Genomic DNA, 55,969 nt, shown 5'->3' on the forward strand with positions numbered 1-55,969 from the left:
CATCGCGCCGTAGATCATGGCGCGATCATCGCCGGTCAGGTCCGCAATGCCGGACTTGACGACGAGACCGCCGAGTTCAATCAGATGCCGCGTGCGTTTGCGGCGTTCGACCTGCCAAGTGCGCATGTCATGCCGCGCCCGCGCCGCCTGATGCCGGTTGCGTGCTGCCCGATTGCGCCGGAGCGCCGCCAATGTCGCGGTCAGTCGCTTTTGCAGATCGCCGCGATTTGCTGCGAAAGAACGCGGCCCCGCGCTTGGCCCAGGACTCCCTCCTCCCGGCATCGGTTGTTTCGGCCAGCACGATCAGCGCGCCCGCCAGTTCCTCGGGGCTGAACGCATCGGCGCCGGTGGCGATCACCAATTCGCCAAGCTGCTGCATCTTGCGGATCTTCAGGTCTTTAGCCTTGTCTTCGAGAGCTTTCAGTTCCGCGTCATAGTCCCGTGGCTTGCGCATGGCATCCTCCAGAAGCTGTTGATGCAGCGATGTTAGTTGAGCGCCTGCCGCAATGCTGTAAGGTTGTCGGGACGGTCTGGCACGCGCCGGTCCAACCCGAGATTTTTTCGAGGGAGGGCGCGCTTATACGTCGTTCCGACGTGCGCTTGACCGTGCCAATGCTTGATCGCGATGGCGATCTATCATCTTCACGTCAAGGTCATTGGCCGCAAGGCCGGGAGCAGCGCGGTGGCCTCCGCCGCTTACCGTTCCGCCTCGCGGATGCGCGACGAGCGGATTGACCGCGTTCAGGACTTTTCCGCCAAGCGGGGCGTCGTCCATTCCGAGGTGCTGCTGCCGGAGAACGCGCCTGAGGCATGGAGCGACCGCGAACGACTGTGGAACGACGTCGAAGCCTTTGAGGTCCGCAAAGACGCCCAGCTTGCCCGTGAGGTGGAGTTCGCCCTTCCGCGCGAGATGAGCAAGGCTCAGGGCATCGAACTCGCCCGCGACTTCGCGCAATCGGAATTCGTCGACCAGGGCATGATCGCCGACCTCAATGTGCATTGGGATATCGGCGAGGACGGCACGCCAAAACCCCATGCCCATGTCATGCTCACCATGCGCCAGATTGAGGTAAATGGGGACGAGAACGGCTTTGGCCGGAAGGTCCGCGACTGGAACCGCACCGGGATGGTCGAGCGGTGGCGGGAGCGTTGGGCCGGGCATGTCAACGAGCGGCTGGCCGAACTCGACATCGACGCGCGGATCGATCATCGCAGCCTTGAAGCGCAGGGCATCGGGCTTGAGCCGCAAAGCCAGATCGGCGCACCCGCGCAGCGGATCGAGACACATCGTGTCGAGACACGTTGTGTCGAGGACGACGGCATCGAGACACGTCGTGTCAAAGGCGAAGGGATCGAGGCGGCCGCCACCGTTGCGGATCGGGCCGAGATGCACCGGCAGATCGCCCGCGACAATGGCCAACGCATCATCGCCGATCCGTCCCTCGCATTGGATGCGATCACGCATCAGCAATCGACCTTCACGCGGCGCGGAATGGCGCGGTTCGCGCATCGGCACAGCGACGGCATCGACCAGTTCAATGCGGTGACACATGCCATAGGAAACGCGCCCGATCTGGTCGAACTGGGACGGGACCGACGCGGCGAGGACCGGTTCACCACCCGCGACATGATCCAAGCCGAACAGCGCCTGCACCGCGCCACTCAACTCATGGCCGGGGCCGAACGCCACGAGGTCGATGACAGGTACACAGTGGCCGCACTGGCGCATGCCGAACAGCGCGGCCTTGTCCTCTCCGACGAACAGGCCGATGCGCTGGCGCATGTCACCGACGGGCGCGATCTCGGCATCGTGGTCGGCCATGCCGGAACGGGAAAGAGCGCGATGCTGGGCGTCGCGCGGGAAGCCTGGGAGGCATCGGGCTATGACGTTCGCGGCATCGCTCTGTCCGGCATCGCCGCTGAGAATCTCGAAAGCGGATCGGGCATAGCATCGCGCACCATCGCCAGCATGGAACATGGCTGGCGGAACGGCCGCGATCTGCTCACCAGCGGTGACGTGCTGGTGATCGATGAGGCCGGCATGGTCGGCACGCGCCAGATGGAGCGCGTGCTGTCCCATGCCGCCGACGCCGGCGCGAAGGTCGTACTGGTCGGCGATCCGCAGCAGCTACAGTCCATCGAAGCGGGCGCGGCCTTTCGCTCGATCCATGAGCGCCACGGTGGCGCGGAGATCGGCGAGGTGCGTCGCCAGCGCGAGGACTGGCAGCGCGACGCCACGCGCGATCTGGCAACCGGCAGAACCGGCAATGCGATCCATGCCTATGACAGTCATGGCATGGTGCATGAAGCCCAAACGCGGGAACAGGCGCGCGATGATCTGATCGACCGCTGGGACCGCGACCGGCAGGCCGAACCGGATCGCAGCCGGATCATCCTCACCCATACCAATGCCGAGGTGCGCGCCCTCAATGAAGGTGCGCGGGAGCGAATGCGGGACGCGGGCGATCTGGGTGAGGACGTGCGCGTCGCCGTCGAACGTGGCCCGCGCAGCTTCGCCAGTGGAGACCGCGTCATGTTCCTGCAGAACGAGCGCGGGCTTGGCGTGAAGAACGGCACGCTCGGCACCATCGAAGAGGTCAGCCCCAGGAACATGATCGTGCGCACCGACGATGGCCGCTTCGTCTCGTTCGACCTCAAAGATTACGACCGCATCGACCACGGCTATGCGGCGACAATCCACAAGGCGCAGGGCATGACGGTGGATCGGACGCATGTGCTGGCCACGCCGGGGATGGACGCCCACGGCAGCTATGTCGCGCTGTCCCGGCATCGCGACGGCATGGACCTGCATTATGGCCACGACGACTTCGCCGGTCAGGACCGGCTCGCTCGCACCCTGTCGCGCGACCGGGCCAAGGACATGGCATCCGACTACCAGCAGATCGACCCGGCGCGGGATTACGCCGAACGGCGCGGCATCACCTTCCGCGCCCGGGTTGCCGAGATCGTGCGTAAGGTCGTGCCGGAAAAGGTGCGCGGCATGTTCGACGGGTTGCGACTGCCCGCCGATGGCGGACAGGGGCCGGAACGGGCAGCGCCGACGCCGGGCGCTGGCGAAGCGCAGGGGCCGGTACGGGAAAGCGCTGCGGCAAAGGTCCGGCGAACGACGGATGCGCCGGAAAGAGCCGTGGCGGCGGCCCCGGAGGCGGCACTGCGCAAGGCCCGCACCGATGCGCTCATCCGTCATGCCCGCGCGGTGGACGCGATCTTCAGCGCCGAAGATGCGGGCGGCAAGCGAAGCCCGGACCAGATGCGGAAACTTTCCGACGCTCGCAAGGCTTTCGAGGGCGTGCGGCCTCATGGCTGGCGGGATGCGGAAGCAGCTTACGTGAAAGAGCCCGGCCTCGCCCGAGAGGCAGGTGCAGGCAGGGTCAACCGCGCCATCCGGGCGCTCCAGCTGGAAACCGAAATCCGCACCGATCCCAGCCGCCGCGCCGACCGCTTTGTCGAGCGCTGGCAGAAGCTGGACCGCGCCAGCCAGCATCAATACCAGGCGGGCGACATGGCGGGCTACAAAGCCACCCGGTCGGCAATGGGCGACATGGCCAAGAGCCTCGAACGCGATCCGCAGATGGAATCCCTGCTCGCCAACCGCAAGGCCGCGCTAGGCATCGACATGGAGGCTGGCCGCCGACTCGGCGCGGCCCTCGCCCTCTCTCACGGTCTCGACCTCGGGAGAGGAAGGGGGATCGGGATATGAGAACCGTCCTATGTGCCGCCGTTTCCATCCGGCGCCGCGACGGTTACCCGAACCCTCTTGCGCCCCGGCAAGGGCCTGTCCTGACTGGACAAAGAGCCGTCAGAAACCGCCAGCCGGAGGCATCGCATCCATGCCCGCACCAGACCGTATCGTCCGCCTGAATACCGTCCTCGCCCGGACGGGCCTGTCTCGCTCCACTATCTACCGCAAGATCGCCGAGGGCACGTTCCCCGCCCAGATGAGGATCAGCATCAACGGTGCTGGTTGGCATGAATCCGACATCGACCGTTGGGTCGCCAGCCCCGCGTTATGGCGGCCCAGCAGCAAGTTCGACTTCGATGACCTCTGATCGCGCGGACGACGGCGCAGGGGCAGCGTCTCGTTCCCGGCGCGTCAGGCCGCCGACCGTATCGGAGCAGCTTGAAAACCTGCTCGGATACCATGTGCCCATGGGCCGACCGCCCAAACATGACCTGTCCATATGGACCGTCACCGACGACTGGCCCCATCCCGTTCCGGTCACACAGGCCGAGGTCGAAGTGTTCGAGCAATGGTTCGGTGATCTCTTCGACGAACTCTTCGGTCCGGGCGGCTGATCCCGACCCCGAGCGATGGAGGATCAACAGGAAGTATTGCAATATGAGTTATAGTGTGGTACATAGGCTCAAATTTGGGGTAAGCGAATGATCGTCGGCTTTCGGGATGACTGGTTGCGGGCCTTTTTTGTGGATGATGTCAGCTCGCGCAATATCCCGTCCGATCTTGAAGCCCGGTTGTTCCGCAAGCTCCAGATGATTGACGACGCCGTAACCGATCAGGACCTGCGCGTTCCGCCCAGCAATCACTTCGAGAAGTTGCGCGGTAATCTGGCGGGGTTCCATTCAATCCGCGTCAACCAGCAATGGCGGCTGATCTTTCGCTGGGATGGCAAGCGCGGGGAGGCGGACGGGATTTATCTGGACGATCACAGTTACCGATGAGAGCGAGGCCGACCATGCTAACCACGAAGCGCAAGCCGGCCACTGTCGGTGAAATCCTGACCGAAGAGTTCATGCAGCCGATGGGCCTGACCCAGGGTGCGCTCGCCGAGGCGATGGGCGTTCAGCGCAAGCACGTCAACGAGTTGTGCGGCAACCGCAGGAATGTGACCGCCGCGACCGCGCTTATCCTCGCGCGCGTGTTCGGCAACAGTCCCGACTTCTGGCTTAACGTGCAGCGGCGCAACGATCTCTGGGAAGTCATGAACACGCCAAGGGAGCGCGAGCGTATCGAACGCGCCCGCCCATTGAAGCGCGCCGCCTGAGCCTCATACGACCGGATTGTTCGGTCCCGACACTTGTTTGAGAAGGAGACCGGACATGCCCGTCACCTCTTCCACGATCCCCCAGCGCGCCGCCCTCTATCTCCGCGTTTCGACGGCGCGGCAGGCCGAGCATGACGTGTCCATCCCGGACCAGAAGCGGCAGGGCGAAGCTTACTGCGCTTCGCGCGGCTACCAGCTTGTCGAGACCTTCGTGGAGCCCGGCGCGTCCGCCACCAACGACCGCCGCCCGGAGTTCCAGCGCATGATCGAGGCGGGCACGTCCAAGCCCGCGCCCTTCGATATCGTCGTGGTCCATTCGTTCAGCCGCTTTTTCCGCGATCACTTCGAGCTTGAGTTCTATGTCCGCAAGCTCGCCAAGAACGGCATCAAGCTCATCTCCATCACGCAAGAGATGGGCGACGATCCGATGCACGTCATGATGCGCCAGATCATGGCGCTGTTCGACGAGTATCAGTCCAAGGAGAACGCCAAGCATGTCATGCGGGCCTTGAAGGAGAATGCCCGGCAGGGCTTCTGGAACGGCTCGCTGCCGCCTATCGGCTACCGTGTCGTCGCAGCCGAGCAGCGTGGGGCCAAGACCAAGAAGAAGCTGGAGATCGACCCGCTACACGCCGACACGGTGCGGCTGATCTATCGCCTTGCGCTGGAAGGGGACGGCACCACCGGCCAGATGGGAGTCAAGAACATCGTCTCCTACCTCAACGGCCGCCGCATCTTCACCCGCGACGGCGGACGCTGGGGTATCGGGCAGGTCCACCGCATTCTGACGCGCCGCACCTATATGGGCGAGCATGAGTTCAACAAGCGTAGCAAGTCCAAGGAACTGAAGCCCGCCAGCGAGATCGTGACGGTTCCGGTCCCGCCGATCATCGACCGGGAGACCTTCGACGCGGTCCAGGCGCGGCTCAGGGCGCGCAATCCCAAGGTCATGCCCGCCCGCGTCATCAGCGGGCCGACCATGCTCACCGGCCTGATCCATTGCGCCAAATGCGGTGGGGCCATGACGATCCGCACCGGCAAGGGCGGGCGCTACCGCTATTACGCCTGCTCGATGAAGGCGCGGCAGGGACCAACCGCCTGCGAGGGCATGGCCGTGCCGATGGAGAAGCTGGACGATCTGGTCGCCGATCACCTTGAGAGCCAGCTTCTTCAGCCCGAGCGGCTGGAAACCATCCTCGCAAGCGTGCTCGACCGGCGGCAGGAGCAATCCGAGCGCCGCCGCGACCATATCGCCGAACTGAACAAGCGGGCCGCCGAATCGGAACTGCGGCTCAAGCGTCTCTACGACGCCATAGAGGCGGGCGTGGCCGATATCGACGATCCCGCGCTCAAGGACCGCATCTACGGGCTCAAGGCCATCCGGGATCAGGCCAAGGCCGACGCAGAGCGAGCGCAGGCCATGCTCTACAACTCCGGCAGCAAAGCCGTCACCCCGCAGATGGTCCGCGCTTTCGCCAAAACCGCCCGCCAGCGCATCCGGCTCGACGGCGGCGGCTACCGCCGCGACCACCTGCGCGCGCTTGCCCAGCGTGTCGAGGTCGCCGAGGGCGAGGTTCGGATCATGGGATCGAAGTCCCGCCTGCTACAGGCGCTGATCGGAAAAAATGGCGTAAATTCAGTGCCCACTCAGGGACTGAAGTGGCGGAGAGAGAGGGATTCGAACCCGCAGTCCCGAAGACGGCGCAGAAAGAGCAGACAGGCCCCAATTCGACTGGACTTCCGCGAGAGGGGAAGCATGCATGGTCCGAGCCCGGGAGCACCTCGGGCTTCAGGTGGTAGCAGCGCAGGCATTGGGCCGGCGCACCGAATGGGAGAAACCCATGACGACCACCACTAAGCTGACCGACACCCACCTCGTCATCCTGAGCCATGCTGCGCAGCACCCTGAAGGCCACGTCCTGCCACTGCCTGACGGCGTCGGCAAGAAGGGCGGCACCGGCACGCGAGCGCTGAAGTCGCTGCTCCGGCGACAGCTTATCCAGGAAGAGATTGCCGGCACCGAAGATCAGGAGTGGGCGCGCGCGGAGAATGGCGAACGCCTCACCCTCACGATCACGCCGGCAGGACTCGCCGCCATCGGGGTGTCCGGGGCGATCGAGCAGGCGGATGATGGATCGGCGGGAGAGCCGGTCACCACCTCTGCCGCCCCGAAGACCAGCTCGCAGGTGAGCAGGGACCTCGATACGAGCAACAGCGGATGCCCCGATGTAGTGTTTCGCGCCGATACGAAGGGCGCTGCCATCGTCGATCTGCTCCGACGGGAGGCGGGCGCGACACTTGCAGACTTGATGGCGGCGAGCGGCTGGCAGGAGCACTCGGTGCGCGGTTTCCTCTCCGGCACGCTCAAGAAGAAGCACGGGCTGACCATCGCCAGCGACAAGACCGATGGCATTCGCCGGTACAGGATCGCATCCTGAGGGGGGCGGCGGCGGTGAGAGATTGCACCCTTCTCGAAGAGATCGGCGGCCTCGCCGATCTCGACCTCGCCTCGTTGCGCAGCCGATGGCTCGGACTCTACGGCTCCGAGGCACCGGACCGCATGAGCCGAGAGCTTCTCATCCAGGCGGTCGCCTACCGACTGCAGGAGATCGCCTTCGGCGGCCTCTCCTCGGTCAGCCGCGCCACGATCACGAATGGCCGGGGATCGACGACGACAGAACGCATTCGTATAGATCGCAGTGTGAAGGCGGGCACGCGCTTCATTCGAGAGTGGCAGGGGCGGACGGTCGAGGTCGTCGCCAACGGAAGCGGCGGCTACCTTTATCGTGGCTGCACCTACAGGTCGCTCAGCGCCATTGCCAGGGAGATTACCGGCACAAGATGGTCCGGACCTGCCTTCTTCGGTCTCACGCGGGAGAGCAACCATGGCCCGGCGTAACACGGCACTGCCGGAAGGACGGCGCCACAAGCTGCGCTGCGCCGTCTATACGCGCAAGTCGAGCGAAGAAGGTCTGGAGCAGAGTTTTAACTCGCTCCACGCCCAGCGGGACGCCTGCGAAGCCTTCATCGCCAGCCAGATCCATGAAGGGTGGAGGCTATTGCCGGAGGCATATGACGATGGCGGCCTCTCCGGCGGTTCGATGGAGCGCCCTGCCCTCAAGCGGCTTCTTGGGGATGTGCGTAGCGGGCTCATCGACATCGTGGTCGTTTACAAGGTTGACCGGCTGACCCGCTCGCTCGCCGACTTCGCCAAACTCACGGAGCTGTTCGAAGCCCACGGCACCTCGTTCGTTTCCGTCACCCAGGCCTTCAACACCTCGACCTCGATGGGGCGGCTGACACTCAACGTCCTCCTCTCCTTCGCCCAGTTCGAGCGCGAGGTGGCGGGGGAGCGCATCAGGGACAAGATCGCCCTGTCGAAGCGGCGGGGCATGTGGATGGGCGGCCTCCCGCCGCTCGGCTATGACGGTGTTGACCGCAAGCTTGTCATCAACGAGCCCGAGGCTGAGACGGTGCGCGAAATCTTCCGCCGTTACCTGGAGGTCGGTTCCATCGCCATCTTGAAGCGATCGCTCGATGCCGAAGGTATCGTTTCCAAACGCCGCCGCTTCCGCGACGGCAAGGAGATGGGTGGCGTGAGCCTCAGCCGCGGCGCGCTCTACCAGATCCTGCGCAACCGCCTATACCGCGGCGAAATCGAACATCGCGGAGAGGTTCATCAGGGCGAGCACAAGGCTATCATCCCCGACAAGTTCTGGAGTGATGTGCAGGCCCGCTTGGCGGACCAGAGCCACCGGCCGCGGGGATCGAAATCCCGCGCCGCCTCGGCACCCTTGGCGGGCCTGCTTTTTGATTCTGACGGCAACAGGATGAGCCCGACCTACGCGATCAAGTCCGGGCGGCGCTACCGCTACTACACATCCGCGCCGCTCGTTCGCGGCACCGCCGACGGCAAAGGCATGCGCGTGCCGGCGCCGGACGTCGAACGACTGGTCGTCACCACTATCGCCGATCACCTCACCGATCCGCAATGGCTGGCCGGAATCGCACGAGGTGCCGAGCTCTCCCAGCTGACCAGGATCATCAGCTCCGCACAGCGGTTGTACCAATCGATGGGGGAGCCGGCCGAGCAAGAACTGCAGCTCAAGGCGATCCTGCAGATCATCGAGCGGATCGGGGTGGCCGAGGACAGCGTGACCCTCGCCATCAACCGAATGGCGCTGGGTGAGGCGCTGGAGATCGCAGAGCCTGACTGGATCGCGAACATCGCCGACGTTGAGGAGCCGATCGAGATCGCCGTCGCCATTCGACTGCAGCGATGTGGCAAGCAGGTCCGGCTCATCCTCGGGGAGGTCAGCAGCAAGACGAGATTACCCCATGCCGATCTCGTGCAACTCGTACGCGATGGCCATCGGTGGTTCGAAGACCTGCGCTGCGGCCGGGCAGCCACCATCGCCGCGATTGCCAGACGGGATCGGCATCAGGTCTCCCATGTCAGCCGCAACCTGTCGCTTGCCTTCCTCGCCCCGGATATCACGGAGATGATCCTTACCGGCCGACAGCCCATCACGCTGACGCCCGAGCGATTGAAGGCCGCGCGTCCCCTGCCTCCGGGCTGGAACGAGCAGCGCGCCATCCTGCTTGACTGACTCATCATCCGGCAATCCAGATGATATCCTTGGCTTCCGCCGGGGCATTGCTCGTTCACCTGGCATTATGCCAGCCCGCGGACTTGCTCCTGGTGTTTCGCATCATCCCGCGAGCATGTCGGGAATCTAACCGACGGAGAATGCGAGGCGACCATCGCGCGAATTTCGGCCGAATTGGCTTTGGAGAGAGCGGCACCGGCGGCGGGCTAGCCGCTAACCTCCGGAAACCACGGAGGTTCCTGGGGAGCACTCGCATGTCGCGGAAATGCCAGAGACTGGCTGGCTGGGGCGGCAGGGTTCGAACCTGCGAATGGCGGCATCAAAAGCCGCTGCCTTACCACTTGGCGACGCCCCAAAGCTCGCGTCCGGTGGCGTGCTATAGCCTCTGGCCGGCCGTCATGCAACGACCGACCGCGCGGCAAATCAATCATGTTTTTCGCTGATCGCCGCCGGGCAACTTGCATCATCCGCAGCCTGCCCGATGTACCGCCCGGAAAACAGCGGCAGGATGACACACCATGGCCAAGGGCAAGCAGACCCAACTCTCGAAACGGGCGGGCGCGGAAAAGAAGGCAGACCTGCTGCTCGATCGCGGGCCGGCGGCCAGGGTCGATCTGTTCTTCACCCATCAGGACCGGCTGGCCCATGTCGATGATCCGATCTGGCAGGATGTATCGGCGCTCGCCGTCACCGGCCGCTCGATCTTCTGCACTTGCGACGAGACCTCGACCATCGAGCGCGTGAGCTTCGATCCGAAGACCGGCAAGGCTGGCGAGCACACACATTTCGTGCTCGGCGAGACCTTTGACCTGCCGGAGGGACCCGGCGGCGAGATGGATATCGAGGGTCTGGCGGTCGCCGATGGCTATCTCTGGATCTGTGGCTCGCACTCCCTGAAACGCGACAAGCCGGAGGATGACGGGCTCAAGGACATGGAGGACATCGACTGGGACGCCAATCGCGGGTTTCTCGGCAAGGTGCCGCTGCTCGATCGGGGTGACGGCGTTTTCGATCTCGTGGCGGCGATCGAACCGCTCGACGGCGCGCCGGCGCGCGCGGCCCGGATGGTCCCCATGAGGAAATCCCGGAAAACGCCGATCCGCAAGATGTTGGCCAAGGATAAGTTGATCGGCCCGTTCATGGATCATCCCTGCAAGGAAAACGGCTTCGACATCGAGGGGCTCGCCGTCACGGGAAACACGGTCCTTCTGGGGCTGCGCGGCCCGGTCGTCGGCGGCTATGCGATGATCGTTCGCATGGAGATGAAGGACGCCAAGAACGGGTTCCTGAAGCCGCGAAAACTCGATGGCGGCAAACGCTACAGGCTGCAGGCGATCAATCTCGACGGCCAGGGCATTCGCGACATGCATTGGCAGGACGGCCGGCTGTTGATTCTGTCCGGCGCCACGACCGATCTGGAAGCCCTGCAGTCGGTCTTCGCCATCGAGGACTACGATCCCGAGCGGAACATCTACGAGGACGACGCCTTGGCGCGCGTGCTCAACCTGCCGGCGATCCGCGGCTCCGACCATGCCGAGGGAATCGCGCCGATCGAGATCGACGGCGTGGCGAAACTTCTCGTCGCTTATGATTCTCCGCACGAGGACCGGACCGACGCCAAGACCCAGCGCCTGACCACCGACATGTTCGAACTCGCCTCGGCGCGATCCGCGTCGCCGAAGCCGCGCGCCGCGGGCGGCAAAGGTTGAGCAGGCCAGTGACCAGCTTCGATACCGCCTTCGACCCCGCCTACGGAAAGGCCGTCCCCCTCGGCGACTCCGTCTGGCGGGTCACCGCGCGCAATCCGAGCCCGTTCACCTTTCATGGCACCAACAGCTATGTCGTGGGCGACGATCGTTGCTTCGTCGTCGATCCGGGCCCCGACGACCCGGCGCATCTGGACGCGCTGCTCGTCGCGATCGACGGCCGTCCGGTCGATGCAATCCTGTTGACCCATACCCATCGCGACCACACCGGCCTGGTCGACCGGCTGAAGGACATTATCGGCGCTCCGCTTCTCGGCGGCGGGCCGCATCGCCCGATGCGCCCGCTGCTGGCCGGCGAGGAAGCGCTGATCGAGGCCGCTGGCGATGCGTCCCTCGTCTTCGACCGCACGCTTCCGGACGACGAGACGCTGGTCCTCGGCGGCACGAGCGTCACGGTAATCGCCACCCCCGGCCACTGCGCCAACCATCTGGCCTTCGCGATCGGCACGGACGGAACGGTGCTGTCGGGCGATCACGTCATGGCCTGGTCGACGACGATCGTCGCGCCACCGGATGGCGCCATGCGGGACTACATGAATTCGCTCGATCGCCTGCTCGCTCGCGACGATTCACGCTATCTGCCCGGCCATGGTGGCGCGGTCGGACGGCCGAAGGCCTTCGTGCGGGCGCTCATCGGCCATCGCCGGATGCGCGAGAATGCGATCCTGACGCGTCTTCGCGCCGGTGACCGGACGATCCCGGCGGTCGTCGCGGCGATCTATCGCGGCACCGATCCGAAGCTGCACGGCGCCGCGGGTTTGTCGGTGCTGGCCCATCTGGAAGACTTGGCCGAGCGCGGCCTGGTGGCGGCCGACGGGCCGCCGACGCTCGATACCCACTTCGCGCCCGCTTGACTGCCACAGGCCGCCCCGGGAAACGAGATCAGCCTCCCGTGTCGACCGTCTCCAGTCCGGCCATCGCCGTGTCGAGATCTTCGAGGAAGCGCTCGATAAAGCGACGATTCTGGCCGAAGTCGACATCGATCGAGCGTGAGACCGATTGCAGATCGACGAAACTCTCGTCGCCGTCCTGGACGATGCGGATGCTGATATCGCTCGGCAGGGCGAAGAGAAGATCGCGGGCGATGGCGCTGATCCGGTATTGTTCGCTATCGGGCCGGTCGAGCGGATCGGGAGCGGCCTCGGCATCGATTCCGGCCCGCGCCGTTGGGATCGGGATGTCGCCAGCTCCGCTAACGCCGAGGTCACCACCGGCCAGTTCCGGCGCCGCGACGACGGCACTGGCCGGACCTTCGGCGACAACACCGCCGACCTGCCAGCCCAGATCATCCAGCACCACACGCGCGGCGGCATAAACCCGTGGCGCGGTGGCGACGAAACGCCGCCCCGGAACAACGCTCGGCTCCGCCAGGGCCGCCTCGGGCGCGGCCACAACCGGCGCGTCGGCAGGCGCTTGAGGCTCGATCACCGCGGCGGGACCGTCGGGGTCCAAGCCGTCCGTATAGGCGGCGTTCGTCCTCGGATTCACGGCCGCGAGATAGGCCGTATAGGCAAAAGGAGAGAGCACGATGCTCGCCAGGACAAAGGCCCCGAGCGCCGCGCCGCCGCCGGCGACCCCCTGGAACCAGACCCGAACGAGCCCATACAGGGAGATCAGCAACGCCAGCGCGGCAACGCCGGCGGTCAAGAGCAGAAGGCCGATCAAGGCCTGCGGCACGATGGCCCCAAGCCTGAAGATGGCAAGCGACGTGACCAACAACATCAACGCGAAGGCCGCCAGCCTGCGGGCAAAGCCCGCCAGCCGCAGCCGCTTGCGCAGATAGTGCCCCGAAACCGGGAGCCGTCCGTAAATCGAACTCATGGGCGATCCTTAAAAGCCACGGCCCTGTCGCGTCGGCCCCGGCGGCCATTGAACCGCCGGTACGCGCATAACTCAGGCCGTGGGCAGGCGATAGTCACGAAACTGATCCCTGAGTGTCGTCTTCTGTATCTTGCCGGTCGCCGTATGGGGAATTTCCGACACGAAGGCGACGTCGTCCGGCATCCACCATTTGGCGACCTTGCCCTCCAGAAAGCCGAGAATGTCTTCCTTGGAAGGCTCCCGCCCCTCCTTGCGGACGATGACGAGCAGCGGCCGCTCGTCCCATTTGGGATGGGCGAGACCGATCACGGCGGCTTCCGCGACATCGGGATGGCCGACGGCGAGATTTTCCAGATCGATCGTCGAGATCCACTCACCGCCCGACTTGATGACGTCCTTGGCGCGGTCGGTAATCTGCATGTAGCCGTGCTCGTCCATATGGGCGACGTCGCCGGTGTCGAACCAGCCGTCGTCGTCGAACACTTCCGGGCCGGTGTTCTTGTAGTAGCTACTGGCGACCGCCGGGCCGCGCACCTTGAGACGGCCGAAGGTCTTGCCGTCCCACGGCCGCTCGACATTGGCGTCGTCGGTCACCTTCATTTCGACGCCGAAGGGCGGGTGGCCCTGCTTCTGTTCGAGATCGAGCAGCGCCTCGCCCTCAAGATCGGCATATTCCGGCTTGATGGTGCACAGGCTGCCGAGCGGACTCATCTCGGTCATGCCCCAGGCATGGATGACCTGGACGCCGTAATTGTCCTGGAATTTCTGCGTCACGGCGCGCGGACAGGCGGCGCCGCCGATCACCACCCGTTCGAGGTCGGGCAGTTCACCACCCTCCTTCTCCAGGTGCTGCAGCAGCATCAGCCAGACCGTCGGCACGGCGGCGCTGAAGGTGACCTTTTCCTGGGTCAGCAATTCGAAAACCGAGGCGCCGTCCATCTTGGCCCCCGGCATCACCATCGCGGTTCCAGCCATCGGGCAGGTCAGGGCGAGTCCCCAGCCATTGGCATGAAACAGCGGCACGATCGGCAGCAGCCTGTCGCGCGAGGACAGGCCCATCGCATCGGGCTGTTGCGCCATCATCGAATGCAGAACGTTCGAGCGGTGGGAATAGAGCACGCCCTTGGGGTTGCCGGTGGTGCCGGACGTGTAGCACATGCCGGCCGCGGTGTTTTCGTCGAACGCCTTCCAGACGAAATCGCCGTCCGCCTCGGCCAGCCAATCCTCGTAGCAGACCACGTTGGCCAGTTTCGTCTCCGGCATATGCGCGGCGTCGGTGAGAACGATGATCTTTTCCAGGCTCGGAACCTTCGGCGCGATCGCCTCGATGATGGGCATGAAGGTCAGGTCGACGAAGATGAAGCGATCTTCGGCATCGTTCATGATCCAGGCGATCTGATCCGGGAACAGCCGCGGGTTCAGCGTGTGATAGATCGCGCCGATGCCGAGGATGCCGTACCAGCATTCGAGGTGGCGCCAGGTATTCCAGGCCAGGGTGGCAACGCGATCGCCGAGCTTGATGCCGTCGCGCTCCAGCCGCTGGGCGAGTTGCAGGGACCGCGTCCGGACCTCGCTGTAATTGGTGCGGTGGATCGGCCCCTCGACCGAGCGCGTGACGATTTCACGGCGCGGATGATAGGTCGCGGCGTGATCGATCACCTTCGAGCAAAGCAGTGGCCATTGCTGCATCAAACCCTGCATGAATATTCCTCCCTGGCGTCGAGGGTTCCAGACGGTTCCCGTTCGCGACGCCAATGTCGGCAACGGCCCGGCGTTTGTCCAGACGCCGCGAGCGAGACCTGACCGTCGCCACAGTTCGGCCGCTTGCCGGAGTCAGGTTTCGATCCCACACGCGAGTAGGGACTAGGAGCGATACGATGCAGGTGGACGCACAGACGGCAATCGGCGCGGGGTCTGGAAACGAGGCTCTCGGCGCGGTCGAGTTCGAACTGGCCCTGGACATGCAGGATCCGACACGGATCGCTTTCGACGAATGCGTGCGTTCGGCTGCCGCCGTGGTCGGCGGAGAGCTCCTGTTCGACATGCCGTCGGATGGCTCTGTCGAGGATGCATCCCGCATTGCCGCAGTGCGCGTCGCCACCCCTCAGCGCGAGGACATTCTGTTCGCGATATTGAACGAGGCCGGCGACACCATCCGCAATCCGGATCGCGAGGAGATCGGCGAGCGCTTTTATGGCTTCGCCCGCGCCTTCGTCGGCGTCCTCACACGCATTCGCGACGCCATGCCCTTCGGCGGCATGGAAACCGAAGGCTCGGCCTGACGAGCGGCAGTCCCGTCTCGGTCGGACGAGTCGAGGACGGAACCGACCGCCCCGACGAACGACGCCGCAGCGGCCGAATTCAGGTCACGCCGGGAACGCTTACCGAATAATCGATATTTATCCGGCGTGATTGGCACAGCGGTCTTGTCAAACCGCCCGTTCGTCGCAGTTCTGAGTTCTGCCGGGACCTCCTCGCCGACGGAACCTCATGAACGCCTTTCTCACGGACTATTCCTCCTACATCGCGCTGGCGGTGATAGGCGTCGTTTTCGTGGCCTTCGCCCTCGAGCTCTACCCGCCGGAGGTGATCGCGGTCGGCGGCGCCGTGAGCTTCCTAGTGCTCGGCTATCTGGACGCGGACGAGTTCGCCTCGGTCTTTTCCAATCCCGCGCCGATCACCATTGCGGCGATGTTCGTGCTGTCGGGCGCATTGGTGCGAACCGGCACGCTGGAAGGGGCCGCGGGCTGGCTCGTCGCCAGCGTCGAGCGATACCCCCTCATGACCCTTGCCGTCATGGGTCTCGGCGTGATGGTCGCCTCCGCCTTCATGAACAATACGCCGGTGGTGATCGTGTTCATTCCGATCATGATGGAGATCGCCAAGAAACTGGGTGTGGCATCGACGCGGCTGCTGATCCCGCTGTCGTACCTGACCATTCTCGGCGGCACCTTGTCGTTGATCGGCACGTCGACCAATCTTCTGGTCGACGGCGTCGCGCGCGGCCAGGGGATGGAGCGATTTTCGATCTTCGAGATCACTCCGGTCGGCATCGTCGCGTCGATCACCGGAATTGTTTACCTGCTGATCGTCGGGCGGTTTCTCCTACCCGACCGCAGCTCGGCCGAAGACGTCCTGGGCGACGACGCAGGCAATCTCTATTTCAGCGAGATCGTCGTGCGGGACGGCGCGAGTTCGATCGGCAAGCGACTGAAGGACGCCGCAACCTTTTCAGCGCGCGGCATCCAGCCGATGGCCATTTTGCGCGGCTCGGAGACGCTTCGCCGCGACATCGGCGATATCGAGATCCAAAAATCCGACCGCATCGTGCTATTCGCGACAGCCGAGGAACTCTTGACGCTGAACGCCAACCAGAACGTCCGGATCGCCCGCGTCACGCTCTCCGCAGAGAAGGATGAAGAACGGGTCGTCGTCGAAGCGACCGTGGCGCCGCACCGGCGCGGCATCGGCCGCCGCATTTCCGAACTAACAGGAATTTCAGGATCCGGCGTCGCGGTTCTCGGCGTCCAGCGTCATCGGCACGTGCCGGGTCCCACGCTGCACGGTACGAAATTGCGTCCCGCCGATCGTCTGCTTCTGGAAGGACGTCCGGAGGCGCTCGCCCGCATCGCCGAGGCCAATGATCTCATCGGCATCGACGTCAGCGAGGCACGGCCGTTCCGGCGTCGCAAGGCGCCTATTGCCATCGGCGCGCTCGCCGGGGTCGTGGGCGTCGCCGCCTATGGGCTGGCGAGCATCCAGGTGCTTGCGTTCGTCGCGATCGCCGCCCTGCTTCTGGTGCGGGTGATCGATGCCGACGAAGCCTGGCACTCGATCCGAGGCGACATCCTCATCCTCATCTTCGCCATGCTGGCAATCGGTCTTGGGATGCAGAATTCGGGGGCCGTCGACTTGCTGGTCGGGGCGATAGAGCCGCTCCTGCGCGATGCCTCGCCCTTCATCGTGCTGTTGAGCATCTACGCGATCTCGTCGATCCTGACCGAGATCGTCACCAACAATGCCGTCGCCGTGGTGGTGACGCCGATCGCGATCAGCCTGGCTACCGCGCTCGGGCTTGATCCGAGGGCTGCCGTCGTCGCCGTGATGTTCGGCGCTTCCGCCTCCTTCGCGACGCCGATCGGCTACCAGACCAACACGCTGGTCTATGCCGCCGGCAACTACCGGTTCTTCGACTTCGTCAAGATCGGCGCGCCGATGAACCTGATCGTCGGCTTCACGACCTGCATTGCGATCTACTTCTACTACGGTTCCTGACGCCGCCCCCGGCCACGGAGCGAACGGCTCGCCCGGATCGCCGACTGGGCCGCGGCAAGCCGGGCAATCGGCACGCGAAACGGCGAACAAGACACGTAGTCGAGTCCAGTCTGTTCGAAAAAGGCGATCGAGGCCGGATCCCCGCCCTGCTCGCCGCACACGCCGAGCGAAATGTCCGGACGCGTGCGCCGCGCTTTCTCGACAGCGAGACCGATGAGTTCGCCGACGCCTTCGACGTCGATGGTCTGAAACGGGTCTCGCTCGATGATCCCCTGACGGACGTAGGTCGACAGGAAATTGCCGGCGTCGTCGCGCGAGATGCCATAGACGGTCTGGGTCAGATCGTTGGTGCCGAAGGAGAAGAACTCGGCGACCTCGGCAATCGTATCGGCGCGCACGATGGCCCTTGGCAACTCGATCATCGTGCCGACGAGATAGTTGATGCTGCAGCCGCGCTCAGCCATGACCAGTTCGGCGACCCGATCGACACGCTCCTTCACGAAGTCGAGTTCCTTGCGCAGGCTGACCAGCGGGACCATGATTTCGGGAACGACCGCGGCGCCGGTCTTTTCGCCGGCCTCGACCGCCGCCTCCAGGATCGCGCGCGCCTGCGTCTCGACGATCTCGGGATAGGAGATCGCCAATCGGCAGCCGCGATGGCCGAGCATCGGGTTGAATTCCTCGAGCGCCGCGATCCGGTGCTTCACGACTGTTTCGTCGACGCCGAGCATCGCCGCCGTCTCGGTAATCTCCGCATCGCTCTTGGGCAGAAACTCGTGCAGCGGCGGATCGAGCAGGCGGATCGTCACCGGTAAGCCCGCCATGATCTCGAACAACTCGATGAAATCGGAGCGTTGGATGGGCAAAAGCTTTTCGAGCGCCGCCCGCCGCCCGCTCTCGTCCGATGACAGGATCATCTCGCGCATGGCGCGGACGCGGTCGCCCTCGAAGAACATATGCTCGGTCCGGCACAAGCCGATGCCCTCGGCGCCGAAGGAGCGGGCGGAACGGGCTTCGACCGGTGTGTCGGCATTGGCCCGCACCCGCATGCGCCGCGCTCGATCGGCGAATTCCATCAATGTTGCGAAATCGCCGGTCAGTGACGGCCGGACCAAAGGCACTGCTCCCTCGATCACATCGCCGGTAGAGCCGTCGATGGTGATCCGGTCGCCCTCCCTGAGTACGCGGCCGGCGGCGTGAAGGGTTCCCTTTTGAGCATTGATGCGCAGTGATCCAACGCCGGTCACGCACGGTTTGCCGATGCCGCGGGCGACCACGGCCGCGTGACTTGTGGTGCCGCCACGAATGGTCAGGACGCCCTCGGCGACATGCATGCCGTGGATATCTTCGGGGTGGGTCTCGTTTCGCACCAGGATCACCGGGCGCTCTTCGTTCGCCAGTATCTGAGCCCGCTCGGAGGTGAACACGATCTCACCCGTCGCCGCACCCGGTGACGCCGGCATGCCCCGGCCGAGCACGACGAAATCCGCCGAGCGTTCGATGGTCGGATGCAGCAACTGATCGAGCGACGCCGGGTCGATTCGCAGAATCGCTTCCGATTCCTCGATCAGCCCTTCCTTGACGAGTTCGACCGCGACGCGGATTGCCTCCGGCGCGGTCCGACGGGCAATCCGCGACTGCATCAGGAACAGCTCGCCGTCCCCGACCATGAAATCGACCTCGACCGCATCGCCGGCATGGGCCTCGATGCGGCGAACATGACGGGTCAACTCGCTCAAATCGGTCGGAAAATCGCGACACTCGCCATTCGCGAGGTCCGCCAGGTCGAGGACCGGCGGCTTCTCGCCGATGGCGCTAGACCCCCTGGCGCCCAGTCCGAACTCTCCGGACAGCCGGGATTGCCCGCTACCCAGATCGCGGGAGACCGCGCGACCCGTCCCGGAGTGGTAGTTGCGCTCGTTGAAGATCATCGCATGCACGGTGACCGCGAGACCGGCATTTTCCGGGATACCCTGGATCAATCGGTGCGACACCGCCAGCGGATTGCGCCAGCTCGCATAGCTGGCGGCCACGACGCTGAATAACTGCTCGAGCGGCGTCTGCGGCAGCACCGCGCCGATCTCGCTGTCGAGATGGCCCTGATAACGCGCGATCAGCGCGCGCCAGTCGGCGGGCATCTCCGGCTCGACGGCCCAGCCCGCGCGATCGCGTTCCTCGTCCGCGATTTCTTCGAAGTGGGATGAATCGACGTCGAAGACCAGCGCGGCATAGCTTTCGATGAAGCGCCGGTAACTGCGATAGGCGAATGCGGGATCCTTGAGCTCGGTTGCCAGAATCTCGACGGTCCGGTCGTTGAGGCCGATGTCGAGGACTGTCTCCGCCAAGCCCGGCATCTGCGCCCGGGCGCTGCTGCGCACGGCCAGAAGCAACGGTCGTTGATCGCCGTCGAAACGCCGGCCGGTCACGCCCTCGAGCCACTCTATCGCCGCCCTCAGTTCGGCCCGCAGCGCCTGTGGCAAGCCGTCTTCGGACCCTTGCGCCTCACGCCAGACAGGCGTCGCGATGGTGAAGCCGGGCGGAACGGGCACATCGAGAGAGGCCAGCAGCGCCAGATTGGCGCCCTTCAGCCCCAGCGCTTCGGCGGCGTCGGCCGTGCGATCGGCCGCTCCGCGCCTGAAAGTGAATATCCGTTTGGACATTGAATGCCGCCGACTGCCTCCCCGATGAGTCGGGCCTTCCGCCGGAAACCCCGCCCACCTCTAGAAGAAAATCGCAGACACGCCAATTGTTGCAATGCAAAAACCCGACGCGGTCGATCGGCGGATACCTGCTCCCGCAGGAACGGGCACCCGCCGCGTTAGGTCGCCGGCTGTTACAGATGCGACTCGATCACCGCCGCCATCTCGTCCGGTCCAAGGGCGCCGGAGTATTTGTCGCCGTTGACGAAAAAGGTTGGCGTCGCGTTCACGCCGAACTCGTTCTGGCCGCGCTCCTGCGTTTCCACGACCTTCTGCTGCAACTCCTTGTCGTTGAGACACGCGGTGAAGTCATCCTGGCTCATTCCGGCCAGCTTGGCGAACTTCAGGAGGGCGGCCGATGCATTCTCGGCACGGGCCCATTCTCCCTGCTGTTCCAAAAGGACGTCGACCATCGCTGTACGCTTAGCATCATCGCCGGTGCAGCGCGCTAGCATCGCCCCCGCCAGCGCCCGTGGGTCGAACGGGAATTCACGGATGATCAGCTTGGCCTTGCCGGTGTCGATGAAATCCTTCTTGAGCTGAGGAAGGGAATTCACATGAAAATTGGCGCAGTGGCCGCAGGTCATCGAGGCGTATTCGACGATCGTGACCGGCGCCTCTGGGTCGCCGACGATGATGTCGGGAAGCGGCCCTTCGGCCATCAGCTTGGAAACATCGACGGAGCCGGACGAGGCCGGTGCTTCGACGGTGGGGGCCGGCGGCGTGGCGGGGGCGGTCTCCGACTGCGCGACCTGAATTTCCGTCGCCGCCTCGGCAGAGGCGCTGGCCGCTTGAGCCAGGCCGCCGGTACTCGCCACGAGCCCGGCGCTGGCGAGAAGCGCAGCGATCTTGAAAGCCAGGGTGCGGCGGGAGGTGGCGGAAGACATACACATCATCGATCGGAACCTTTGAGGATAGGGTGGCGTCAGTCTCTGCGATCTACGGAAGAATTGCGACTTGTCCAATGAACTCTTCATGAACGGGCGGCGTGGCTTCGCAAAGGCCCATCATCCATCATTGCGCCGTAACGTCGTCTCGGCGAAGGCCCGCAGTGCGTCGCGAAGCTTCGGATCCTCGATGCGCGCGACCATGTCGTCGATGCGGGTGATATCGCCGGGATCGAGGTCTCGCAGCTTCGGCTTACGGTTCGGACGCGCCTGATTGACGGCTTTTTGCACGATCTTGATGCGCTCGACCGCCGCGAAACCGAAGAACGCGTTCACCCGGGCGATCAATTCGCTGGTCTGATGCTGCAGACGCAGGGCCGCGGCCGCCTCGCAGGCGACCACGAGCGTCGCCGGCTCGAAGGCGTCGGTGTCGGATCGCCGCGCCGGCCAGAGCAGCTTTTCCGGTCGCGTCATGTCCTGCAGGCGGGGGCCGGCGATCTCGGACCAAGCGGCGACAAGGCCGCTGGTCATCCCCGCCTTGCGCCTCAGGATCGGGTCCATCAGACCGCCAATGAGATCGGCAACCGGAATCGCCGAAGGCGCCCGGCGCCGCTTCACCCTCCCGCTCCAGACAGGCCGCTTCGATACCGCGCCCGGAAAGCGTCGCGGCGGATCGCGACAAGGATAAGGGTCATGAAGGAAAATATCGACAGGATCATCCACTCGTTCAGGAGGACACCGTGGAACGATCCGAAGGTGACGACCAGAAAGACGAAGGCATAGGATGTCTCCGGTACGAGATGGCCGGGCGAACATCGCGTGACGCGGATGAGAAAGACCGCGAAGATCGACATGAGCAGCGCCAGCCCGACCAGACCGTTGGACGCCGCCTCGTCGACGAACAAATTGTGCAGATGCGTATAATAGGCCACGGAGGGTGCGTTTGCGGGCGCGACGGCGGCAGCGACCGCGTCCATTCGTTCCATTCCGCCGACGCCGACGATCGGGCTCTTGGACACGACATCGAAGGCCCCCGCCCACATGACCAGACGGATATCCATCGAACCGCCGGCCTGCACCAAACCCGTGTCATTCAGCTCTTCTATTTCCTGGACCCCGGCAGTGATGCGTTCGGCGATGGTCAAGGCCAGCGGCACGGCCGCCGCGATCAAAACCGCCGCAATCGGAAGCGCCAGCGAACGCAGCCGAAACGGAATTTTTCGCCAGTGCCGAATCAGCTCCAATCCGTCGAACAGGGCGACCAGCAGGTAGACGAACCACGCCGCCCGGGTGCCCGATAGCAGGACCGGTACGAAGGAGAGATAGAACCAGAGTCGGCTATTGGGAAGAAAAGAGGCTGGGCGTCGGGCGTCCAGCCGGGCGGCAAGACCGGCAGTCGCAGCCAGAAAGGCGACGATCGCGGCGTTGCCGCCAAGATCGATCCGGCCGCCAATGACCATTGGGTCGAAGGGAATCAAAGCCAGGGCGGCGAGAATGGCCGCGCGCGAGCCGAGGATCAGCGCATCCAACGGTTCTCGCACAAGACTGATCGAGAGCGGCAGAAAGACAAAGCCGAGTATGATGAGGCTGTAGGAGAACATTCGGTTGCCGTCTACGGGTTCGTTCCGGAACACCATGAGCCCGATCGACCAACTCGCATAGGCGATGATCGCAGCGCAAAAGGCCGTGTCGGCATAGCGCCAGGTCCGATGCCGGGCAAAGCCCAAATTGACGCCGATCAGGCCGAAGAAGAGAAAGGCTCCCTTGGCGATGGGATTGCCGATGGCCAGCAGGGCGATCGCCAGGGCAATGAGCGGCGCATCGAAGGAGCGCCGCGCCAGGAGCCAGCGTTTTATCATCGTTCGGTGCGCGCAATGAGGCCGAAGCGGGCGCGCCGCACCACTTCCGCCGTCCGGAAGAGCAAGGTCGTCAGACGCCGCCACGGCGCCAGCTTCATCGCTGAGTATTTTGCTCGCCCGCCGATCAGGCTCTGCTGTGTGAGCGGATTGCCGGCAACCAGATCCGGTTTGACGTGGCGCACCCTGACGCCGAGCGCCCAGCCGCGTTCCAGCGCCACATCGTAGGGCAGTTGCATCGGAACGAGCCGCTGCCGCAGGGTTTTCGCGCCCCGCCGGTTGACCAGGTAGGCGGCCGAGCTACCGGTCGGGCCGAACAGCGACGTCCCCAACCGGTGACCACCGCCGATCGAACGGTGCGCGCGGAACACCGGCAGGCGATGGTGCATCAGTTTCACGACGTCCCAATCGTCCACGGCAACGATCCGATCGAGTACCGGCAGGAGCGCAGGCGTCAGTCGCACATCGTCCTCGAAGATCACCGCGATGTCGGCGTCGCTGGCCAGGAAGGCATCGAACACGTCGATATGGCTTTGATAGCAGCCATATTCCCCGTCCATCGGGATCTTGCCGTGCAGGCGGCGAAACCCGCTCTCGTCGAGGATCTCGCGCGCCTGAGGCGGCACTGTCTTCCCATCGACCGCCTTGACCCGTATCAGGTCGATGCCGATCGTGGCGGCATCGGCACCGATCGCCGCAAGGCGCTCCGGAGACCGATCCAGATTGATGACGTAGTAATTGGTCTTCAAGACAACTCTTTCGTGGACGGGCCGCCGGTCCCCGTTTCGGGAGTCGATTGCGCGAACATCAGGCAATGTCAAGGCAAGCTCAGTCGATGCTCAAGCCAGATCCACCGACCCCTTCGGACAGCGTTCTTCCCTCCATCGCCGAGCCGCTTCTGTCCTGGTACGACGGTCACGCCCGAAAATTGCCGTGGCGCGTTTCGCCGCAAGAGCGCGCGGCTGGAATAAGGCCGGAGCCCTATCGCGTCTGGCTTTCGGAGATCATGTTGCAGCAAACCACGGTCGCGGCGGTGAAAGCCTATTTCGCCCGCTTCCTCGATCGCTGGCCGACGGTTGAGGACCTCGCCGCCGCCCCGGAAACGGATGTACTCGGCGAGTGGGCGGGCCTCGGCTATTACGCCCGCGCCCGCAACCTTCACGCCTGCGCCAGGACCATCACCGAAACCTTCGCCGGCGGCTTTCCCCGCAGCGCGGCCGAACTCAAAATGCTACCCGGCATCGGCGACTACACATCAGCCGCGATCGCGGCGATCGCCTTCGACGAGCCGGCAGCCGTGGTCGACGGCAATGTCGAACGGGTCGTCACGCGGCTGTTCGCGATCGAGGCGCCACTGCCGGGGGCGCGGAAGACGATTCGCGGCCACGTCGCGGCACTGACGCCGGATCGGCGCCCCGGCGACTTCGCGCAAGCCATGATGGACCTCGGCGCGACCGTCTGCACGCCTACCGGTCCCGCCTGTATCCTTTGCCCCCTCCGCGCCCACTGCCGGGCTGCGGCCGAAGGTCGCGCGGAGCAGTTTCCCGTCAAGAAGCCCAAAGCGGCCACGCCGGAGCGAAAAGGCGCCGCCTTCGTCGCCGTGCGGCCGGCGGACGGCGCTGTCTGGCTGCGCCAACGCGCCCGTAGCGGCATGCTTGCGGGCATGAGCGAACCGCCGACGACCGAGTGGCATGCCCGCGCCGACGGAGCGACCGGCGCCAAGGCCGCGCCATTCGCGGCGAATTGGCAATTCCAGGGCATGATCGCCCACGCCTTCACGCATTTCCGCCTAGAGCTCGAAGTCTACCGGGCCGAACTGACGCAGGATCCGCCCATCGCCGGATGGTGGTCGCACGAGGCCACGCGCGACAGCGAGGCGCTCCCCACGCTGATGCACAAGGTGCTCGTCCGCGCGCTTGCCGACGGGACCGCGCCAAAACCGTCAAGAAAGAGAACCGGATGACTGTCACGCATGTCGTTTTCGACATCGGCAAGGTGCTGATCCACTACGATCCGCACATTCCGTTTCGCCAGATCATTCCCGACGACGACCGCCGGGCGTTCTTCTTGAGCGAGGTCTGCTCGCACGCATGGAACCTCGAACAGGATCGCGGCCGGCCGTGGCCGGAGGCCGAAGCCGAAGCGATCGATCGTCATCCCGAGATGGCCGCGGAGATTCGCGCCTTTCGCCGCAACTGGCACCGGATGGTGCCGCATGCCTATGAGGGGAGCGTGGCGATCCTGCGCGGCCTGATCGCCTGCGGTGTCGATGTCACCCTATTGACCAATTTCGCCTCGGACACGTTTCGCGAGGCGCAGGCGAAATTCCCGTTCCTGACGGAAACGCGGGGCGTGACCGTCTCGGGCGACATCGCGCTGATCAAGCCGGACCGCGCGATCTACGACCACCACGCGGCAAGCTTCGACATCGCCCCGGCGAGAACGGTTTTCATCGACGACAGCGCGCCGAATGTCGACGGCGCCCGCCAGGCTGGCTGGCAGGCGATCCACTTCATGGATGGCGAGCAGCTTCGCCACGAACTCGTCGCCCTCGGCCTGCCGGTCCCGTCACGTTCAGCCCCGGCGGACTAATCGGACTCAAACGCTGACAGCGCCCAGTCCGTCGCGGATGCGCTGTCTCAACGCGTCGATCGGGGTCAGCGATTCACCCGAGCGCACATGCCAGAACGTCCAGCCATTGCAGGCGTCGAGACCTTGAACCTTCGCCCCGATCCGATGGATCGACGCGGCGTCCTCGCCGATAGAGATGGTTCCGTCGGCCCGGACACGTGCCGTCCAGCGACCTTTCGCGTCGGTGAGTTCGGTGCCCGGCGCGACAAGGCCGGCCTCGAGAAGGCTGGCGAACGGAATCCGCGGCTCCGCCCGTTTGCCGCCCGTCATCTTGAGCGCCGCGGCATCCAGCGGCTCGATCGCGGCGATCCGGGCTTCGGCGGCGCGAATATAGGCGTCCTCGCGTTCGATGCCGACGAAGTGGCGACCCAGCCGCTTGGCGACGGCGCCCGTAGTGCCGGTGCCGAAGAACGGATCGAGGACGATGTCGCCGGGCTTCGTCGAGGCGAGGATGATCCGCGCCAGCAGCGCCTCGGGCTTTTGCGTCGGATGGGCCTTGCGTCCCGCCTCGTCCTTCAGCCGCTCGGCCCCGGAGCAGATCGGAAACAGCCAGTCGGAGCGCATTTGCACGTCGTCATTCGCCGCCTTCAGGGCGTCGTAGTTGAAGGTGTAGCCCTTCGCGTCCGCGTCGCGGGATGCCCAGATCATCGTTTCATGGGCATTCTGGAAGCGCCGACCACGGAAATTCGGCATCGGGTTGGTCTTGCGCCACACCACGTCGTTGAGCATCCAGTAGCCTAGGTCCTGCATCGAGGCGCCGACGCGGAAGATGTTGTGATAGGAGCCGATCACCCAGATCGTCCCGTTCGGCTTCAGCACCCGGCGCGCCGCGAGCAGCCAGGCCCGCGTGAAGGCATCATAAGCCTGGAAGCTCTCGAACTGGTCCCAGGCATCGTCGACCGCGTCGACCTTCGACTGGTCGGGGCGATGCAGGTCGCCGCCCAATTGCAGATTGTAGGGGGGATCGGCGAAGATGACGTCGATCGAGTTCGCCGGCAGCGCCTCCATTCGGGCGACGCAATGCCCCTGATGGATCCGATCGAGCCAGTCGGGCTGCTCGACCCGCACAGTCGCCAAGGACGCGGAACGCTTGCTAATCATCTTCACCACCGGTTACGCAAAAACATCAAACCGAGGACATGGTTACCGAACGGCGTAAATAATCGGTGAAACCCGGGCTTTGTCGTTTCCGGCGCCCCGTGGTAACGGAGCCGGCGCTTGCCGGTCGGCGGCCCCGATACGGCTTTCCGGGATCGGGCGCATGACCCAACCATCTGATACGCCGGAGCCTTTCATGTCCGAACCTTTGTTGGTGATCTTCGACTGCGACGGTGTGCTGGTCGATTCGGAAATCATCGCCGCCGCGGTTCAAACCGAGATGCTGGCCGAGCACGGCATCGAGGTCGACGCCGCGGAGTTCGCCACCCGCTATGCCGGACTCACCTGGCAGCTGGTCATGGAGCGGCTGACCGCCGAGACCGGAACCCGCTTCCCGGACGACTTTTCCGCCCGCATCGATGCCGAAATCGATCGGCGGCTTGGCAGCGACGTCGAGGAGATCGCCGGGGCCCGGACCGCTCTCGATCTCATCACGCTGCCCCGTTGCATCTGTTCGAACTCGTCATCGCAGCGGCTGGAGCTGGAACTCGAGCATGTCGGCCTCTGGGATTATTTCCATCCGCACGTCTTCAGCGCGCCGGAAGTGGGTACCCAGAAGGTCAAGCCGGAGCCGGACGTCTTTCTGCATGCCTGCGAAACGTTCGGGGTGCCGCCACGCGCGGCGATCGTCATCGAGGATTCCGTCCATGGCGTCGCGGCGGCTTCCGCCGCCGGCTGCCGGGTGGTCGGCTTCACCGGCGGACGCCACACCCATCTCGGCCATGCCGAATCCCTGAGCGAAGCCGGCGCCGAGACGGTGATCAGCCGGCTGGCGGATTTCCCCGCGGTCGTCACCGCCTTTGCGAGTTGGCAAGACGCCTGATGGCGGAGCGTTATCCCGCCGGCCCTTCGTCGTAACCCGCATAGATCACGACGCTTCGCGCCGATGCCTGATCGATCGCGATCGCCTCGTCGACATAGACGAACGTCTGCGCGCCCGCGTTTGGCGTGACCGGCACGCTGGTTTTGCCGAGCCGGGAATAGATCACGTCCTCGCCGTTGAGAATCGCGATCCGGATCGGCAGCGACACGGTCCGGTTCGTCGCCGCCGGTCCGGGCATCACCCTTCCGGCGATGCCGATCTTCATGCGCAATTTTCCGTCGACGATCCGGCAGTCGCGCGTGGTGTCGGTCACGGACGCCACATAATCGACGTCGTCGCCGACCTTCTTGGTCAGAATGGCGGTTCCCTCGCGCAGGCTCACATTCGGACAATACCGCGCCTCGGTTCCCTGCGCGGCGGCTAGGGACGCTGCCGGCGGCGCGTTACCCGCGAGATCGGCGCCGGAATTCGTCGATGAGCAGGCCGACAGTAGCGCCAGCGCGCCGCCGAATGCCAGACCCCTCGCGGCGATCACCATATGCATCAGTCGGTTCTTCCCTTATTGTGGCGTGCCGTTCTATATCAGCCCGTGAACGGATAGGCGACTGATCGAAGCCATGCCAGACGGACAACCGACAAACCGGTCGTCCCGATCACGGGCGGCTCCGATCCGAAGCGAAGTGGAGACGATGTGCAATATGTGAGTTCGCGGGGCGAGGCGCCGGTGCTCGGCTTCGCCGACGCCCTGCTGGCAGGTCTCGCGAGCGATGGTGGGCTCTATGTGCCCGAGACCTGGCCGGTCCTGTCCGCCGACACCATTCGCGGTTTCGCCGGACGCCCCTATGCCGAAGTAGCCTTCGACATCCTCACCCCCTTCGTGGGCGACGATATCGCGGCCGCGGATCTGAAACGGATGGTGGAGGAGGCCTACGCGACCTTCCCACATCCGGCGGTCGCCCCCCTCGTCCAGATCGGCCCCTCGCACTTCGTGCTGGAACTGTTCCACGGCCCGACTTTGGCCTTCAAGGACATTGCGATGCAGCTCATCGCGCGCCTGATGGACCATGTGCTCGGCCAGCGGAAGCGGCGCGCCAGCATCGTCGGCGCGACCTCGGGCGACACCGGAGGAGCGGCGATCGCGGCTTTCGCAGCAAGCCAACGGACCGACATTTTCATCCTGTTCCCGCATGGCCGCGTCTCGCCGGTGCAGCAGCGCCAGATGACCACGTCCGGCGCCGACAACGTCCATGCCGTCGCCGTCGACGGAACCTTCGACGACTGCCAGGCCCTGATCAAGGCGATGTTCAACGACCGCCGATTCCGCGAGACGGTCGCGCTCTCGGGCGTCAACTCGATCAACTGGGGCCGGATCATGGCCCAGATCGTCTATTATTTCACCGCCGCGGCCAGCCTCGGAGCGCCGGACCGGAAAGTCTCCTTCACCGTCCCGACCGGCAATTTCGGCGATATCTTTGCAGGCTATGGTGCCAAGCGCATGGGCCTGCCGATCGAGCGGCTGGTGATCGCCACCAACCAGAACGACATCCTGGTTCGCACGCTCGATCGCGGCCGCTACGAGACCACCGGCGTCCACGCCACCATGTCGCCATCGATGGACATCCAGGTTTCATCCAATTTCGAGCGCCTGATCTTCGAGGCGAGCGGACGTGATGGCGAGATGGTACGGCGACTGATGCAGCAACTGTCCCAATCCGGCAGCTTCACCCTTCCCGAACCGGTTCTGACAGCGATCCGCGCGGAATTCGACGCCGGGGCGACCGACGAACCGGCAACCGCCGAGACGATCGCGCGGATGTTGGCGACCACGGCCTATCTCCTCGACCCGCACACCGCCGTCGGCGTGGGTGTTGCGGAAACCCGCCTCGGCCCCGAGCCGATGATCACCCTCGGCACCGCCCATCCGGCCAAATTCCCGGCCGCGATAGAACGGGCAACGGGCATTTCGCCGGCGCTTCCGCCCAGTCACGCCGACCTCATGCAAAAGCGCGAGACGCTGGACCGTTTGCCGAACGAGATCGGCGCCGTCCAGGACTATATTCTCGCGCGATCGCGCGCCGTCAGTCAGGGAGCCGAAGCATGAGCGTCGACATCACGAAGCTCTCGAACGGACTGATCATCGCCACCGAGACCATGCCGCATCTGGAAAGCGCCTGCCTCGGCATCTGGGTGAAGGCCGGCGCCCGCGACGAGGCGCCCGAGGAGCACGGCATCGCCCATATGCTCGAGCATATGGCATTCAAGGGCACGAATCGGCGCAACGCCCGCCAGATCGCCGAGGAAATCGAGGACGTCGGCGGTGAAATCAACGCCGCGACAAGCGTCGAGACGACATCCTATTACGCCCGTGTCCTGAAAAACGACGTGCCGCTGGCGCTCGACATTTTGACCGACATCCTGATCGACTCGCGCTTCGACGAGCAGGAGCTCGAACGCGAGCAACAAGTGATTCTGCAGGAGATCGGCGCGGCCGAGGACACGCCGGACGACATCGTCTTCGACCATTTCCAGGAAGCGGCCTATCGCGGCCAGATCGTTGGCAGGCCGATCCTCGGCACGCGGCAAACGGTCAAATCCTTCAATCCGGGGAATTTGCGGACCTATCTGGCCCGGCACTATTCGCCCGACCGGATGATCGTTTCGGCGGCGGGCGCCGTTTCGCACCAGGCGATCGTGGACCAGGTGCAAGCCGCGTTCGGATCGAGCGCGGCCCCGCCCCTGCCGCTGCACTCGGAACCGCGGACGCCAGCCGCCTATACCGGCGGCGAGTTTCGCCAGGAGCGCGACCTGATGGACGCGCAGATGGTCCTCGGCTTCGAAGGGCGTCCCTACTACGCCCGCGATTTCTACGCCTCGCAGGTGCTGTCGCTGATTCTCGGCGGCGGAATGTCGTCGCGGCTGTTCCAGGAAGTGCGCGAGCGGCGGGGCCTTTGCTACGCCATCTACGCCTTCCATTGGAGCTTTTCCGATTCCGGCATTTTCGGCGTCCATGCCGCGACGGGCGAGGCGGAACTCGCCGAGCTCGCGCCGGTGATCATCGACGAACTCCTCAATGCAGCGGCCGGGATCACCGAGGTGGAGGTGACGCGCGCCCGCGCGCAAATGCGATCGAGCCTGTTGATGTCGCAGGAGAGCCCTGCCTCCCGTGCGGCGCAGATCGCTCGCCAGCTTCTGTTCAACGGATCGACGATCGCCAATGAGGAGTTGATCGGACGTCTCGACGCGATCACGGCGCCGCGCCTGTCCGACCTCGCCGAGCGGTTGTTCATGGGCCAGACCCCGACGCTCGCCGCCATCGGCCCGGTATCGCGCCTGCCGGGCACGGGCGAGATCGTCGCCCGCCTCAATAATCGAACGGGATCCGAGGCCTTGGTCGCCGCAGGTCACTGACGCGGGCAATGAGCATTCTCGACCATCTGACTGGACCGCAGCTTCCGAGCCTGGAAGGCGACGGGATCTTGCTGCGCATGCCCCGGCGCGGCGACTACGCGGCCTGGCGAGCATTGCGAGGCGACAGTCGCGAATTCCTGAAGCCGTGGGAGCCGTTATGGACGGCCGACGAATTGTCGTGGGAGGCCTATCGCCTGCGCCTTCGCCGCTACAGTCAGGACGCGCGCGAAAACACCAGCTTCTCCTTCTTTCTGTTCGACGCGGAAGGCAGAACCCTGTACGGCGGCACCACCATCGGCCAGATCCGGCGCGGGGTCGCGCAGTCCGGCACGTTGGGCTACTGGATGGGCGAGCGTTATGCGGGCTCCGGTCTGATGCCGCGCGCGGTGGATCTCATGAAGCTGTTCGCCTTCGACGTGCAGGGGCTGCATCGCATCGAGGCCGCCTGCCTGCCGTCCAACACCCGGTCGATAAGATTGTTGGAAAAATGCGGTTTCACGCGCGAGGGTCATCTGCGAAACTACCTGAAAATCGCCGGGCGGTGGGAGGACCACTATCTTTACTCTCTGCTCGCCGAAGAATGGTCGCGATCGAGGTCCAGGGAACGGCTCTGTGCCCTACCCGCGGAATGATCGCGGCATGGCTGTGACGCAGAGACGCAAGAAGGCTTCGCGAACGGCTATGCGATCCACACTCCCGTCCGGGAAACTGATTCTCGCGCTGATCGCGCTCGTCCTGGCGTCTTTCGTGACCGCGGTACCATCGCGGGCGTTGGAGCCGGTCAGCATTTCGCGCGACGATACCGCCATCGACCTGAAACCCGCGGTCGACATCCATCGCGACCAGGGACGCAGTTTCCAGGTGGCGACCGTCCCAGGCGCCGACGGGATCGTACGCCGGATCGAGATCGAGGCGAATTCGCCCGACGCCTCGGGCAATTGGGCGGTCTTCGCTCTTGCCAATAACGGCGACGAGCAGATCGACCGCCTCGTCGTGGCGCCGCATTTCCGTCTCGTCGGATCGGGCATCGTCTGGCCGGATCTCGGATCCCAGCGCATCGCCTCGATCACGCCCTCACAGGGCTTCGCCCTGGAACGCCAACCGAGCTCGGACGCGGACGTCTTTCTGGTGACCCTCGATCCGGGAGCGATCGTCACCTTCGTCGCCGAACTGACGGCGTCCAATCTCCCGGACATCCGGCTTTGGGAGCCCAACGCCTACAAGGACACGATCAACGCCTTTACCCTTTACCGCGGCATCGTTCTCGGCATTTCCGGCCTGCTCGCGGTGTTCCTGACGATCCTGTTCGTGGTCAAGGGCTCGGCGATGTTTCCCGCGACGGCCGCACTCGCCTGGGCCGTGCTCGCCTATATCTGCATCGACTTCGACTTCTGGCAGAAACTCGTGCCGGTCCTGCCGGGCCAGGAACGAATGTGGCGCGCCGGAACGGAGGTGGCCCTCGCCTTCACGCTGGTCGTCTTCCTGTATGCCTACCTCAACCTCAACCGCTGGCACGGCCTGTTGTCGATCTTTACCGTGCTGTGGCTCGCCGCGCTCGGAACGCTGGGGGCCGTAGCCGCTTTCGATCCCGTGATCGCGTCAGGGATTGCCCGCCTGTCGCTCGCAGCCACCGCCATTGTCGGGCTTGGGCTGATCGCGACGCTCGCCGCCCAGGGCTTCGACCGGGCGATCATGCTGATCCCGACCTGGTGCCTCATTTTGCTATGGCTCGTCGCCGGGTGGATGACGACGACCGGCCGCATCGACAACGACATCATCCAGCCGGCGCTCGGCGGCGGCCTGGTACTGATCGTGCTGCTCATCGGCTTCACGGTGATGCAGCATGCCTTCGCCGGCGGCGGCTTCGCGCAGGGACTTCTGTCGGACATGGAACGGCGCTCGCTGGCGCTGGCGGGCACCGGCGACGCGATCTTCGATTGGGACGTCAGCCGCGACCGCATCTTCGCCGGCGCCGACGGCGACGCCCTCGCCGGCATGCCGGTCGCGTCGATGAACGGCCCGGCGCGGGACTGGCTGCCGATCCTCCACCCCGACGACCGCGATCGTTTCAGGATGACGCTGGACACCATCCTGGAACACCGCCGCGGGCGCATCTCGCAGGAATTCCGTTTACGCGACGAAGATGGCCACTATCACTGGATGGCGCTGCGCGCGCGCCCGGTCCTCGGCAGCGACGGCGAGGTTGCGCGCTGCGTCGGAACGCTGAAGGACGTGACCGAGCGCAAGAAGGCCGAGGAGCGGTTGCTGCACGACGCGCTGCACGACCAGTTGACCGGACTGCCGAACCGCGAGCTGTTCAAGGACCGGCTGGATGCAATCGGCGTTCTCGCGGCAACCCGCCCCGACGTGCATCCGACGATCTTCGTGATCGATCTCGACCGCTTCAAACAGGTCAACGACGATTTCGGCATCGCCACGGGCGATACCATCCTGCTGACCTTGGGACGGCGGCTGAAGCGCCTGCTGAAGCCCGAGGACTCGCTCGCCCGCTTGGGCAGCGACCAGTTCGGGCTGATCTTGCTGTCGCAGACCGAGGTCGGGGCCGTCGCGGCCTTCGCCGAGACGCTGCGCGACGGCATCAAGGCGCCGATCGCCTTCGCCAACCGGGAGATCGTGCTAACCGGCGCGATCGGCCTGACCGGCTGGACGGAGTCATCCAGCCCGGACGAGGTGCTCAAGGAGGCGGAACTCGCCATGTACGAGGCGAAGCGGGGCGGCGGCGACCGCATCGAGCCGTTCCGGCCCTCCTACCGCAGCGCCGGCTATGGCCGCCTGCAAGTGGAATCGGACCTGCGCCGCGCCTTCGAACGCAAAGAGTTGTCGCTGGCGTTCCAGCCGATCATCCGGCTCGACGGCGAGGAAACCGCCGGCTTCGAGGCGCTGCTGCGGTGGGAGCACCCGAGACGCGGCGCCATCTCGCCAACCGAGTTCGTGCCAATCGCCGAGAGTACAGGCCTGATCGTCCAGCTCGGCCAGTTTGCCCTCGAGGAAGCCGCCCGGCGACTGAGCGACTGGCAGCGAATGACCGGGAACCAGAAGCTGTTCATGTCGGTCAACATCTCCAGCCGGCAGCTCATTCGCCAGGATCTGATCGCCGACGTCAAAACGGTTCTGGAGCGTTACCGCCTGCCGCCGGGGAGCCTGAAGCTGGAGCTCACCGAATCGATCGTGATGGACAATCCAGAGCGCTCGGCGCAACTGCTGACGCGGCTGCGCAGCCTCGGCGTCGGGCTTTCGCTGGACGATTTCGGCACCGGTTACTCCTCCCTCGCCTATCTGATGGGCTTTCCCTTCGACACGCTGAAGATCGACCAGTCGTTCCTGAAGAACAACAGCCAGCCGCAACGCCCGATCATCCTGCACTCGATCGTCACGATGGCCCATGACCTCGGCTTGCAGGTGGTCGCGGAAGGCGTGGAAAGCGATTCCGACCTCGTCCTGCTGCGTCAGCTGAACTGTGAATACGCCCAGAGCTTCATGTTCTCGCAGCCACTGACGGCGGAGCAGGCGCGCAAGGCGCTGCACGATCACATGGTCGGGTTGAAACGGGCCAGCTGACGCGCCGGCGGGATCCGCGCGGGACGCGAAAAAGCGTGAAGCGGTTGTCGTCCGATGCTCTAGGCGTGGCCGGCATCGCTGGCCAGGAACGCCGCGTCGACCCCCAGCAAGGCCAGGGCGCGGCCGTATTTCTGGTCGAGCTGATTATCGAAGACGATGCCGAGATCGGCCTTGCAGGTCAGCCAGCCATTCGCCGCGATCTCGTTTTCCAATTGCCCCGGCGCCCAGCCGGCATAACCGAGCGCCATGATCGCGGTGCGAGGGCCGATGCCTTGCGAAATCGCCTTGAGGATATCGAGCGTCGGGGTCAGCGAAATCCGGTCGTCCACCGGCACGGTCGAGTCGGAATCGTAATCGTCCGAATGCAGCACGAAGCCTCGGCCCTTTTCCACCGGGCCGCCCATGCAGACTGAGACCTCCAGCCCTTTCTCCGGCAGGTGGATGTCCGTCTCGCTGGCGACGATGCCGAGCTGGGTCAAAAGGGCTGGAAAACTGACCGGCTGCGGCTTGTTGATGATGAAGCCCATCGCCCCATTCGCCGAATGGGCGCAGAGATAGATGACGCTGCGCACGAAGCGTTCGTCCTCCATGCCCGGCATGGCGATCAGAAAATGCCCCTCGAGCGTGGTATCGATGCTATCGTGTCCGATGTCGTGATCCATATTCATGCCAACCACATGTCGTGCCCGGATGTCGTCACAAAGGTTCTCATCATTCGGACGATTAGACCAGAGCAAGTGGGCCACGTCTCTGGGTGGAAATTCCCTCTTCTCGTTATTTTGAATGGCGGGCGGTCCGCCGTCGGGTCTATCCACGCTTGACCGCGCACGGCTTCGCGCGTTTGTACAGGCAGGACGAAGGAGTGGAACCGATCATGATACGGACCATCCGGATGGCATATGGCCTTGCCGGCGTGCTTGGCCTCGCTCTTCTGGCCGGCGAAACCCACGCCGCGAGCGACGGCGCGACGCTGGCGACGGATCAGGTCACGATAAGGTTGGCGCGCGAGACCGCCATGCCGGACGGCACGGTTCGTGGTGCGCTGGTCGTCGACCTCGCGCCAGGCTGGAAGACCTACTGGATCGACCCCGGCGCCTCGGGCATCCCGCCCACGATCGACTTTTCCGAAACCAGCGGCCTCGGCACAGCCACGCTGCGCTTCCCCGCCCCGCATCGCCTGGGTGAGGATTTCAGCCGCGCCAACGGCTACAAGCAACCGCTGTCGATCGCCTTCGAACTCGCGCCCGAGCCGGACGCAACGATCGGACCGATCGAAGCGCAGATCCTGCTCGGCGTCTGTGCCGAAATCTGCATCCCGGTGCAGACGAACCTCACCGGCGAGAGCGATGCGGCCGCCGACGCCACCACCGTCGCCGCGGCCTTCTCGGCCCTACCGGATAGATCCGGTGATATCGGCCGAATCCGATCGGCCGTCGCCAATGCGAAGGGCGATGTGCTGACGATCACCGCCGAATACGCCGGGGCGGCCGAAATGCCGGATCTTTTCGTGCGGGGACCCGAAGGCTGGTATTTCGACGAGCCGGCCGCACCAGCTTGGCGGGACGGCAGTCTCGTCTTCGAGGTCAAGGTGGTGGATCGGCCGCGCGGCGCCGAAGGCGCTCCGGAGTCGATCGACGTCGTCTTCACCGATGGTCCCCGCGCCTTCGAGGCCAACGACATCACGGTTGCGGGCAAACCGCCGCAGGGCTGACAGGCTCGACAAAAGCGCTGGGTGCCCCACATCCGGCATCGCTGGCGCTTGGCCAGGATCAAGTCGCTTGGCGGCACACAAGAGGGACGACATATGGCTATCGGCGTAGGCGACAAGCTTCCGAACGCGACACTGAAGACCAAGGTACCGGATGGCCCCGCCGATCTATCCACCGACGAGATTTTCGCCGGCAAGACCGTCGTGCTTTTCGCCGTTCCCGGCGCGTTCACGCCGACCTGCTCGATGAACCATCTGCCGGGATTCCTCACCCACAACGACGAAATCCGCGCCAAGGGCGTCGATACGATTGCCGTCGTGTCGGTCAACGACGTCTTCGTCATGAGCGCCTGGGAAAAGGCCAATGACGCGGCCGGCAAGATCCTGTTCCTGTCGGATGGAAACGGCGAGTTCACCAAGGCGGTCGGGCTCGATGTCGACCTTTCGGTGGCAGGTCTCGGCGTGCGGTCCAAGCGCTATTCGATGATCGTCGAGAACGGGGTCGTCAAAGCCCTCAATATCGAGGAATCACCGGGTCAGGCTGACAAATCGTCGGCCGAGGCGCTGCTCGAGCAGCTCTGAGTCAACCCGGCAAACGCATGGAGAACGGGCCGTGAGGGACGTTACCTTGCGGCCCGTTTTCCAGTCTTGAACGGCTCCATGCCGGCACGGGCGAGTTCGTCGGCGCGCTCGTTGAGTTCGTCGCCGTCATGGCCCCGGACCCAATGGAACGCCACCTCGTGGCGACCCTTCTCCGCTTCGAGCCGCTGCCACAGCTCGGCATTCTTCACCGGCTTCTTGTCGGCGGTCTTCCAGCCGTTGCGCTTCCAGCCGTGAATCCATTTGGTGATGCCGTCGCGCATATAGGTCGAGTCGGAATACAGATCGACGGTGCAGGGGCGCTTCAGCGCGGCGAGCGCCTCGATCACGGCCGTGAGCTCCATGCGGTTGTTGGTGGTCTGCTCCGCGCCACCCTTCAACTCCTTCGCCGCCCCGTTGAAGCGCAGGATCGCGCCCCAGCCGCCCGGCCCCGGATTGCCCGAACAGGCCCCGTCGGTATGGATCTCGACCCGGATTGCCTCGCTCATGCCTTCACCCGTCCGGTATCGAACCCATACCCTGCCGCATTTCCGACCGAGCGGTGGAAACGCAGCTTGCGCAAATATTCCTTCGGGTCCTTCTTGGTGACGAAGGAGCCCTCCGGCGTGTTCAGCCAATCGTAGAGCCGCGTCAGCAAGAAGCGCAGGGACGCGCCACGGCAAAGGACGGGAAGCACCGCGAGTTCCTCTTCCAGCAACGGCCGAACCGCGGCGTACCCCTCAAGCAGCGCCCTGCCCTTGGTCACGTTGAAGCTTGCGTCCGATTCAAAGCACCAGGCGCATAGCCCGATCGCCAGGTCGTAGGCCAGGAGGTCGTCGCAGGCGAAATAGAAGTCGATCAGGCCGGACAACTCACCGGAGAGGAAGAAGACGTTGTCGGGGAAGAGATCGGCATGGATGATGCCGCGCGGGATATCCGTTGGCCAGTTTGCTTCCAGGAACGCCAGTTCCGCCGCGATCTCGTCGGACAGACCCGGCTCCACCTCATCGGCGCGGCCATCGCAACTCGCAAACAGCGGCCGCCAGTCAGCGAGCGCCAGGCCGTTTGCCCGATGCAGCGGGAAATCCGCGGCTTCCGCGTGCATGCGCGCCATGGCGCCACCGACGGCCCGGCAATGGTCCGCCGACGGTCGGCGGGTCCACATACCTTCCAGAAAGGTAAAGATCGCCGCCGGGCGACCCGACAGTTCTCCGAGCGACTCACCGGCGCGCGTATGGACCGGCAGCGGGCAGGACAGCCCGCGCTCGGCCAGATGCTCCATCAGGCCGACAAAGAACGGCAGATCGTCGCGGTTTACCCGCTTTTCGTAGAGCGTGAGGATGAAGGTCCCGCCGCCGGTGCGCAGCAGGAAGTTCGAATTCTCGACGCCCTCTGCGATGCCCTTGTAGCTCAGCAACGGGCCAAGGTCGTAATCGGCGAGAAACGCCATCAGCTGCGATTCCGAAACGTCCGTATAGACCGCCACGCTCAGACCTGACCGTTCACGAAGGCCATGTCGGCCACCGTCAGTGGCGTCTGGCGAAGGCTGCGCATGACCGGGAAGTTCTCGTTCTCCTCGGCCGTCCGCACCAGTCCGATGGCGACCTCGAACCGCTCGCGGAAGGCCGCGACGATGGCGTCGATGAGAATTTCCGGCGCCGAGGCCCCAGCCGACATCGCGATGGTGCCGCCCGGCACGATCGCGTGCCAGGGAATGTCCGCCACGCCCTCGACCAGAACGCCCTTAGCCGCGCCGAAGCGTTCCGCCACCTCGACCAGCCGGCGCGAATTCGACGAATTCGGCGCCCCGACCACGAGGAAGACCTCGGCGCCGGGAGCGGCTGCCTTCACCGCCTCCTGCCGGTTGGTCGTGGCATAGCAGATCGATTCCGACGAGGGCGCGTGCAGCGCCGGGAACTTCGCCTGCAATGCCTCGACGATCCCGATCGTGTCGTCGACCGACAGCGTCGTCTGGGTGACGAAGCCGAGGGTGGCCGGATCGCTCGGAACATAGGCGGCGACATCCGTCTCGGTCTCGATCAGGGTCACGGCGCCTTCGGGCAGCTGCCCCATGGTGCCGACGACCTCCGGATGACCGCGATGACCGATCAACAGGACATGGCGACCCAGCCGCATGTGCCGCATCGCCTGCTTGTGGACCTTCGAGACCAGGGGGCATGTGGCGTCGAGGTAAAGCATCTCCCGCGCCTCGGCCGCTGCTGGAACCGACTTCGGCACGCCATGCGCCGAAAAGACCACCGGTTGGCCATCGTCGGGAATATCGTCGAGTTCCTTGACGAAGACCGCGCCCATGTTGCGCAAGCCTTCGACGACATAGCGATTGTGGACGATCTCATGGCGGACATAGACCGGGGCGCCGTATTTCTTCAGCGCCAGAACGACGATCTGGATTGCCCGGTCGACACCGGCGCAAAAGCCGCGCGGCTCGCACATGCGGATCGTCAGTTTCGGCTTTGCGGCGGGGACGGACAAGAATGGCTCCGGTGTTGGCGGTATCGCGCGGTCGGCGGGGCGAATGAAGGGATCGACCATGCACGTGTCAAGTCTCGCCGTGCCTACAGCATGTTGGCGAAAACCGGAATCCGTTTTCGGAATACTGCTTCGCGGAGACTGTCGGTCGTTCCACTGCGCCACTGGCGTTAAGCCTAACAACATCCAAAGCTTGGCAGGGCCGCCCTTCGAATTTACTCAGGATACCGAATGAATTCGGGAGAGATCCAATGCTCGAACAAAGACGCAATCGCCGGCGCCGTGTCTGCCTGGCCGGCGCGGTCACATGCGGCCCCGAAAGCGCGATCCTGCCCGTTCGGATCAAGAACCTGTCCGACCATGGCGCCGAAATCGTCGCTGCGGATGGACACATTCCCTCCCGCGATGTCGAGTTTTCCGTTCAGCGTGACGACACGCGGATCAGATCGGCCAAGGTCGTCTGGCGTAGAATGCGGAATTTCGGCCTAGAATTCAGCGACGGCCGCGACGATCGGGGCGATACGGACGCCACGGTCCGTCGGCTCTTGTCCGATCTCGGCAGGTTCGGTTCGACCCGCGGCGACTGAACGGTTCAGCTCGAGGCGCCGGTGGCTGCCCGAGCCGCGCGTCGATCCCGCACCACGAGCAACACCGTCATTACCGCCAGCACGAAGGCCAGCCCGTACCAGGTGACGGCGTATTGCAGATGGCTGTTCGGAATGTCGATGACAGTCGTCCCCCCCACCGGCCAGCCGCCGGGCGCCCGGCCCGGCCCGGCATCGACGAAAAACGGCAGCACCTGCGCGTTGCTTGTGAGCGTCAGGCCGGCCGCCATCGCATCGAGATCGCGCCAGAAAAACGTCTGCTTGGCCGGATCGTTGTCGGGCACGAAATAACCGGACTTCTGGGTCGGCGCGTTCCTTGCCAGACCCGTAATCGTCACGCTTCCCTCGACCTGCCCCTCGGGGCGCGTCTGCGGCTCGCGCAGCTCATAGGGGACGAAGCCGCGATTGACGAACACGACATCCCCATCCCCTGTCACGAGCGGCGTATAAACGTTCCAGCCGGCCCGGCCCTCGAAGGTCGACAGGAAGTAGCGCTCGCCCTCATGGAGGAAGCGGCCGCTGACGGTCACTGGGATGTAGTCGACATCGCCTGTGGCGGCATACGCCGCGCGAAGCGCCGTCAGATCGACGGGTTTTGCGTCAACTCGCTGTTCGATCCGGTCGATGAGGCCTTGCTTCCAAGCGAGCCGTTCGACCTGCCAGGTGCCCAGACCGGCGAGGATCGCGATCCCGGCAAGGCAGAAACCCAGCGCCAACCAGAAGCGCGCGCGGGACATGCGGCCGGACGCGGCATCCGTGGCGGCGGAGCTCACGGGCGCGATATCACCGGTCAAGGTCGAGACGGCCTTCCGATGCTCGATGCTTGTATTGCAACGCGATCATCAGTCCCTTGAGACTGCGCAGGAGCGGCAGGCTGAGGATCAGCGTCAGCGGCAGCCAGAGCAGGAAATGCACCCACAAGGGCGGGCCCACCGTGACCTCTAGCCAGAGGGCCAGTCCGACGACGATAAAGCCGATGATCAGGATGACGAACACCGCCGGCCCATCGCCGCTGTCGATGAAGGCGTAGTCCAGATCGCAATTGGTACAGCGTGGCGCGACGGTCAAAAAACCCGAAAACAATCGCCCCTCGCCGCAGCGGGGACAGCGCCCCCGCAGCCCGGCCTTGGCCGGATCGGCCGGCGTATGCGGCGCCCTGTCTTGGCTCATCGGTTTGCGGTCTCCCAAAAATGGCAGAGGCGGCTGCTTGCGCGCCGCCTCTTCCATAAACCATCGGCTCGCCGTCGACCGGCCGAGACAGGCTTCAGCCTTCGGCGATCGTCGCGCCCCAGCTGCCCCAGATATAGATGCAGAAGAACAGGAACAGCCAGACGACGTCGACGAAGTGCCAGTACCAGGCGGCGGCCTCGAAGCCGAAATGCTTCTGGGGGGTAAACTGCCCCTTCATCGCCCGGATCAGGCAGACGGTCAGGAAGATCGTCCCGATGATGACGTGGAAGCCGTGGAAGCCGGTCGCCATGAAGAAGGTCGAACCGTAGATCGACCCGGCAAAGGCAAACGGCGCGTGGGCGTATTCGTAGAACTGGACGTAGGAGAAGATGACGCCGAGGATGATGGTCAGCGCCAGCCCCCAGACCAGGCCCTTGCGGTCGTTATGCAGCAGGGCATGGTGCGCCCAGGTGACCGTCGTGCCCGACAAGAGCAGGGTGATCGTATTGAACAGCGGCAGGTGCAGCGGATCGAGCACGTCGATGCCGACCGGCGGCCATTGCCCGCCCAGGACTTCCGCCCGCATTGGCTGAACGGCTTCGCCGGGAAACAGGCTGGCGTCGAAGAACGCCCAGAACCAAGCGGCGAAGAACATCACCTCGGAGGCGATGAACATGATCATGCCGTAGCGCAGATGCAGCGACACCACCCGCGTATGGGCGCCCTCGCGGCCCTCCTTGATGGTGTCCGACCACCATGCATACATCACGTAAAGAACGATCGCCAAACCGAGGAAGAACAGCCAGGGACCAGCGAGATCCAGGCCGAAGACCACAAACTGGTTGCCGGCGGCGCCACGCATGAAGCCGACGAGGCCGAACAGCATGACGAACGCGCCGATCGAGCCGATGAACGGCCACGGGCTCGGATCGATGATATGGTAGTCGTGGTGCTTGGCGTGCGTGTCTGCCATTACGGGTCCCCGGTCTGATCCTCTATGCCCGGCGATCTGCCTATCGGAGATCGCGAGCCAATTCCAGCTTCACTCTTGCCTGCCGCGCGCGTCCGATATCCCGGTCGCTCGCGGGTCTCACAGTTTGTTCGTCGTGTCCGTGCTCGTCCCGGTTTGCGGCGCCGCCGCAACCGACTCATCGGGATCGTCGACCCTGAAGAACGTGTAGGACAAGGTAATTCCCGGCGCATTCTTCAATTCGTCCGCTTCCAGCATGTCCGGATCGACGTAAAAGACGATCGGCATGTCCAGCTCTTCCCCCGGCTGGAGCGTCTGGTTATCAAAACAGAAGCAGGCGATCTTGTTGAAATAGACCCCGGCGGCGTTGGGCGTGACGTTGAACGTTGCCTGTCCCGTGACCGCCCGGTCAGAATTGTTCTTCACATGAAAGCTGGTCTCGCGCGTCTCACCGAGTTTCACCGTGACCTGCCGGTCGTTTGGCTGGAACGTCCAGGGAAGGTCGCCGTCGACGTTGCCGTCGAAGCGCACGATCACCGTCCGGTCGATAACGCGGCTCGAACCGGCCTCCGCCCGCTGTGTGGTGCCACCATAGCCGGTGACCTGACAGAACAGCTGGTAGAGCGGCACGGAGGCATAGGCGGCGCCGACCATGCCGACGGCGAAGGCCGCGCAGGCAACGGCGATGACGATGCCCTTGCGGCCGGCTGTGCGGGGCGCCGGCTTTCCCGCGTCACGCTCCATCCCGCTCATGACGCCATCTTCGCGATCGAGACGACGTAGAAGATGACGACGAGCGCCACGAGGACGACCCCGATCGCGATCGACCGGTGCCGTTGCGCCCGCTGTTCCGCCTCGGTGAGCCTTACGCGATCCTCTTCCACATCAGGCTCCGATCATGGTCGACACAGGCCGCAAAAGCGCCTCCGCGAGAAGAATCACGAACAGGCCGAACAGATAAAGGATGGAAAAGGCGAATAACCGCTTGGCCGGAATCATCTTCGGATCGCCGTCGGCCATGCGCAGCGTCGCATAGGCATGACGAAGAAAGTTCGCCCCCAGCAGAACGGAGGCAATTCCGTAGACCGGCCCGGCGAAGCCCAGGAGCCAAGGCGCAACGCCGACCGGTACAAGAACCAGTGAGTAGATGAAAATCTGGATTCGCGTCGTGCGTTCGCCGGCGACATTCGGCAGCATCGGCACGCCGGCGTTGTCATAGTCTTTCAGCTTGAACAGCGCCAGCGCCCAGAAGTGCGGCGGCGTCCACAGGAAGATGATGAGAAAGAGAACGATGCTCTCGACCGCGACGCCGCCCGTGACGGCGGCCCAGCCGATCATCGGCGGGAAGGCTCCCGCCGCGCCGCCGATGACGATGTTTTGCGGCGTCGAGCGCTTCAGCCACATGGTGTAGACGACGGCGTAAAAGAAGATCGTGAAGGCGAGCAGCCCAGCTGCGAACCAGTTCGAGGCGAGACCGAGCAGCGAAACCGCCAGCAAAGACAGCCCGAGCCCGAAGGCCAGTGCCGTCTCCGGCTCGACACGCCCGGCCGGGATCGGCCGCTTCGCCGTGCGCGTCATGACGCGGTCGATGTCCGCGTCATACCACATGTTGAGCGCGCCCGAAGCGCCCGCGCCGATCGCGATCGACAGGATCGAGATAACCGCGAGCGTCGGATGCAAAGAGCCAGGGGCCAGCGCGAGGCCGGTGATCGCGGTGAGAACCACCAGCGACATGACCCGGGGCTTGAGTAGCGCCAGGAAGTCACGCGGCTCGGCAAGGCTCACGCCGTTGGAGCGCACCTCGCTGTTGGTGGGGCCGAGAAGCGTCAAGTCGAACCTCGAACTCGTCCATCTGACCGGTGTCCGGTCGCATTGGGCGCCCTCCCGAATGGGAAGGCCCCGAATATTGGCGCGCCCGGCCGGAAGACCGTAGCGCATTTACGGTGCGGCGTCAGCCGCCGTGTCTCACTTCACGCGCGGCAGCTCTTCCCACTGGTGGTAGGGCGGCGGCGAGGACAGCTGCCATTCGAGCGACGTCGCACCCGCACCCCAGGGATTGGGGCCGGCGATCCGCTTTTTGGCGAAAGCTTCCCAAATTCCATAGAGGAAGATCGCGACGCCCACGGCCGAGATGTAGGAGCCCATCGACGACACGAAGTTCCAGCCCGCGAACGCCTCCGGGTAGTCGGCGTAACGACGTGGCATGCCGGCCGCGCCGAGGAAGTGCTGCGGAAAGAACAGAATGTTGACGCCGACGAAAGTCGTCCAGAAGTGAATCTTGCCGATCATCTCGTTGTACATGTAGCCCGACATTTTTGGGAACCAGTAGTACCAGGCCCCAAAGATGGCGAAGACCGCGCCCAGCGACAGCACGTAGTGGAAGTGGGCGACGACGTAATAGGTGTCGTGCAGCACGCGGTCCAGGCCGGCATTGGCCAGCTTGACGCCGGTGACGCCGCCGACGGTGAACAGGAAAATAAAGCCGAGGGCCCAAAGCATCGGCGTCTTGAACGACAGCGAACCGCCCCACATCGTCGCGATCCACGAGAAGATCTTGATGCCTGTCGGCACCGCGATGACCATGGTGGCGAACACGAAATAACGCTGCGTGTTGAGCGAGATGCCGGTCGTATACATGTGGTGCGCCCACACAACGAAGCCGACGACGCCGATCGCGACCATGGCGTAGGCCATTCCGAGATAGCCGAAAACCGGCTTCTTGGAGAAGGTCGAGATGATGTGGCTGACGATGCCGAAACCGGGCAGGATCAGGATGTAGACCTCCGGATGTCCGAAGAACCAGAACAGATGCTGGTACAGGATCGGATCGCCGCCGCCCGATGGATCGAAGAAGGTCGTACCGAAATTGCGATCGGTCAGCAGCATGGTGATCGCGCCGGCAAGCACTGGCAGCGACAACAGCAGCAGGAAGGCAGTCACCAGCACCGACCAGGCGAACAGCGGCATCTTGTGCAGGGTCATGCCCGGCGCGCGCATGTTGAGGATGGTGGTGATGAAGTTGATGGCGCCGAGGATCGACGAGGCGCCGGCAATATGCAGCGAGAAGATCGCGAGATCGACGGCCGGGCCGGGGTGACCGGATGTCGACAACGGCGGATACAGGGTCCAGCCGGTGCCGGCTCCGTTGGAACCGGGAGCTCCCTCGACAAACATCGACAGAATCAGTAGCGGGAAGGAAACGGCGAGCAGCCAGAACGAGATGTTGTTCAACCGCGGAAAGGCCATGTCCGGCGCGCCGATCATGATCGGCACCATCCAGTTGGCGAAACCGCCGATCAGCGCCGGCATGACCATGAAGAAGATCATGATCAGGCCATGCCCGGTGGTGAACACGTTGTAGAGCTGCGGATCGCCGAAGATCTGCAAGCCGGGCTCCTGGAGCTCCATGCGCATCGCAACGGAGAGGCCACCGCCGATGATGCCCGCACAGATCGCGAAGATCAGGTAGAGCGTCCCGATGTCCTTGTGATTCGTCGAATAGACCCAGCGCGTCCAGCCGGACGGCTTGTGAGCGTCATGGGCGTCGTGGGTGGCGCCATAGGCCATTGTCGATCTCCCTCAAACCCTGTTGGTGTTCAGCGACCGGCAACGGCGATGCCGTCCGCGGAGTCGATCTCCGCGGTCAGCTGCGCGTTGGCGTTCTCCAGATCCTGCGAAGCAGCGGCATACCAGCTGGCGAACTGCTCCTTCGAAACGACCCGGATGGCGATCGGCATATTGTAGTGAGCCTGGCCGCAGAGCTCCGAGCACTGGCCGTAGAAGATGCCCTCCCGCTGCGCCTCGAACCAGGATTCGTTCAGGCGACCGGGAACCGCATCGACCTTGACGCCCATCGACGGCATCGCGAAGGCGTGAATGACGTCAGCCGACGTCGACAGCAGGCGAATCACCGTATCGACGGGAACGACCACCTCGTTGTCGACCGCCAAGAGATGGGGATAGGTCCCCTTGTCCTGCTTGCCGGCGCCATCGCGATCTTCCTCCAGCAGAGGATAGGATTCATACGAGACCGTCTCGGCCTGCGCCTGCGCGGTGCCATCCGCCGGCTGATATTCGTAACCCCAATACCACTGATAGCCGGTCGCCTTGATGGTCAGTTCCGGCTCGCTTGGCGGATTGTACTGCGCCGTCAGCAGCTGGAAGGACGGGATCGCCAGGAACAGGAGGATGATCACCGGCGCGACGGTCCAGACGACCTCGATCAGCGTATTGTGGCTGGTGCGGGACGGGACCGGATTGCGGCTTTCGCGGAAGCGGTAGATGCACCACCCCAAAAGCGCCGCAACGATGATGGTGATCGGGATGACGAAGGCCAGCGCGTACCAGTTGAACCATTGAATCTGGCTCTCGATAGGCGACATGGCGTCCTGAAGCAGGATCTGCCAGGGATGCGGCTGTCCGGGAAGCAGGTCCGCTTCCTGCGCGATGGCAGCCCCGGCCGTCGAAAGAAACGCCGTTGCAGCAAAGATCGATCGTCTCACTCGCATTGTCTCCTGTCGCGCTCGCGTCAGTCCCTGATCCGGAACGGATACTGCTTGGAACCAGCGAACGCCAGCACCAAAACATATGATAATCCGAATATGTCCGGTAGCCCAGTGCTTCAAACCACGAAACCCGGTTTTCCGCAACATCTTAGAACGGCCATCCACTTGCGACATATTCGCGATGCCGCGGGCATAATCCGAGCAACATCAGTCGCTAGCGAGGCTTTGTGCGAAAGGACGGTGCTCGCGCGACGCGCGTTTTATGCGATTATCCCCGCGCTATGGACATCCGCCTCGCCGGCAAGCGGCATCGCCGGTAACCAATTATTTGCCATAGAAGCGGCAAATGAGAAGCAAGCCTGATTCGGATTTTACGATGACACATGCCTTTCTGCCGCGACTCGCGGCCCTCGTCCTGATGGCCGCCGCAGCCGCGGCGCAGCCCGCCGCGGCGCAATCCGGCGCCACCGGAACGGTCAAGTCCCAGCACGGGGCGTGGGCCATCGTCTGCGATCAGCCGGCCGGCGCCTCCGGCGAACAATGCGCCCTGCTTCAAAACGTCGTGGCCGAAGACCGCCCCGAAGTCGGCCTGTCGATCGTCGCGCTGAAGACCGCGGACCAGCAGGCGCGCATCCTGCGCGTGCTCGCCCCGCTCGGCATTCTTCTGCCCAACGGCCTCGGATTGTATGTCGACGGCAACGACATCGGCAGAGCGCAGTTCGTGCGCTGCTTCCAGGACGGATGCTTCGCTGAGGTGGTTCTCGCCGACGACCTGCTGGAAACCTTGTCCAGCGGCAAGATGGCGACCTTCATCGTCTTCCAGACGCCAGAACAGGGCATCGGTATCCCGGTAGACCTCGACGGCTTCAAGGACGGCTTCGCCGCCCTGCCGTGATCGCGGCGAACGCCGGCCGGAGCCGCGCGGCTGTCTCGTGCCCCCAGCCGTTGGCATACGGCCCACCCGCTCTTATGTCGTGGCTCTGAATCTTTCGACCGAGGAGCCTGCCATGACCGCGTCGCTGATCGAGCGCTTCGACATTTCCAGAGCCGAGATCGACACCATCCTTGGCGAAGCGCTCCAAGGCGCGGACGATGGCGAACTGTTCCTTGAATATCGCGAATCGGAATCGCTGGTGTTCGACAATGGCCGCCTCAAGGCCGGCAATTTTTCGACCGACCAGGGCTTCGGCTTGCGCGCCGTCGCCGGCGATGCCGTCGGCTACGCCCATGCGGGTGACTTTTCCGACGCCGCCCTGAAACGTGCGGCACAAGCCGTCACCGCCGTGAAAACCGGCCATCACGGGACCTATGCCGAGCCGCCCGCCGGCACCAATCGCAAGCTCTATGGCGACGAGAACCCGATCCCCTCGCCGGGATTCGAGGCGAAGATCAAGCTTCTCCAGGACATCGACGCCTATGTGCGGGCCAAGGGCGAGGATGTGCGCCAGGTTTCGGTGACGCTCGGCTCGCAATGGCAGACGGTCGAAATCCTGCGCGCCGACGGACGGCTGGCCAAGGACGTGCGACCGCTGGTGCGGATCAATGTTTCGGTGGTCTGCGGCAAGGATGACCGGCAGGAATCGGGCTCGTTCGGCGCCGGAGGACGGACTGGCTTCGGCGAGTTTTTTGTCACCGAAAACTGGCAGCATATCGCCGACGAGGCGCTGCGCCAGGCCCGGGTCAATCTCAGCGCCGTTCCCGCCCCCGCCGGCACTTTCGACATCGTGCTCGGGTCCGGCTGGCCGGGCGTCATGCTGCACGAGGCGGTAGGCCACGGACTGGAGGGCGATTTCAACCGCAAGAAGACCTCCGCCTTTGCCGGCCTGATGGGCAGCCAGGTGGCGGCCAAGGGGGTCACCGTCGTCGATGACGGCACCATCGCCGAGCGGCGCGGCTCGCTGACGATCGACGACGAAGGCACGCCGACGAACCGGACCGTGCTGATCGAGGACGGCAAGCTGGTCGGCTACATGCAGGACCGCCAGAACGCCCGGCTGATGGGGATGGCCGCCACCGGCAACGGTCGGCGCCAGTCCTACGCCCATTCGCCGATGCCGCGTATGACCAACACCATGATGCTGGAGGGGTCGCACACGCCGCAGGAGATAATCGCCTCGGTCAAGGACGGCATTTATGCCGTCTCCTTCGGTGGTGGCCAGGTCGACATCACCAGCGGCAAATTTGTCTTCGGCTGCACCGAGGCCTACCGGATCCGCGATGGCAAGGTCGAGGAGCCGGTAAAAGGCGCGATGCTGATCGGCAATGGACCGGAGGCGATGCACCGGGTGTCGATGATCGGCAACGACGTCGCCCTCGATACCGGGATTGGCATGTGCGGCAAGAACGGCCAGGGCGTGCCCGTCGGCGTCGGCCAGCCGCATCTGCGCATGGACCAGGTAACGGTCGGTGGCACCGAGGCGTGAGACGCCCCGGTTCGATCGTTATCCTGACGGGCGCTGGAATCTCGGCCGAATCCGGCGTCGACACCTTCCGCGACAAGGGCGGGATCTGGTCGCGGGTGAAGCTGGAGGACGTGGCGACGCCAGAGGGCTTTTCCCGCGATCCGGCGATGGTCCACGCGTTCTACAATGCTCGCCGCGCGGGGCTTGCCGCGATCGAGCCCAATGCGGCCCACCACGCCCTCGCCAAGCTGGAACGTGTCCATGACGGCGCCGTCACGCTGGTCACGCAGAATATCGACGATCTGCACGAACGCGCCGGCTCGCGAAACATCGTCCATATGCATGGCGAACTCACCAAGGCGTTCTGCGCGGCCTGCGGAACCCACTCATTGGCGGACGGTGATTTGAGCGCCGACCTGGTCTGCACCGCCTGCGGGCATGCCGGCCGCATGCGCCCGGACGTCGTCTGGTTCGGCGAGATTCCCTATCACATGGACGACATCTACAAGCGCCTTCTGGCCGCCGATCTTTTCGTCTCCATCGGCACCAGCGGCGCGGTCTATCCGGCGGCGGGCTTCGTCGCCGAGGCGCGCGCCGCCGGAATCCGAACCCTGGAACTCAATCTCGAGCCGTCGGACGGCACGCCGCTTTTCGACGAGGCCCGTCACGGCAAGGCAAGCGTCCTGGTGCCCGCGTTCGTTACAGAAATCCTCGCCGGGATCTGACGCGCCAGCCGCCTTGGCCTGAAGCCAGCCTCCACGCCGATCAGGCAGCCGCCGTTATGGATACACGCGTTCGACAGTCCAGGGCGCACCTGGCTCCGTTCGCCGGAAGATCGCCCGATCGTGCAAGCGAAACTGGCCATCCTGCCAAAACTCGATCTGGACCGGCACCAGACGAAATCCCGACCAACGGGCCGGCCGCGGGATGTCACCATCGCCATACTGTTCGCCCAATTCGGCGACACGCTTCTCCAGGACCGCGCGGTTATCGAGCGGCCGCGACTGGTCCGACGCCCAGGCCCCGACCCGGCTGCCCCGCGGCCGCTCGGCAAAATAGGCATCGGCTTCGTCGTCGCTGACGATCTCGACCGGCCCGCGCAGCCGAACCTGCCGGCGTAGCGACTTCCAATGGAAGCACATGGCGGCCTTGCGGCTGGCGAGAATCTGCCGACCCTTATCGCTCTCGAAATTGGTGTAGACGACGAAGCCCCGTTCATCGAACCCCTTCAGGAGCATCATCCTGACATCGGGCAGCCCGTGTTCGTCGACGCTCGCCAGCGCGGTCGCGCCCGGATCGTTCGACTCGCTCTCTCCAGCGGCGTCGAGCCAGGTGGAAAACAGGGCAAACGGATCGTCGCCGACAGGCGTTTCACCAAGGGTTAATAGTTCCTTCGCCATATTGGACCTGTCTTACCTTTCCGGAACACCTTGCCGAATCGCGCGCGGCAACCTTAGACATAAAAGATTGATGGCACTGTTCAAAACTCTTTCAATGATCGCTCTTCTACTCGGCCTCGGCGGATGCGTCGTGTCGGGACCGGGACTTGGCGACATGGTGGATAACAGCTTCATCACCGGCTCGATCGCGCCGGCCGTCGACGCCGCGCCGACCCAGGTGGCCGCACAGCCGGACCAGGTCTCGGACCGGCGCACCGTGCGCAACGCCGTCTCCGCTGCCGATATCGAGGGCGCCGGCGGGCGCTACGCCTGGGCCAACCCGCAGACCGGTGCCAACGGCGTCATCACGGCGCTGCAGGAAGTGCGCGCGGGACGGCAGATCTGCCGCAAATTCCAGACCTCCCGCCAGCGCTTCGACGGCATCGCCCTCTACAATGGCGAGGCCTGCACGGTCGGGGAAGGCGAATGGGCTCTCGTGCGGTTCGACGAAAATCGCTGATCCGCCTTCGTCAGCCTACGCTCCGCCCTTAAATTTCCAACCTCCTGCCTACATATAGGCTTTCGGCGCGGCCCGGCCGCTGTCCCTCGTTCAACATCCGTCCGCATCGTGAAGGACCCATTGCCTCATGCGCGATCCTTACGCCGCTCTTGGCGTCGCAAAATCCGCGAGCGAGAAGGACATCAAGTCGGCCTTCCGCAAGCTCGCCAAGCAGTACCACCCTGATGCCAACGCGAAGGATCCGACCGCCGCGGCGCGTTTCAACGAAGCCAACCAGGCTTACGAGATTCTCGGTGACAAGGAGAAGCGGGCGCAATTCGACCGCGGCGAGATCGATGCGGAAGGCAAGCCGAAATTCCAGGGCTTCTCCGGATTTGGCGGGGGCGCGGGCGGCAGTCCGTTCGCCGGACGGCGCGCCGGTCAGCCGGGAGGCTTTGAATTCCGCTCCACGGGTCGGGCGGAGGATTTCGGCGAGGAGAGCACGTTCTCCGACTTCTTCGAACAGGCTTTTCGCGGCGCGGGCGCCGGCAGGGGGGGGGATCGCGCCGGGTTTTCTGCGGCACGCGAGGCAGCGGCCAAGGCACCCGACATCAAGGCCAACCTCAGGGTGCGGCTCGCCGACATCGTCTCGAACGAAAAGGTCGAGGCCATCTTCCCGAACGGGAAACGGCTGGCGATCCGGCTTCCCGATGGCGTCGAGGACGGACAGGTTATCCGGCTGAAGGGACAGGGCCAGCCGGCGGCCTATCCGGGCGGCGCGGCCGGAGACGCGCTCGTGACCATCAATTTCGCCGCGCATCCGCGCTTTCGAGTCGAGGGGCACGATCTCGTCCACGATCTGCCGGTTCCGCTGAAGACGGCGGTGCTCGGCGGCAAGGTCGAGGTCGAGACGCTGGACGGGCGGATCGCCTTGTCGATCCCGGCCTGGACCGATTCCGGCAAGACCTTCCGCCTTCGCGGCAAGGGCCTGACCGCCAAATCCGGCGGCCGGGGGGACCTTCTCGCCACCGTTCAGGTCATGTTGCCGAGCGGCGATCACGAGCTCGAGGACTTGCTGAGACAGCGGGCCGAGAGCGAGAACGCGGCCGGATGACCGGGCGCCTTGCCATGCCTCTGTCAACCTCGTGCGCAGGGATGCGCGGGAGGGCCGCGCTTGATGGCCGGGCGGGCCTATGTCATACCCGCCGCCGCAAAACTATCGCTCGCCGAGACATCTGAAGGAACAACGCCATGGCCCAGTCGACCGGTCTGATGGACGGCAAACGCGGCCTCGTCATGGGTGTTGCGAACAACCGCTCGATCGCCTGGGGTATCGCCAAGGCCCTTGCCGCGCAGGGAGCCGAGATCGCGCTGACCTATCAGGGCGACGCCCTGAAGAAGCGGGTCGGACCGCTCGCCGACGAGATCGGCGCGGTTCTTGCCGGACATTGCGACGTGACCGACGAGACGACGATCGACGCGGTCTTCGCCGATGTCGAACAGCGCTGGGGCAAGATCGATTTCCTCGTCCACGCCATCGCCTTTTCCGACAAGGACGAGCTGACCGGACGTTATGTCGAGACGTCTCGGGAAAACTTCCGCAAGACGATGGACATATCGGTCTATTCCCTGACGGCCGTCGCGGCGCGAGCGGAGAAGCTGCTGGTCGATGGCGGATCGATCCTGACGCTGACCTATTACGGCGCCGAGAAGGTGATGCCGCACTACAACGTCATGGGCGTCGCCAAGGCCGCTCTCGAGGCATCCGTTCGCTATCTCGCCGTCGATCTCGGCAAGCAGGCGATCCGGGTCAACGCCATCTCGGCCGGGCCGATCAAGACGCTGGCCGCCTCCGGCATTGGCGACTTCCGCTACATTCTCAAGTGGAACGAGTACAATTCGCCGCTCAAGCGCACCGTGACCACCGACGAGGTCGGTCAGTCGGCACTGTATCTCTTGTCCGACATGTCGCGCGGCGTCACCGGGGAAGTCCATCATGTCGATTGCGGTTACCACACCGTCGGCATGAAGGCGGTGGACGCGCCTGATATCTCGGTGGTGAAGGATCTTCCGTAGGCGGCATCCCGGCTCACCATGACGCTCCCGAACCTTTATCTCTGCCGCCATGGCCAGACGGACTGGAACGCCGAAGGCCGCCTGCAAGGCCAGGAGGACATCCCGCTCAACGAGCTCGGCCGGGCGCAGGCGAAGCGCAATGGCCGCTATCTGCGCAGCGTCCTCGGTGACGGCGCAGGGGAATTTCGCTTTCTGTCGAGCCCGCTCTCGCGCGCCACCGAGACGATGCGGATCATTCGCACCGAACTCGGCTTGGCCGAGAGCGATTTTACAACCGACGCGCGCTTGGTCGAATTGCATTTCGGAGACTGGCAAGGATCGACCATCAAGGAAGTGCGCGCCCGGGACCCCGAGGGCATCGCGGCGCGCAAGGCCGACAAATGGAACTTCGTGCCGCCCGGCCCCGATGCGGAATCATATGCGATGCTCGCAGAGCGCGTGCGGCCGGTCTTCGAAGACTTGGGCGAGCCGACCATCGTCACCGCTCATGGCGGCGTCACTCGCAGCTTTCTGCGCTGTTACGACAACCTGGGCGCCGACGAGGCGTCGCATATCGGCATTCCGCAGGACCGCATCCTGCATTACCGGGACGCGATCGTCAGCTGGGTTTGATATCGCTCCGGGTCAGCCGGCATCCACCAGACGCAAATTGTCGGCCTCGTCGAAGATCAGCACGACGTTCATACCCGGCCGGACCGCTTCATAGTCGAAATGATCCGGCAGATCGTAAATCAGTCCGTCGCTTAATTTCAGCTGCGCCCGGTCGCGATCGATCGATTCGATCGTGCCGTCGACCTCCTCCGCTAACGAGGGGATCGTCATCGCCACTGTCAGGAAGGACGTTGCGAAAAATGCAAGAATTTTTCTGGTCACCAGCTTGCCCTCGTTCCGATGTGCGTGCGTCTGCGACCCGTCTCGGTCGCGGCACTCGCCGGCCGCCCCTGAAGCAGCTTGCCGACAAGGACGGAAGTTCGCGCCGGATTGTGTCAATTCTCGTACCGTCCGGTTACGTTTGATGTCGATCGGTTGCATTTGACGGAGTTGGTTAAGCTACCGTAATCGAACCAGCCCCCTACTCTCTCTTCTCCTGGCGGAGTTTCATGTCTCACAACAGTTTCGGTCACCTGTTCCGCGTCACCACCTGGGGCGAAAGCCACGGTATCGCGATCGGCTGCGTCGTCGATGGCACCCCGCCAGGAATCCGCTTTTCGGAAGCCGACATCCAGGCGTTTCTGGACAAGCGCCGCCCGGGCCAGTCCCGCTATACGACCCAGCGCCAGGAGCCGGATCAGGTGCGCGTTCTGTCCGGCGTCATGCCGGGCGACAGCGAGGGCGAACTGGTCTCGACCGGCACCCCGATCGCGCTTGAAATCCAGAATGTCGACCAGCGCTCGAAGGATTATTCCGACATCGCCCGGCGCTACCGCCCCGGCCATGCCGACATCACCTACGACATGAAATACGGCGTCCGCGACTATCGCGGCGGCGGTCGCTCCTCGGCCCGCGAGACCGCGACGCGGGTCGCGGCCGGCGCCATCGCGCGGCGCATCGTGCCCGGTCTCGTGGTGCGGGCGGCGCTGGTGCAGATCGGCACCATCGCCCTCGACCGCGAGCGCTGGGACTGGGCCGAGATCGATCGCAATCCCTTCTTCTGCCCGGACGCGGAAACCGCCGAACGCTGGGCAACGCATCTCGACGCAATCCGCAAGCAGGGCTCATCGGTCGGCGCGGTCGTCGAAGTGGTCGCCGAAGGCGTGCCAGCCGGGCTCGGCGCGCCGATCTACGGCAAGCTGGACAGCGACATCGCCGCCAACCTCATGTCGATCAACGCGGTCAAGGGTGTCGAAATCGGTGACGGCTTTACGGCCGCGACGTTGAGCGGCGAGGACAATGCCGATGAAATCCGCATCGGCGCCGACGGCCAGCCGCAATTCCTGTCCAACCACGCCGGCGGCGTTCTCGGCGGCATCTCTACCGGCCAGCCGGTGGTGGCGCGCTTCGCCGTCAAGCCGACCTCGTCGATCCTGACGCCGAAGCGCTCGATCAACGCCGATGGCGAGGAAGTCGACGTCATGACCAAGGGCCGCCACGACCCTTGTGTCGGCATCCGCGCGGTCCCGATCGGCGAGGCCATGGTCGCCTGTGCGATCGCCGACCACTATCTGCGCCATCGCGGCCAGACCGGACGCGGGTAAGCGGATGCGCAAGGACGTGCCCGCCACGGAATCGCGCGGTTGTGCCTGGCTCACAGCCTGCCTGTCGAGCGCCGTCCTGTTCGCCGCGACGCTGTCGCCCTTGCCGGCGGCCGAGCGCCTTCCCGACGGCGAGAACGCCACGTCGGCCAGCGGCGATATCGCGGCCGCCTGGTTCGCCCGCCCGACCACGCGCTATGCCCACGGGATTCTCGGCGACGCGATCGAGGCTGGCTCGCTGGTTGCAAAGACGCGCGACGGTCGGACGATCGAAGCGGTTCTTCCCGAGACCCAGGTCTTCGAGGATCTGACGCCGCGCCTTATCGATCTCGACGGTGACGGCCGCAACGAGATCGTCGCCATCCGCTCCGATGTCGCCAAGGGAGCCGCTCTGGCCGTCTACGGGCTGGCCGGTGGGCAACTGGTCGAGCGCGCCGCGATCCCGCCGATCGGCCGGCCGAGCCGCTGGCTGAACGTCGCGGCGCTTGCCGATCTTAACGGCGACGGCCGACGGGACATCGCCATCGTGAAGACGCCGCATATCGGCGGGACATTGGAAATCTACGCCTGGCAAGACGGCACGTTGCGCTTACGCGCCAGCCGATCCGGCTACAGCAACCATGTCATCGGCTCGCGCGATCTCGATCTGGCGGAGGTCGTGAGCCTCAAGGGCGCGCCGGCGTTGATCCTGCCGAATGCCGCGCGCGCGGCGCTGGAGGTCGTGCGGGTCGGGCCGGAAACGATCACGCCCGTCGCCAGCATCGCGCTTGCGTCGCGGGCGGTCGGACGCCTTCGGCTCAGCGCCGACGGCGAGTCGGTCGAGGTTCGAACCGAAGACGGCAGAACGGTGCGAATCA

57 protein-coding genes and 1 tRNA gene (1 of these 58 cut by a window edge) are annotated in these 55,969 nt (G+C 64.6%); 32 read left to right on the forward strand and 26 right to left on the reverse strand.

From position 1 onward, the window contains the following. Both VSX60_RS01120 and VSX60_RS01125 read right to left on the reverse strand, forming a co-directional pair. A partial coding sequence (locus VSX60_RS01120) for a conjugal transfer protein TraD (RefSeq protein WP_327622475.1) occupies positions 1-126 on the reverse strand: 126 nt, incomplete at its 3' end. 1 nt (position 127) lies between these two features. Then, positions 128-454 carry a conjugal transfer protein TraD gene (locus VSX60_RS01125; RefSeq protein ID WP_327622281.1) on the reverse strand — a complete coding sequence of 109 codons (327 nt, stop codon included), beginning with the start codon at positions 452-454 and terminating at the stop codon, positions 128-130. 171 nt (positions 455-625) lie between these two features. On the opposite strand from VSX60_RS01125, the gene traA reads away from it, so the two are divergent. The 9 genes from traA to VSX60_RS01170 all read left to right on the forward strand — a co-directional run bounded on the left by traA (position 626) and on the right by VSX60_RS01170 (position 9,634). Next, complete coding sequence (gene traA / locus VSX60_RS01130; protein ID WP_327622282.1) at positions 626-3,721, forward strand: Ti-type conjugative transfer relaxase TraA; 3,096 nt, start codon at positions 626-628, stop codon at positions 3,719-3,721. A gap of 130 nt (positions 3,722-3,851) precedes the next feature. Next, on the forward strand, positions 3,852-4,070 hold the full coding sequence (locus VSX60_RS01135) for a helix-turn-helix transcriptional regulator (RefSeq protein ID WP_327622283.1): 219 nt from the start codon (positions 3,852-3,854) through the stop codon (positions 4,068-4,070). Between the two features lie 100 nt (positions 4,071-4,170). Further along, entirely contained in the window at positions 4,171-4,317 is a 147-nt protein-coding gene (locus tag VSX60_RS01140) for a hypothetical protein (RefSeq protein WP_327622284.1), read from the forward strand. Positions 4,318-4,404: 87 nt separating this feature from the next. Further along, positions 4,405-4,701, forward strand: a complete 297-nt coding sequence (locus VSX60_RS01145) for a type II toxin-antitoxin system RelE/ParE family toxin (RefSeq protein ID WP_327622285.1) — start codon at positions 4,405-4,407, stop codon at positions 4,699-4,701. A 14-nt stretch (positions 4,702-4,715) separates the two neighbouring features. Then, the gene (locus VSX60_RS01150) at positions 4,716-5,024 is read left to right on the forward strand and encodes a HigA family addiction module antitoxin (protein WP_327622286.1); all 309 of its coding nucleotides are present in this window, start codon (positions 4,716-4,718) and stop codon (positions 5,022-5,024) included. A gap of 55 nt (positions 5,025-5,079) precedes the next feature. Further along, entirely contained in the window at positions 5,080-6,882 is a 1,803-nt protein-coding gene (locus VSX60_RS01155; protein ID WP_327622287.1) for a recombinase family protein, read from the forward strand. After that, positions 6,866-7,462: a DUF3489 domain-containing protein gene (locus VSX60_RS01160; protein WP_327622288.1), complete on the forward strand. Its 597-nt coding sequence runs from the start codon at positions 6,866-6,868 to the stop codon at positions 7,460-7,462. Before VSX60_RS01155 ends, VSX60_RS01160 begins: the two co-directional genes overlap by 17 nt. A 14-nt stretch (positions 7,463-7,476) precedes the next feature. Beyond that, positions 7,477-7,923, forward strand: coding sequence for a DUF2924 domain-containing protein (locus VSX60_RS01165; protein WP_327622290.1), 447 nt, complete (start codon positions 7,477-7,479; stop codon positions 7,921-7,923). Continuing rightward, positions 7,910-9,634, forward strand: coding sequence for a recombinase family protein (locus tag VSX60_RS01170; protein ID WP_327622291.1), 1,725 nt, complete (start codon positions 7,910-7,912; stop codon positions 9,632-9,634). Before VSX60_RS01165 ends, VSX60_RS01170 begins: the two co-directional genes overlap by 14 nt. Before the next feature lie 280 nt (positions 9,635-9,914). Here the strand turns inward: VSX60_RS01170 and VSX60_RS01175 are convergent. Further along, positions 9,915-9,989 (reverse strand) — tRNA-Gln (locus VSX60_RS01175). A 163-nt stretch (positions 9,990-10,152) separates the two neighbouring features. Between VSX60_RS01175 and VSX60_RS01180 the strand changes: the two genes are divergently transcribed. Further along, a complete protein-coding gene (locus VSX60_RS01180; protein WP_327622292.1) occupies positions 10,153-11,343 on the forward strand; it encodes a DUF3616 domain-containing protein in 1,191 nt (396 codons plus the stop codon). An 8-nt stretch (positions 11,344-11,351) separates the two neighbouring features. Then, positions 11,352-12,254 carry an MBL fold metallo-hydrolase gene (locus VSX60_RS01185; RefSeq protein ID WP_327622293.1) on the forward strand — a complete coding sequence of 301 codons (903 nt, stop codon included), beginning with the start codon at positions 11,352-11,354 and terminating at the stop codon, positions 12,252-12,254. Positions 12,255-12,282: 28 nt separating this feature from the next. On the opposite strand, the gene VSX60_RS01190 is transcribed toward VSX60_RS01185, so the two are convergent. Together VSX60_RS01190 and VSX60_RS01195 are read right to left on the reverse strand one after the other, a co-directional pair. Continuing rightward, the gene (locus VSX60_RS01190) at positions 12,283-13,221 is read right to left on the reverse strand and encodes a DUF1499 domain-containing protein (protein WP_327622294.1); all 939 of its coding nucleotides are present in this window, start codon (positions 13,219-13,221) and stop codon (positions 12,283-12,285) included. Positions 13,222-13,293: 72 nt separating this feature from the next. Further along, positions 13,294-14,922: a fatty-acid--CoA ligase gene (locus VSX60_RS01195; protein WP_327622295.1), complete on the reverse strand. Its 1,629-nt coding sequence runs from the start codon at positions 14,920-14,922 to the stop codon at positions 13,294-13,296. Between the two features lie 176 nt (positions 14,923-15,098). On the opposite strand from VSX60_RS01195, the gene VSX60_RS01200 reads away from it, so the two are divergent. Continuing rightward, complete coding sequence (locus tag VSX60_RS01200; protein WP_206455406.1) at positions 15,099-15,503, forward strand: hypothetical protein; 405 nt, start codon at positions 15,099-15,101, stop codon at positions 15,501-15,503. Between the two features lie 208 nt (positions 15,504-15,711). Then, a complete protein-coding gene (locus VSX60_RS01205) occupies positions 15,712-17,496 on the forward strand; it encodes an SLC13 family permease (RefSeq protein ID WP_327622296.1) in 1,785 nt (594 codons plus the stop codon). On the opposite strand, the gene ppdK is transcribed toward VSX60_RS01205, so the two are convergent. The 5 genes from ppdK to VSX60_RS01230 all read right to left on the reverse strand — a co-directional run bounded on the left by ppdK (position 17,484) and on the right by VSX60_RS01230 (position 23,687). Next, positions 17,484-20,156 (reverse strand): pyruvate, phosphate dikinase, encoded by a 2,673-nt coding sequence (gene ppdK, locus VSX60_RS01210; protein WP_327622297.1) that lies wholly within the window; start codon positions 20,154-20,156, stop codon positions 17,484-17,486. The two genes, VSX60_RS01205 and ppdK, sit on opposite strands and share 13 nt — an antisense overlap. A 173-nt stretch (positions 20,157-20,329) precedes the next feature. Further along, positions 20,330-21,082: a DsbA family protein gene (locus VSX60_RS01215; protein WP_327622298.1), complete on the reverse strand. Its 753-nt coding sequence runs from the start codon at positions 21,080-21,082 to the stop codon at positions 20,330-20,332. Between the two features lie 120 nt (positions 21,083-21,202). Continuing rightward, a complete protein-coding gene (locus VSX60_RS01220) occupies positions 21,203-21,700 on the reverse strand; it encodes a DUF721 domain-containing protein (RefSeq protein ID WP_327622299.1) in 498 nt (165 codons plus the stop codon). Further along, the gene (locus VSX60_RS01225; RefSeq protein ID WP_327622300.1) at positions 21,697-22,941 is read right to left on the reverse strand and encodes an O-antigen ligase family protein; all 1,245 of its coding nucleotides are present in this window, start codon (positions 22,939-22,941) and stop codon (positions 21,697-21,699) included. Before VSX60_RS01225 ends, VSX60_RS01220 begins: the two co-directional genes overlap by 4 nt. Further along, on the reverse strand, positions 22,938-23,687 hold the full coding sequence (locus VSX60_RS01230) for a glycosyltransferase family 25 protein (RefSeq protein WP_327622301.1): 750 nt from the start codon (positions 23,685-23,687) through the stop codon (positions 22,938-22,940). Before VSX60_RS01230 ends, VSX60_RS01225 begins: the two co-directional genes overlap by 4 nt. 86 nt (positions 23,688-23,773) lie before the next feature. On the opposite strand from VSX60_RS01230, the gene mutY reads away from it, so the two are divergent. Both mutY and VSX60_RS01240 read left to right on the forward strand, forming a co-directional pair. Then, positions 23,774-24,901: an A/G-specific adenine glycosylase gene (gene mutY / locus VSX60_RS01235; RefSeq protein WP_327622302.1), complete on the forward strand. Its 1,128-nt coding sequence runs from the start codon at positions 23,774-23,776 to the stop codon at positions 24,899-24,901. Next, on the forward strand, positions 24,898-25,530 hold the full coding sequence (locus VSX60_RS01240; protein ID WP_327622303.1) for an HAD family hydrolase: 633 nt from the start codon (positions 24,898-24,900) through the stop codon (positions 25,528-25,530). Before mutY ends, VSX60_RS01240 begins: the two co-directional genes overlap by 4 nt. A gap of 6 nt (positions 25,531-25,536) precedes the next feature. Here VSX60_RS01240 and VSX60_RS01245 read toward each other — a convergent pair whose 3' ends face one another. Further along, positions 25,537-26,670: a site-specific DNA-methyltransferase gene (locus VSX60_RS01245; RefSeq protein ID WP_327622304.1), complete on the reverse strand. Its 1,134-nt coding sequence runs from the start codon at positions 26,668-26,670 to the stop codon at positions 25,537-25,539. 193 nt (positions 26,671-26,863) lie between these two features. Between VSX60_RS01245 and VSX60_RS01250 the strand changes: the two genes are divergently transcribed. Further along, positions 26,864-27,550, forward strand: coding sequence for an HAD family hydrolase (locus tag VSX60_RS01250; RefSeq protein WP_327622305.1), 687 nt, complete (start codon positions 26,864-26,866; stop codon positions 27,548-27,550). Positions 27,551-27,560: 10 nt separating this feature from the next. Here the strand turns inward: VSX60_RS01250 and VSX60_RS01255 are convergent, their stop codons facing one another. Continuing rightward, positions 27,561-28,094 carry a hypothetical protein gene (locus tag VSX60_RS01255; RefSeq protein WP_327622306.1) on the reverse strand — a complete coding sequence of 178 codons (534 nt, stop codon included), beginning with the start codon at positions 28,092-28,094 and terminating at the stop codon, positions 27,561-27,563. Between the two features lie 147 nt (positions 28,095-28,241). On the opposite strand from VSX60_RS01255, the gene thrC reads away from it, so the two are divergent. The 4 genes from thrC to VSX60_RS01275 are packed head-to-tail and all read left to right on the forward strand — an operon-like array spanning position 28,242 to position 34,537. After that, a complete protein-coding gene (gene thrC, locus VSX60_RS01260; protein ID WP_327622307.1) occupies positions 28,242-29,651 on the forward strand; it encodes a threonine synthase in 1,410 nt (469 codons plus the stop codon). Then, complete coding sequence (locus VSX60_RS01265) at positions 29,648-30,958, forward strand: M16 family metallopeptidase (protein WP_327622308.1); 1,311 nt, start codon at positions 29,648-29,650, stop codon at positions 30,956-30,958. The genes thrC and VSX60_RS01265 overlap by 4 nt, the downstream gene beginning before the upstream one ends. An 8-nt stretch (positions 30,959-30,966) precedes the next feature. Beyond that, positions 30,967-31,590 (forward strand): GNAT family N-acetyltransferase, encoded by a 624-nt coding sequence (locus VSX60_RS01270; protein ID WP_327622309.1) that lies wholly within the window; start codon positions 30,967-30,969, stop codon positions 31,588-31,590. A 49-nt stretch (positions 31,591-31,639) separates the two neighbouring features. Then, positions 31,640-34,537 (forward strand): EAL domain-containing protein, encoded by a 2,898-nt coding sequence (locus tag VSX60_RS01275; protein ID WP_327622310.1) that lies wholly within the window; start codon positions 31,640-31,642, stop codon positions 34,535-34,537. A gap of 59 nt (positions 34,538-34,596) precedes the next feature. Here VSX60_RS01275 and VSX60_RS01280 read toward each other — a convergent pair whose 3' ends face one another. Beyond that, positions 34,597-35,199, reverse strand: a complete 603-nt coding sequence (locus tag VSX60_RS01280) for a YqgE/AlgH family protein (protein ID WP_442872837.1) — start codon at positions 35,197-35,199, stop codon at positions 34,597-34,599. Between the two features lie 212 nt (positions 35,200-35,411). Between VSX60_RS01280 and VSX60_RS01285 the strand changes: the two genes are divergently transcribed. After that, entirely contained in the window at positions 35,412-36,248 is an 837-nt protein-coding gene (locus tag VSX60_RS01285) for a protein-disulfide reductase DsbD domain-containing protein (protein WP_327622312.1), read from the forward strand. 93 nt (positions 36,249-36,341) lie between these two features. Then, positions 36,342-36,827 (forward strand): peroxiredoxin, encoded by a 486-nt coding sequence (locus VSX60_RS01290; RefSeq protein ID WP_327622313.1) that lies wholly within the window; start codon positions 36,342-36,344, stop codon positions 36,825-36,827. A gap of 41 nt (positions 36,828-36,868) precedes the next feature. Here the strand turns inward: VSX60_RS01290 and rnhA are convergent, their stop codons facing one another. From rnhA to ispH, 3 genes are read right to left on the reverse strand one after another with little or no spacing between them, the layout of a single operon-like run. After that, positions 36,869-37,333: a ribonuclease HI gene (gene rnhA, locus VSX60_RS01295; RefSeq protein WP_327622314.1), complete on the reverse strand. Its 465-nt coding sequence runs from the start codon at positions 37,331-37,333 to the stop codon at positions 36,869-36,871. Continuing rightward, the gene (locus VSX60_RS01300; protein WP_327622315.1) at positions 37,330-38,310 is read right to left on the reverse strand and encodes a homoserine kinase; all 981 of its coding nucleotides are present in this window, start codon (positions 38,308-38,310) and stop codon (positions 37,330-37,332) included. Before VSX60_RS01300 ends, rnhA begins: the two co-directional genes overlap by 4 nt. Positions 38,311-38,312: 2 nt before the next feature. Continuing rightward, positions 38,313-39,317 (reverse strand): 4-hydroxy-3-methylbut-2-enyl diphosphate reductase, encoded by a 1,005-nt coding sequence (gene ispH, locus VSX60_RS01305; RefSeq protein ID WP_327622316.1) that lies wholly within the window; start codon positions 39,315-39,317, stop codon positions 38,313-38,315. 248 nt (positions 39,318-39,565) lie between these two features. Here ispH and VSX60_RS01310 point away from each other — a divergent pair, with 248 nt between their 5' ends. Further along, positions 39,566-39,901, forward strand: a complete 336-nt coding sequence (locus VSX60_RS01310) for a PilZ domain-containing protein (RefSeq protein ID WP_327622317.1) — start codon at positions 39,566-39,568, stop codon at positions 39,899-39,901. Positions 39,902-39,906: 5 nt separating this feature from the next. Here the strand turns inward: VSX60_RS01310 and VSX60_RS01315 are convergent, their stop codons facing one another. The 8 genes from VSX60_RS01315 to coxB all read right to left on the reverse strand — a co-directional run bounded on the left by VSX60_RS01315 (position 39,907) and on the right by coxB (position 46,567). Continuing rightward, a complete protein-coding gene (locus tag VSX60_RS01315) occupies positions 39,907-40,656 on the reverse strand; it encodes an SURF1 family protein (protein WP_442873032.1) in 750 nt (249 codons plus the stop codon). Between the two features lie 46 nt (positions 40,657-40,702). After that, entirely contained in the window at positions 40,703-41,089 is a 387-nt protein-coding gene (locus VSX60_RS01320) for a DUF983 domain-containing protein (protein WP_327622319.1), read from the reverse strand. Positions 41,090-41,183: 94 nt separating this feature from the next. Next, positions 41,184-42,062 (reverse strand): cytochrome c oxidase subunit 3, encoded by an 879-nt coding sequence (locus VSX60_RS01325; protein WP_327622320.1) that lies wholly within the window; start codon positions 42,060-42,062, stop codon positions 41,184-41,186. Between the two features lie 117 nt (positions 42,063-42,179). Next, a complete protein-coding gene (locus tag VSX60_RS01330) occupies positions 42,180-42,803 on the reverse strand; it encodes a cytochrome c oxidase assembly protein (RefSeq protein WP_442873033.1) in 624 nt (207 codons plus the stop codon). A gap of 5 nt (positions 42,804-42,808) precedes the next feature. Continuing rightward, a complete protein-coding gene (locus tag VSX60_RS01335; protein ID WP_327622322.1) occupies positions 42,809-42,943 on the reverse strand; it encodes a protoheme IX farnesyltransferase in 135 nt (44 codons plus the stop codon). A gap of 1 nt (position 42,944) precedes the next feature. Further along, positions 42,945-43,889, reverse strand: a complete 945-nt coding sequence (locus VSX60_RS01340) for a heme o synthase (RefSeq protein WP_442872836.1) — start codon at positions 43,887-43,889, stop codon at positions 42,945-42,947. A 135-nt stretch (positions 43,890-44,024) separates the two neighbouring features. Continuing rightward, positions 44,025-45,626 (reverse strand): cytochrome c oxidase subunit I, encoded by a 1,602-nt coding sequence (gene ctaD / locus VSX60_RS01345; RefSeq protein ID WP_327622323.1) that lies wholly within the window; start codon positions 45,624-45,626, stop codon positions 44,025-44,027. Between the two features lie 29 nt (positions 45,627-45,655). Further along, complete coding sequence (gene coxB, locus VSX60_RS01350) at positions 45,656-46,567, reverse strand: cytochrome c oxidase subunit II (RefSeq protein WP_327622324.1); 912 nt, start codon at positions 46,565-46,567, stop codon at positions 45,656-45,658. 373 nt (positions 46,568-46,940) lie between these two features. On the opposite strand from coxB, the gene VSX60_RS01355 reads away from it, so the two are divergent. The 3 genes from VSX60_RS01355 to VSX60_RS01365 all read left to right on the forward strand — a co-directional run bounded on the left by VSX60_RS01355 (position 46,941) and on the right by VSX60_RS01365 (position 49,691). Beyond that, the gene (locus VSX60_RS01355; protein WP_442873029.1) at positions 46,941-47,459 is read left to right on the forward strand and encodes an invasion associated locus B family protein; all 519 of its coding nucleotides are present in this window, start codon (positions 46,941-46,943) and stop codon (positions 47,457-47,459) included. A 112-nt stretch (positions 47,460-47,571) separates the two neighbouring features. Next, on the forward strand, positions 47,572-48,987 hold the full coding sequence (tldD, locus tag VSX60_RS01360; RefSeq protein ID WP_327622325.1) for a metalloprotease TldD: 1,416 nt from the start codon (positions 47,572-47,574) through the stop codon (positions 48,985-48,987). After that, the gene (locus VSX60_RS01365; protein ID WP_327622327.1) at positions 48,984-49,691 is read left to right on the forward strand and encodes an NAD-dependent deacylase; all 708 of its coding nucleotides are present in this window, start codon (positions 48,984-48,986) and stop codon (positions 49,689-49,691) included. Before tldD ends, VSX60_RS01365 begins: the two co-directional genes overlap by 4 nt. A 54-nt stretch (positions 49,692-49,745) precedes the next feature. On the opposite strand, the gene pdxH is transcribed toward VSX60_RS01365, so the two are convergent. Next, entirely contained in the window at positions 49,746-50,366 is a 621-nt protein-coding gene (pdxH, locus tag VSX60_RS01370; protein WP_327622328.1) for a pyridoxamine 5'-phosphate oxidase, read from the reverse strand. A 70-nt stretch (positions 50,367-50,436) separates the two neighbouring features. On the opposite strand from pdxH, the gene VSX60_RS01375 reads away from it, so the two are divergent. The 4 genes from VSX60_RS01375 (at position 50,437) to VSX60_RS01390 (ending at position 53,532) form a co-directional block, all read left to right on the forward strand. After that, the gene (locus tag VSX60_RS01375) at positions 50,437-50,865 is read left to right on the forward strand and encodes an RT0821/Lpp0805 family surface protein (protein ID WP_327622329.1); all 429 of its coding nucleotides are present in this window, start codon (positions 50,437-50,439) and stop codon (positions 50,863-50,865) included. Between the two features lie 127 nt (positions 50,866-50,992). Then, positions 50,993-51,958, forward strand: a complete 966-nt coding sequence (locus tag VSX60_RS01380; RefSeq protein WP_327622330.1) for a DnaJ C-terminal domain-containing protein — start codon at positions 50,993-50,995, stop codon at positions 51,956-51,958. A gap of 137 nt (positions 51,959-52,095) precedes the next feature. Continuing rightward, positions 52,096-52,920, forward strand: coding sequence for an enoyl-ACP reductase FabI (gene fabI / locus VSX60_RS01385; protein ID WP_327622331.1), 825 nt, complete (start codon positions 52,096-52,098; stop codon positions 52,918-52,920). 18 nt (positions 52,921-52,938) lie between these two features. After that, positions 52,939-53,532: a histidine phosphatase family protein gene (locus tag VSX60_RS01390; protein WP_327622332.1), complete on the forward strand. Its 594-nt coding sequence runs from the start codon at positions 52,939-52,941 to the stop codon at positions 53,530-53,532. 12 nt (positions 53,533-53,544) lie between these two features. Here VSX60_RS01390 and VSX60_RS01395 read toward each other — a convergent pair whose 3' ends face one another. Further along, positions 53,545-53,952: a DUF1344 domain-containing protein gene (locus VSX60_RS01395; RefSeq protein WP_327622333.1), complete on the reverse strand. Its 408-nt coding sequence runs from the start codon at positions 53,950-53,952 to the stop codon at positions 53,545-53,547. Between the two features lie 68 nt (positions 53,953-54,020). Between VSX60_RS01395 and aroC the strand changes: the two genes are divergently transcribed. Together aroC and VSX60_RS01405 are read left to right on the forward strand one after the other, a co-directional pair. Next, positions 54,021-55,115 carry a chorismate synthase gene (gene aroC, locus VSX60_RS01400; protein ID WP_327622334.1) on the forward strand — a complete coding sequence of 365 codons (1,095 nt, stop codon included), beginning with the start codon at positions 54,021-54,023 and terminating at the stop codon, positions 55,113-55,115. A gap of 4 nt (positions 55,116-55,119) precedes the next feature. Continuing rightward, positions 55,120-55,969, forward strand: partial view of an FG-GAP repeat domain-containing protein gene (locus VSX60_RS01405; protein ID WP_327622335.1) — the 5' portion only. Its footprint extends 23 nt past the window's final position; the window shows 850 of its 873 coding nt (coding positions 1-850); it begins with the start codon at positions 55,120-55,122; its stop codon lies beyond the right edge, outside the window.

Origin of the sequence: Aurantimonas sp. A3-2-R12 (genome assembly GCF_036016755.1) — a bacterium.
Lineage (GTDB): Bacteria > Pseudomonadota > Alphaproteobacteria > Rhizobiales > Rhizobiaceae > Aurantimonas > Aurantimonas coralicida_A.

Bases quoted from the DNA above. Each gene is read 5' to 3' on its own strand.
- VSX60_RS01250 (WP_327622305.1), top strand. From the start codon at position 26,864: ATGTCCGAACCTTTGTTGGTGATCTTCGACTGCGACGGTGTGCTGGTC.
- VSX60_RS01355 (WP_442873029.1), top strand. From the start codon at position 46,941: ATGACACATGCCTTTCTGCCGCGACTCGCGGCCCTCGTCCTGATGGCC.
- VSX60_RS01155 (WP_327622287.1), top strand. From the start codon at position 5,080: ATGCCCGTCACCTCTTCCACGATCCCCCAGCGCGCCGCCCTCTATCTC.
- VSX60_RS01135 (WP_327622283.1), top strand. From the start codon at position 3,852: ATGCCCGCACCAGACCGTATCGTCCGCCTGAATACCGTCCTCGCCCGG.
- VSX60_RS01145 (WP_327622285.1), top strand. From the start codon at position 4,405: ATGATCGTCGGCTTTCGGGATGACTGGTTGCGGGCCTTTTTTGTGGAT.
- VSX60_RS01275 (WP_327622310.1), top strand. From the start codon at position 31,640: ATGCGATCCACACTCCCGTCCGGGAAACTGATTCTCGCGCTGATCGCG.
- ppdK (WP_327622297.1), bottom strand. From the start codon at position 20,156: ATGTCCAAACGGATATTCACTTTCAGGCGCGGAGCGGCCGATCGCACG.
- VSX60_RS01325 (WP_327622320.1), bottom strand. From the start codon at position 42,062: ATGGCAGACACGCACGCCAAGCACCACGACTACCATATCATCGATCCG.
- VSX60_RS01150 (WP_327622286.1), top strand. From the start codon at position 4,716: ATGCTAACCACGAAGCGCAAGCCGGCCACTGTCGGTGAAATCCTGACC.
- VSX60_RS01375 (WP_327622329.1), top strand. From the start codon at position 50,437: ATGGCACTGTTCAAAACTCTTTCAATGATCGCTCTTCTACTCGGCCTC.
- VSX60_RS01205 (WP_327622296.1), top strand. From the start codon at position 15,712: ATGAACGCCTTTCTCACGGACTATTCCTCCTACATCGCGCTGGCGGTG.
- VSX60_RS01380 (WP_327622330.1), top strand. From the start codon at position 50,993: ATGCGCGATCCTTACGCCGCTCTTGGCGTCGCAAAATCCGCGAGCGAG.
- VSX60_RS01395 (WP_327622333.1), bottom strand. From the start codon at position 53,952: ATGCAACCGATCGACATCAAACGTAACCGGACGGTACGAGAATTGACA.
- VSX60_RS01390 (WP_327622332.1), top strand. From the start codon at position 52,939: ATGACGCTCCCGAACCTTTATCTCTGCCGCCATGGCCAGACGGACTGG.
- VSX60_RS01255 (WP_327622306.1), bottom strand. From the start codon at position 28,094: ATGCATATGGTGATCGCCGCGAGGGGTCTGGCATTCGGCGGCGCGCTG.
- aroC (WP_327622334.1), top strand. From the start codon at position 54,021: ATGTCTCACAACAGTTTCGGTCACCTGTTCCGCGTCACCACCTGGGGC.
- VSX60_RS01270 (WP_327622309.1), top strand. From the start codon at position 30,967: ATGAGCATTCTCGACCATCTGACTGGACCGCAGCTTCCGAGCCTGGAA.
- VSX60_RS01245 (WP_327622304.1), bottom strand. From the start codon at position 26,670: ATGATTAGCAAGCGTTCCGCGTCCTTGGCGACTGTGCGGGTCGAGCAG.
- VSX60_RS01320 (WP_327622319.1), bottom strand. From the start codon at position 41,089: ATGAGCCAAGACAGGGCGCCGCATACGCCGGCCGATCCGGCCAAGGCC.
- VSX60_RS01315 (WP_442873032.1), bottom strand. From the start codon at position 40,656: ATGTCCCGCGCGCGCTTCTGGTTGGCGCTGGGTTTCTGCCTTGCCGGG.
- pdxH (WP_327622328.1), bottom strand. From the start codon at position 50,366: ATGGCGAAGGAACTATTAACCCTTGGTGAAACGCCTGTCGGCGACGAT.
- VSX60_RS01265 (WP_327622308.1), top strand. From the start codon at position 29,648: ATGAGCGTCGACATCACGAAGCTCTCGAACGGACTGATCATCGCCACC.
- VSX60_RS01195 (WP_327622295.1), bottom strand. From the start codon at position 14,922: ATGCAGGGTTTGATGCAGCAATGGCCACTGCTTTGCTCGAAGGTGATC.
- VSX60_RS01180 (WP_327622292.1), top strand. From the start codon at position 10,153: ATGGCCAAGGGCAAGCAGACCCAACTCTCGAAACGGGCGGGCGCGGAA.
- VSX60_RS01240 (WP_327622303.1), top strand. From the start codon at position 24,898: ATGACTGTCACGCATGTCGTTTTCGACATCGGCAAGGTGCTGATCCAC.
- rnhA (WP_327622314.1), bottom strand. From the start codon at position 37,333: ATGAGCGAGGCAATCCGGGTCGAGATCCATACCGACGGGGCCTGTTCG.
- VSX60_RS01160 (WP_327622288.1), top strand. From the start codon at position 6,866: ATGACGACCACCACTAAGCTGACCGACACCCACCTCGTCATCCTGAGC.
- VSX60_RS01280 (WP_442872837.1), bottom strand. From the start codon at position 35,199: ATGGATCACGACATCGGACACGATAGCATCGATACCACGCTCGAGGGG.
- VSX60_RS01215 (WP_327622298.1), bottom strand. From the start codon at position 21,082: ATGTCTTCCGCCACCTCCCGCCGCACCCTGGCTTTCAAGATCGCTGCG.
- VSX60_RS01225 (WP_327622300.1), bottom strand. From the start codon at position 22,941: ATGATAAAACGCTGGCTCCTGGCGCGGCGCTCCTTCGATGCGCCGCTC.
- tldD (WP_327622325.1), top strand. From the start codon at position 47,572: ATGACCGCGTCGCTGATCGAGCGCTTCGACATTTCCAGAGCCGAGATC.
- VSX60_RS01190 (WP_327622294.1), bottom strand. From the start codon at position 13,221: ATGAGTTCGATTTACGGACGGCTCCCGGTTTCGGGGCACTATCTGCGC.
- VSX60_RS01330 (WP_442873033.1), bottom strand. From the start codon at position 42,803: ATGGAGCGTGACGCGGGAAAGCCGGCGCCCCGCACAGCCGGCCGCAAG.
- VSX60_RS01200 (WP_206455406.1), top strand. From the start codon at position 15,099: ATGCAGGTGGACGCACAGACGGCAATCGGCGCGGGGTCTGGAAACGAG.
- ctaD (WP_327622323.1), bottom strand. From the start codon at position 45,626: ATGGCCTATGGCGCCACCCACGACGCCCATGACGCTCACAAGCCGTCC.
- fabI (WP_327622331.1), top strand. From the start codon at position 52,096: ATGGCCCAGTCGACCGGTCTGATGGACGGCAAACGCGGCCTCGTCATG.
- VSX60_RS01310 (WP_327622317.1), top strand. From the start codon at position 39,566: ATGCTCGAACAAAGACGCAATCGCCGGCGCCGTGTCTGCCTGGCCGGC.
- VSX60_RS01140 (WP_327622284.1), top strand. From the start codon at position 4,171: ATGGGCCGACCGCCCAAACATGACCTGTCCATATGGACCGTCACCGAC.
- VSX60_RS01290 (WP_327622313.1), top strand. From the start codon at position 36,342: ATGGCTATCGGCGTAGGCGACAAGCTTCCGAACGCGACACTGAAGACC.
- traA (WP_327622282.1), top strand. From the start codon at position 626: ATGGCGATCTATCATCTTCACGTCAAGGTCATTGGCCGCAAGGCCGGG.
- VSX60_RS01285 (WP_327622312.1), top strand. From the start codon at position 35,412: ATGATACGGACCATCCGGATGGCATATGGCCTTGCCGGCGTGCTTGGC.
- mutY (WP_327622302.1), top strand. From the start codon at position 23,774: ATGCTCAAGCCAGATCCACCGACCCCTTCGGACAGCGTTCTTCCCTCC.
- coxB (WP_327622324.1), bottom strand. From the start codon at position 46,567: ATGCGAGTGAGACGATCGATCTTTGCTGCAACGGCGTTTCTTTCGACG.
- VSX60_RS01170 (WP_327622291.1), top strand. From the start codon at position 7,910: ATGGCCCGGCGTAACACGGCACTGCCGGAAGGACGGCGCCACAAGCTG.
- VSX60_RS01125 (WP_327622281.1), bottom strand. From the start codon at position 454: ATGCGCAAGCCACGGGACTATGACGCGGAACTGAAAGCTCTCGAAGAC.